This window comes from Halomonas sp. AOP12-B1-6 (genome assembly GCF_052379225.1).
GTDB lineage: Bacteria > Pseudomonadota > Gammaproteobacteria > Pseudomonadales > Halomonadaceae > Vreelandella > Vreelandella casei.
The window spans coordinates 170,713-228,383 of the sequence record NZ_JBQSYK010000003.1 but is presented as its reverse complement, the minus strand read 5'-3'; the positions used below and the strand labels follow the sequence as shown (position 1 = coordinate 228,383).

General features: G+C 53.5%; 48 protein-coding genes and 1 pseudogene (2 of these 49 only partly in view). 29 read left to right on the top strand and 20 right to left on the bottom strand.

Annotated features, from left to right (window positions below; genetic code table 11):
* The 3 genes in view from ACT3TR_RS10130 to ACT3TR_RS10120 are tightly spaced (at most 55 nt apart) and all read right to left on the bottom strand, a layout consistent with a single transcriptional unit that may run on beyond the window.
* Positions 1–184: the 5' end (the start) of a tripartite tricarboxylate transporter TctB family protein gene (locus ACT3TR_RS10130; RefSeq protein WP_444625291.1), read on the bottom strand. The gene continues 266 nt to the left of window position 1, outside the view; only the first 184 of its 450 coding nucleotides appear in the window; it begins with the start codon at positions 182–184; its stop codon lies off the left edge, out of view.
* A gap of 28 nt (positions 185–212) precedes the next feature.
* Positions 213–1,175, bottom strand: coding sequence for a Bug family tripartite tricarboxylate transporter substrate binding protein (locus tag ACT3TR_RS10125; protein WP_444625292.1), 963 nt, complete (start codon positions 1,173–1,175; stop codon positions 213–215).
* A 55-nt stretch (positions 1,176–1,230) separates the two neighbouring features.
* Positions 1,231–1,989 (bottom strand): GntR family transcriptional regulator, encoded by a 759-nt coding sequence (locus ACT3TR_RS10120; protein WP_444625293.1) that lies wholly within the window; start codon positions 1,987–1,989, stop codon positions 1,231–1,233.
* A gap of 148 nt (positions 1,990–2,137) precedes the next feature.
* On the opposite strand from ACT3TR_RS10120, the gene ACT3TR_RS10115 reads away from it, so the two are divergent.
* From ACT3TR_RS10115 to ACT3TR_RS10100, 4 genes are all read left to right on the top strand, one after another.
* Entirely contained in the window at positions 2,138–2,941 is an 804-nt protein-coding gene (locus ACT3TR_RS10115; protein ID WP_444625294.1) for an amidohydrolase family protein, read from the top strand.
* A gap of 186 nt (positions 2,942–3,127) precedes the next feature.
* On the top strand, positions 3,128–3,631 hold the full coding sequence (locus tag ACT3TR_RS10110; RefSeq protein WP_444625295.1) for an amino acid permease: 504 nt from the start codon (positions 3,128–3,130) through the stop codon (positions 3,629–3,631).
* Positions 3,632–3,800: 169 nt separating this feature from the next.
* On the top strand, positions 3,801–4,136 hold the full coding sequence (locus ACT3TR_RS10105; RefSeq protein ID WP_444625296.1) for a zinc ribbon domain-containing protein YjdM: 336 nt from the start codon (positions 3,801–3,803) through the stop codon (positions 4,134–4,136).
* Between the two features lie 61 nt (positions 4,137–4,197).
* Positions 4,198–5,211, top strand: a complete 1,014-nt coding sequence (locus tag ACT3TR_RS10100; protein WP_444625297.1) for a zinc-dependent alcohol dehydrogenase family protein — start codon at positions 4,198–4,200, stop codon at positions 5,209–5,211.
* 188 nt (positions 5,212–5,399) lie between these two features.
* Here ACT3TR_RS10100 and ACT3TR_RS10095 read toward each other — a convergent pair whose 3' ends face one another.
* On the bottom strand, positions 5,400–6,290 hold the full coding sequence (locus ACT3TR_RS10095; RefSeq protein WP_444625298.1) for a LysR family transcriptional regulator: 891 nt from the start codon (positions 6,288–6,290) through the stop codon (positions 5,400–5,402).
* Positions 6,291–6,452: 162 nt separating this feature from the next.
* Here ACT3TR_RS10095 and ACT3TR_RS10090 point away from each other — a divergent pair, with 162 nt between their 5' ends.
* From ACT3TR_RS10090 to ACT3TR_RS10045, 10 genes and pseudogenes are all read left to right on the top strand, one after another.
* Positions 6,453–7,679: a YbfB/YjiJ family MFS transporter gene (locus ACT3TR_RS10090; RefSeq protein ID WP_444625299.1), complete on the top strand. Its 1,227-nt coding sequence runs from the start codon at positions 6,453–6,455 to the stop codon at positions 7,677–7,679.
* A complete protein-coding gene (locus ACT3TR_RS10085) occupies positions 7,679–8,281 on the top strand; it encodes a glutathione S-transferase N-terminal domain-containing protein (protein ID WP_444625300.1) in 603 nt (200 codons plus the stop codon). Before ACT3TR_RS10090 ends, ACT3TR_RS10085 begins: the two co-directional genes overlap by 1 nt.
* 197 nt (positions 8,282–8,478) lie before the next feature.
* A complete protein-coding gene (locus tag ACT3TR_RS10080) occupies positions 8,479–9,375 on the top strand; it encodes a DUF2235 domain-containing protein (protein WP_444647234.1) in 897 nt (298 codons plus the stop codon).
* A gap of 475 nt (positions 9,376–9,850) precedes the next feature.
* Positions 9,851–10,035 (top strand): annotated as a pseudogene (locus tag ACT3TR_RS10075) (DUF427 domain-containing protein); the annotation flags it as partial.
* Positions 10,036–10,280: 245 nt separating this feature from the next.
* On the top strand, positions 10,281–11,897 hold the full coding sequence (locus ACT3TR_RS10070) for a TIGR04141 family sporadically distributed protein (protein ID WP_444625301.1): 1,617 nt from the start codon (positions 10,281–10,283) through the stop codon (positions 11,895–11,897).
* Between the two features lie 96 nt (positions 11,898–11,993).
* A complete protein-coding gene (locus ACT3TR_RS10065) occupies positions 11,994–13,568 on the top strand; it encodes a transposase (protein WP_444625302.1) in 1,575 nt (524 codons plus the stop codon).
* Between the two features lie 253 nt (positions 13,569–13,821).
* Complete coding sequence (locus ACT3TR_RS10060) at positions 13,822–15,675, top strand: J domain-containing protein (RefSeq protein ID WP_444625303.1); 1,854 nt, start codon at positions 13,822–13,824, stop codon at positions 15,673–15,675.
* Between the two features lie 133 nt (positions 15,676–15,808).
* Positions 15,809–16,426, top strand: coding sequence for a hypothetical protein (locus ACT3TR_RS10055; protein ID WP_444625304.1), 618 nt, complete (start codon positions 15,809–15,811; stop codon positions 16,424–16,426).
* A gap of 287 nt (positions 16,427–16,713) precedes the next feature.
* Positions 16,714–17,238: a hypothetical protein gene (locus tag ACT3TR_RS10050; RefSeq protein WP_444625305.1), complete on the top strand. Its 525-nt coding sequence runs from the start codon at positions 16,714–16,716 to the stop codon at positions 17,236–17,238.
* Between the two features lie 98 nt (positions 17,239–17,336).
* Positions 17,337–18,230 carry a DUF2971 domain-containing protein gene (locus ACT3TR_RS10045; protein WP_444625306.1) on the top strand — a complete coding sequence of 298 codons (894 nt, stop codon included), beginning with the start codon at positions 17,337–17,339 and terminating at the stop codon, positions 18,228–18,230.
* Positions 18,231–18,391: 161 nt separating this feature from the next.
* Here ACT3TR_RS10045 and recD read toward each other — a convergent pair whose 3' ends face one another.
* The 3 genes from recD to recC are packed head-to-tail and all read right to left on the bottom strand — an operon-like array spanning position 18,392 to position 28,100.
* A complete protein-coding gene (gene recD / locus ACT3TR_RS10040; protein WP_444625307.1) occupies positions 18,392–20,659 on the bottom strand; it encodes an exodeoxyribonuclease V subunit alpha in 2,268 nt (755 codons plus the stop codon).
* Positions 20,656–24,453: an exodeoxyribonuclease V subunit beta gene (gene recB / locus ACT3TR_RS10035; protein ID WP_444625308.1), complete on the bottom strand. Its 3,798-nt coding sequence runs from the start codon at positions 24,451–24,453 to the stop codon at positions 20,656–20,658. Before recB ends, recD begins: the two co-directional genes overlap by 4 nt.
* A complete protein-coding gene (gene recC, locus ACT3TR_RS10030; protein ID WP_444625309.1) occupies positions 24,450–28,100 on the bottom strand; it encodes an exodeoxyribonuclease V subunit gamma in 3,651 nt (1,216 codons plus the stop codon). Before recC ends, recB begins: the two co-directional genes overlap by 4 nt.
* A 144-nt stretch (positions 28,101–28,244) precedes the next feature.
* On the opposite strand from recC, the gene ilvD reads away from it, so the two are divergent.
* The gene (ilvD, locus tag ACT3TR_RS10025) at positions 28,245–29,927 is read left to right on the top strand and encodes a dihydroxy-acid dehydratase (protein WP_444625310.1); all 1,683 of its coding nucleotides are present in this window, start codon (positions 28,245–28,247) and stop codon (positions 29,925–29,927) included.
* 219 nt (positions 29,928–30,146) lie between these two features.
* Here the strand turns inward: ilvD and ACT3TR_RS10020 are convergent, their stop codons facing one another.
* Complete coding sequence (locus ACT3TR_RS10020; RefSeq protein ID WP_096278901.1) at positions 30,147–30,419, bottom strand: XRE family transcriptional regulator; 273 nt, start codon at positions 30,417–30,419, stop codon at positions 30,147–30,149.
* Positions 30,420–30,638: 219 nt separating this feature from the next.
* On the opposite strand from ACT3TR_RS10020, the gene purE reads away from it, so the two are divergent.
* Positions 30,639–31,154 carry a 5-(carboxyamino)imidazole ribonucleotide mutase gene (gene purE / locus ACT3TR_RS10015; protein ID WP_096278903.1) on the top strand — a complete coding sequence of 172 codons (516 nt, stop codon included), beginning with the start codon at positions 30,639–30,641 and terminating at the stop codon, positions 31,152–31,154.
* A gap of 12 nt (positions 31,155–31,166) precedes the next feature.
* Positions 31,167–32,324, top strand: a complete 1,158-nt coding sequence (locus ACT3TR_RS10010; RefSeq protein WP_444625311.1) for a 5-(carboxyamino)imidazole ribonucleotide synthase — start codon at positions 31,167–31,169, stop codon at positions 32,322–32,324.
* Between the two features lie 115 nt (positions 32,325–32,439).
* Here ACT3TR_RS10010 and ACT3TR_RS10005 read toward each other — a convergent pair whose 3' ends face one another.
* The 9 genes from ACT3TR_RS10005 to ACT3TR_RS09965 all read right to left on the bottom strand — a co-directional run bounded on the left by ACT3TR_RS10005 (position 32,440) and on the right by ACT3TR_RS09965 (position 41,221).
* Positions 32,440–33,243, bottom strand: a complete 804-nt coding sequence (locus ACT3TR_RS10005; protein WP_441684709.1) for a TraX family protein — start codon at positions 33,241–33,243, stop codon at positions 32,440–32,442.
* A gap of 217 nt (positions 33,244–33,460) precedes the next feature.
* Positions 33,461–34,231, bottom strand: coding sequence for a transporter substrate-binding domain-containing protein (locus ACT3TR_RS10000; protein ID WP_441684711.1), 771 nt, complete (start codon positions 34,229–34,231; stop codon positions 33,461–33,463).
* 173 nt (positions 34,232–34,404) lie between these two features.
* Positions 34,405–35,136, bottom strand: coding sequence for an ABC transporter permease (locus ACT3TR_RS09995; RefSeq protein WP_441684713.1), 732 nt, complete (start codon positions 35,134–35,136; stop codon positions 34,405–34,407).
* Between the two features lies 1 nt (position 35,137).
* Positions 35,138–35,839: an ABC transporter permease gene (locus ACT3TR_RS09990; RefSeq protein ID WP_441684715.1), complete on the bottom strand. Its 702-nt coding sequence runs from the start codon at positions 35,837–35,839 to the stop codon at positions 35,138–35,140.
* Between the two features lie 15 nt (positions 35,840–35,854).
* A complete protein-coding gene (locus ACT3TR_RS09985; protein WP_441684717.1) occupies positions 35,855–36,625 on the bottom strand; it encodes an ABC transporter ATP-binding protein in 771 nt (256 codons plus the stop codon).
* Between the two features lie 256 nt (positions 36,626–36,881).
* Complete coding sequence (locus ACT3TR_RS09980) at positions 36,882–37,868, bottom strand: succinylglutamate desuccinylase (protein ID WP_444625312.1); 987 nt, start codon at positions 37,866–37,868, stop codon at positions 36,882–36,884.
* A gap of 175 nt (positions 37,869–38,043) precedes the next feature.
* Positions 38,044–38,484: a hemerythrin domain-containing protein gene (locus ACT3TR_RS09975; RefSeq protein ID WP_441684720.1), complete on the bottom strand. Its 441-nt coding sequence runs from the start codon at positions 38,482–38,484 to the stop codon at positions 38,044–38,046.
* Positions 38,485–38,694: 210 nt separating this feature from the next.
* The gene (locus ACT3TR_RS09970; RefSeq protein WP_444625313.1) at positions 38,695–39,378 is read right to left on the bottom strand and encodes a GntR family transcriptional regulator; all 684 of its coding nucleotides are present in this window, start codon (positions 39,376–39,378) and stop codon (positions 38,695–38,697) included.
* Between the two features lie 103 nt (positions 39,379–39,481).
* Positions 39,482–41,221: an IlvD/Edd family dehydratase gene (locus tag ACT3TR_RS09965; RefSeq protein WP_444625314.1), complete on the bottom strand. Its 1,740-nt coding sequence runs from the start codon at positions 41,219–41,221 to the stop codon at positions 39,482–39,484.
* 174 nt (positions 41,222–41,395) lie between these two features.
* On the opposite strand from ACT3TR_RS09965, the gene ACT3TR_RS09960 reads away from it, so the two are divergent.
* From ACT3TR_RS09960 to ACT3TR_RS09925, 8 genes are all read left to right on the top strand, one after another.
* Positions 41,396–42,364: a tripartite tricarboxylate transporter substrate binding protein gene (locus tag ACT3TR_RS09960; RefSeq protein ID WP_444625315.1), complete on the top strand. Its 969-nt coding sequence runs from the start codon at positions 41,396–41,398 to the stop codon at positions 42,362–42,364.
* Between the two features lie 24 nt (positions 42,365–42,388).
* On the top strand, positions 42,389–42,868 hold the full coding sequence (locus ACT3TR_RS09955; RefSeq protein WP_444625316.1) for a tripartite tricarboxylate transporter TctB family protein: 480 nt from the start codon (positions 42,389–42,391) through the stop codon (positions 42,866–42,868).
* Positions 42,869–42,891: 23 nt separating this feature from the next.
* Positions 42,892–44,403, top strand: a complete 1,512-nt coding sequence (locus ACT3TR_RS09950) for a tripartite tricarboxylate transporter permease (RefSeq protein ID WP_444625317.1) — start codon at positions 42,892–42,894, stop codon at positions 44,401–44,403.
* Positions 44,404–44,475: 72 nt separating this feature from the next.
* Positions 44,476–45,597, top strand: coding sequence for a mandelate racemase/muconate lactonizing enzyme family protein (locus tag ACT3TR_RS09945; protein ID WP_444625318.1), 1,122 nt, complete (start codon positions 44,476–44,478; stop codon positions 45,595–45,597).
* 17 nt (positions 45,598–45,614) lie between these two features.
* The gene (locus tag ACT3TR_RS09940) at positions 45,615–46,535 is read left to right on the top strand and encodes a dihydrodipicolinate synthase family protein (RefSeq protein ID WP_444625319.1); all 921 of its coding nucleotides are present in this window, start codon (positions 45,615–45,617) and stop codon (positions 46,533–46,535) included.
* A 66-nt stretch (positions 46,536–46,601) separates the two neighbouring features.
* Positions 46,602–48,155: a UxaA family hydrolase gene (locus ACT3TR_RS09935; RefSeq protein WP_444625320.1), complete on the top strand. Its 1,554-nt coding sequence runs from the start codon at positions 46,602–46,604 to the stop codon at positions 48,153–48,155.
* 10 nt (positions 48,156–48,165) lie between these two features.
* The gene (locus ACT3TR_RS09930) at positions 48,166–49,149 is read left to right on the top strand and encodes a 2-hydroxyacid dehydrogenase (RefSeq protein WP_444625321.1); all 984 of its coding nucleotides are present in this window, start codon (positions 48,166–48,168) and stop codon (positions 49,147–49,149) included.
* Positions 49,150–49,157: 8 nt separating this feature from the next.
* Positions 49,158–50,312: an alpha-hydroxy acid oxidase gene (locus ACT3TR_RS09925; protein ID WP_444625322.1), complete on the top strand. Its 1,155-nt coding sequence runs from the start codon at positions 49,158–49,160 to the stop codon at positions 50,310–50,312.
* A 147-nt stretch (positions 50,313–50,459) separates the two neighbouring features.
* On the opposite strand, the gene ACT3TR_RS09920 is transcribed toward ACT3TR_RS09925, so the two are convergent.
* On the bottom strand, positions 50,460–51,533 hold the full coding sequence (locus ACT3TR_RS09920) for a tartrate dehydrogenase (protein WP_441684726.1): 1,074 nt from the start codon (positions 51,531–51,533) through the stop codon (positions 50,460–50,462).
* Positions 51,534–51,695: 162 nt separating this feature from the next.
* On the opposite strand from ACT3TR_RS09920, the gene ACT3TR_RS09915 reads away from it, so the two are divergent.
* Positions 51,696–52,652, top strand: coding sequence for a LysR family transcriptional regulator (locus ACT3TR_RS09915; protein WP_444625323.1), 957 nt, complete (start codon positions 51,696–51,698; stop codon positions 52,650–52,652).
* A 127-nt stretch (positions 52,653–52,779) separates the two neighbouring features.
* Here the strand turns inward: ACT3TR_RS09915 and ACT3TR_RS09910 are convergent, their stop codons facing one another.
* On the bottom strand, positions 52,780–53,991 hold the full coding sequence (locus tag ACT3TR_RS09910) for a TauD/TfdA family dioxygenase (protein ID WP_444625324.1): 1,212 nt from the start codon (positions 53,989–53,991) through the stop codon (positions 52,780–52,782).
* Between the two features lie 140 nt (positions 53,992–54,131).
* On the opposite strand from ACT3TR_RS09910, the gene ACT3TR_RS09905 reads away from it, so the two are divergent.
* The 3 genes from ACT3TR_RS09905 to ACT3TR_RS09895 all read left to right on the top strand — a co-directional run bounded on the left by ACT3TR_RS09905 (position 54,132) and on the right by ACT3TR_RS09895 (position 56,867).
* The gene (locus tag ACT3TR_RS09905) at positions 54,132–54,995 is read left to right on the top strand and encodes a LysR substrate-binding domain-containing protein (protein ID WP_444625325.1); all 864 of its coding nucleotides are present in this window, start codon (positions 54,132–54,134) and stop codon (positions 54,993–54,995) included.
* Positions 54,996–55,114: 119 nt separating this feature from the next.
* Positions 55,115–56,551: an alanine/glycine:cation symporter family protein gene (locus ACT3TR_RS09900; protein ID WP_441684733.1), complete on the top strand. Its 1,437-nt coding sequence runs from the start codon at positions 55,115–55,117 to the stop codon at positions 56,549–56,551.
* Positions 56,552–56,567: 16 nt separating this feature from the next.
* Entirely contained in the window at positions 56,568–56,867 is a 300-nt protein-coding gene (locus ACT3TR_RS09895) for an MGMT family protein (protein ID WP_444625326.1), read from the top strand.
* A gap of 115 nt (positions 56,868–56,982) precedes the next feature.
* Here ACT3TR_RS09895 and ACT3TR_RS09890 read toward each other — a convergent pair whose 3' ends face one another.
* A protein-coding gene (locus ACT3TR_RS09890; RefSeq protein WP_096278934.1) for a bifunctional GNAT family N-acetyltransferase/carbon-nitrogen hydrolase family protein crosses the window boundary here: on the bottom strand, positions 56,983–57,671 show its final stretch. 880 nt of this gene lie beyond the right edge of the window; 689 of the gene's 1,569 nt are visible here — the last part of the coding sequence; its start codon lies off the right edge, out of view; its stop codon occupies positions 56,983–56,985.

The following is a 57,671-nucleotide window of genomic DNA, read 5'->3' as shown; positions in this document are numbered from 1 at the left end:
ACTCACTTGCTCCCAGCGTCTGCTTAACGCCCTTAATGATCAGAGAAAGTGAGAAAAGACACATCAGAATGCCAACGCCCATAGGCACATACGCTGCTCCAGCATCAAAGCCATTCCCCACCCAGAGCACTGTACAGCCGAGGATGAGGAAGGCGACGCCAGAGATAATATCTCTGAAGTTCATGAGTTAATTACCGTCCAGTCAACATGGGTTAGTTTTTCTTAAGCCCAAGCTTGTCGAGTGTCTCGCCAATCGCTTCGGTTTCCTGTTGCAGGCGCGCACGAAGCGCCTCGCCACGCACTAGGTTGAGTGTTTCACCTTGAGCAGCCAGGAATGTTTGGAACTCGGGATGTTCTACTGCTCTTGCAACAGCATCGGCGATGACATTAACGCGCTGTTCATCCATACCTTCGGGTGCCAGCATCATGCGCCACAGTACGGTTTCCAGCTCAGGATGGCCGAGCGCTGCAAGGCCTGATGCCTGGGGTAGGGCCTCGTTATCGTCGGCTGAGGTCACGAGCAGGCACTTCGCCTTGCCGTCCTCTACGTAGGGGAGCACCGGAGTGATGGAGCCGCCGTAGATGTCCACATGCCCACCAAGGAAGTTTTGGAGTGTCTCACCGGCACCGCTAAAAGGGATGGGGCGTGCTTCAATATCAGTCGCTCCGAAAATACGCTCTGCCGCTAACCGCATGGTGCCCCCAACACCGTCATTGCCATAGGTATACTGACCGGGGTTGCTTTGTAACTCGGCCAGGAATTCCTCACCTGTTTCAGCGGGAAATTCGGGAGCGACACACATGGTGTAGGCACTCTGAGAGGTGCTGGTGATGGGGGTCAATGTCTCGTAAGAGTACTGAACGCGCTGCATGTGTGGCACGGTGGTAATAGGGCTATTCCAGGTAGAGAGCAGTGTGTAACCGTCAGGCCTAGTACGAGCAATTTGGTTAACCCCAATCGCGCCACCGCCTCCAGCGACATTCAGTACGGCCAAGGACTCACCTAACTCCTCCTGAAGGTACTGGTTAAGCATGCGTGCAACGTTATCCGTACCGCCACCAGCAGGGGCCGGTACGATTATTTCGATGGGACGATCCGGATAGTCGTCAGCCATGGCAGGCATTGCGGTAATCGCTGATAGTGCAACAACAGACGTAAGCTGTAATGTTTTCATTGTTAGTGACCTTTTTGGGAAATGCAGAGTGTTAAAACGTGCATCAGATGCGTTTTCATGCGGGTTGATCACCAAGCGTGACACGGTAGCGGAAACGCTCAGGCCGGCCATGAACTCGGCGAAACTCGATGATTCTTCCTGAGGGATTTCGGGCAACGCGTTGGATAACGGCGACGGGTGCTCCTGGCGCTAGTGCCAACTGCTCCGCGCTGGTCTTGGTAGCAACCCCGAACGAAAGCTCATCGGTGGCCGATGAGATTAAAATCCCGAATTTCTCCAGGAATACGGGATATAACAAAGGGCCCATCGCTTTTGGATTTAGCGTTAAGAGCCCTTCGAAATCGGGTAGGCGTAGATAAATTTCTTCAAACAACATCGGATCGCCTGACCAGAGGCGAACACGTTCCAGTCGGACGCAGTGGCTGACGGAATCTTCACCAAAGGCTTTCTGTGCCTCTGGGGGGAGAGGGACTTCCTGGCAGCTAAGAATTTGGCTTTCTGGGATGACGGGTACATCGGGGTCATCCACGTCATGTACATGGAAGAAGCGAAACAGATCCGCTCTAAAAGCAGGCTGCTTAACGAAGGTGCCGGTGCCCCGACGACGATCTAGCAGCCCCTCATCGACGAGCTGCTTCAACGCCATACGCATGGTTGCCAAAGCAACGCCATATTCTTCGGCTAAACGATTTTCCGAGGGGATCATGTCGCCTGGTTTCCACTCTCCGTTGGCGATCCTCGACCCTAATTGATCGCGGAGTTTGGCATACAGGGGTAATCTTCCGTCCGTATTAGCAGAGAACTTGGCTCGCATTGGGTCACCCTGTGGTTAACGTTGATTTCTTGAGGTCATTGAAGACCCGTGTATACTTCCAGTCAATCAGTTCTCTAGAGGACTAGACTTATGTATAACAAGTTAGCCGGTGCGAAATTGAAAGGTATAATGTTATGAGGTGCCCAAAATGAAAGCAGGTTTTGATTGTCATGCTCATGTTTACGGGCCTGTTAAGAGCGTCCAAGGGTCGAACTACAGTCCCTCTCGTCCTGCTCGACTTGTGGATTGGCAAGAAAATCTTGCAACTTGCCGATTAAATGGTGGCGTATTGGTGCAACCGAGCTTTCTGGGTAATGACAATCGGCAACTGCTTGAAATGCTTGCCAAGCTTGATCACGCATATCGCGGCGTCGTTCAGCTAGCCAAGGAGACAACGCTTGAGAAAATAGCCGCTCTTAATGCGGTTGGTATTGTGGGGGTGAGGTGGAATCTCATTGAGGGGCGAAGTGAATTGCCAAACCTAATGGATCCTCAATGGATAGACTTTCTGGATCATCTTAAAACCATGGACTGGCATCTTGAGTTGCACCTGGAAGGAAATCGGCTGCCTGAACTTTTTCCAGCGTTACATGAACACGGCGTCAAGTTAGTCATCGATCACATTGGACTACCTGTCGAAGCCGCCCCGATGCAAGATCCAGGATGTCGTCTGCTGCTTGAGGCCGGGCAGGCAGAACGAACCTGGGTGAAGCTCTCGGCTCCTTACCGCTCACCGGTGGCCGATCTAAAGCCGCATGTTCAAGCTTTGTTACACCATCTTGGGCGCGATAGATTGGTTTGGGGCAGCGATTGGCCGTGGACACGCCATGAGGATAAGCATACTTACCGCGACACGTTAGGATGGCTCAATGACTGGATCAGCGATGCTGATGATCGCCAGTATATTCTTGATACCAGCCCCCGTTCCCTGTTCCGGTTAGAGGCTTCATAGCCAAAGTATAGCCATTCCTGCTGCACTTTGTTCATTACCAAGACCCTGTGTGACGATACGTTCGAGGATATCTTCAATGGGCCAGAGCCACTTTGGTATCCTTTCGCGATGCATTCGCCTGCGCTCCTGATCGCTTATGAATTACGCTACGGCATTGGAGAAGCAATATGCCTAGGAATAAATAGCGTGTCATCGATAATCCACTATTGGCTGATTGGCATTGCTGCCGGAGAAACGGTAGACCCGGCCCGCAATGTGCCCAAAGCGATCCGCGCGACCCTGTGGCGATTGATCCTGTTTTTTGTCGGCACCATCGTCGTGATTGCGGCGCTGTTACCTCAGGATCAAGCCGGGCTCAGTCAAAGCCCCTTTGTGGCTGTGTTCCAACGCCTTGGCGTACCTGGGGCAGCCGATATCATGAATTTTGTCATCATCACCGCGCTGCTGTCGGCGGCCAATTCCGGGCTTTATGCCTCGTCGCGCATGCTCTGGACGCTCGCTGACCAAGGCACCTTGCCCAAGTCGCTTGGCCGCCTCAACAAGCGTGGCATTCCGATGAATGCACTGCTACTCAGCATGGTCGGTAGCCTGGGCGCGCTGTTCTCCAGCGTGTATGCCCCTGAAACCGTCTACTTGGTGCTTCATCTTGGGAAGCTGCGAGCCGTTTACTGTGTCAACGTGCGGCCGTGAGAGCGTCGGCCCTCGCTTTCTTAAGAGAAGAAGCGAAGCCAGAACATTCTCCCGGTCAGCTTCCTCAAAGAGCTGGCTTTAGTTCCCCTGACCCTGTCCCGGAGCATTCGCCAAGGTCACACAGGCTCGGTATCATAAGCAGCCAACCAAACCACAGCAGCCTTTATTCATGTCATGCCCACCTTGCCCAAACTGCCAATCTCAATTTGTCTATCAAGATCAAAGCCTGTTCATCTGCCCGGAGTGCGCCCACGAATGGAACCCCTCTGAAGCTGAAGCGGAAGATGCCGTAACGGTAAAAGATGCCAACGGCACATTGTTATCGGAAGGCGATAAGGTAACGATGATCAAAGACCTCAAAGTTAAAGGCAGCTCGCTGGTACTCAAGGTAGGTACCAAAGCCGTTATCAAGCGGCTCAAAGAGGGCAAGGATCACCAGCTGGACTGCAAGGTCGATGGTGTGGGTGACATGATGGTGACCGCCCATTTTGTGAAAAAGGCCTGAACTGTTAGCCCAACGCGATAGCATCGTTCTTATACAGGCTAAAAAAAGGATTACCTACTCGATGAAAGCATTTCAAATTGGCGAACAACACAGCACCAACACCTTAAGTGCCACCACACGGCCAGAACCTATCGCAGGTCCTGGAGAAGCCATCATTGCGCCACGATTAGTCAGCCTAATCAGCCGAGACATACAAATACTCACCGGCACCTACGGCCCATTACAAGACCCTAAACGCGTGCCTGGCACAGAAGGCGTGGGCGATGTGATTGCCGTTGGCGAAGGCGTAACAGAGATCAGCGTTGGCGACCGCGTGGTGTGTGGTCACTTTGCTAACTGGCGCGAAGGCCCTTTCAGCGCGAGCATTTTCTCCCACGACATTGGCATCACCCACGATGGCTGGCTAGCTGAAAAAATCCTGCTGCCTGCAGCGTCACTAATTCGCTTACCTGACAGCATCCCAGATCAAGACGCAGCGGTTCTCGCATCCGCAGGGCTAACTGCTTGGAACGCACTGGTAGAAACCTCCAACATAAACGCGGGCGACCTCGTCCTTTGCCTTGGTACAGGCGGCGTGTCTTTAGCGGCGCTAAAAGTGGCGAAAATGCACGGTGCGCGCGTAGCGATCACCTCATCAAGCGACGAGAAACTAAGCGTTGCTCGTGAACTGGGGGCCGACATCACCATCAACTACAAACAATACCCAGATTGGCCTGTCGAGCTAATGAAGCAAACTAACAACCAAGGCGCCGACATCATCGTCGAAACCGGCGGGCAAGATACCCTAGGCCATTCCGTTGCCGCGGCGGCCGTTAATGGTCGAATCGTTATCATCGGCGTTACTCCAGGACAGAACTCACCGATCCCTAACTACATCACCTTCATCACCAAAAACATCACCATCAAAGGCATCGCCAACGGCAGCCGCGCCATGTTCGTCAGCTACATCAACGCACTGGCAGCAAACGACAGCACCGCCCTCATCAGCAAAACCTTTGACTTTGACGACGCCCCAGAAGCCTACCGCTTCCAAGCTGCCGCCAAACACATCGGCAAAGTACTGATCAAATTCTAATATTGCGCTAACAAGCTTCAAAAACAAAAAAAGAAGCTGCTGCGAGATTTTTTCTATGGGTCATTGAGTTAGCTTTTTTATTTACGACATCAACCAGATCAAATTGACCTTCTCGCCGTCCTACACGCATCTATGAACCGACTGTAAAGCGAATAGGACAACGCCATAACGTAGTGTCGGCACCCATCTCAAGACGCAGTCAGCTGAGGCTCATCTACTACCGCGTCACGCACCGTTTCAGCGAAGCTTGCCAGGGCGGGTGTCCAGGTCTCCGGGTCGGGGGCGACAAAATAGGTATCGATATTGGCGATGGACGCGGGCAGTTTCAGTGTGTGAATTGCGAACCGGTGTTGGTGGGCTTCAACCGTCCCACGGGGCAGCACCGTGTAACCCATTCCCGCCGCGACACAGCCAAGCATCGCGTCCAATGACCCGAACTCAAATATCCGCCCCGCATTAACGCCATGGGAGGCCAGCAATAGCTCGATACGCTGGCGGTAGCTACACCCCTGACGAAATGCCATAAAGGCAGAGGTCAGCAGCTGTTGTGAAGAGGGCATCTTCGACATCGGCGTTGAGCCGACCAGCACAAGCTGCTCGCTGAACGCTTTGAGTAAGTGATAGCGACTATGCTCAAGCCGCCCGGCCACAAAGACACAGTCCACCTGCCCGTTTAGCAACAACTCGACCAATTCTGCCGTTGGCCCGGTCTTTAGCTGGATATCAACGTCAGGCTGCGCTGCGTGGTACGCCGCCAGTATCGGCGGCAGGCGCAGGGCGGTCGTGGTCTCCATGGCGCCTATCCGCAATCGGCCACAGGCTTTTTCCGGGCTCTTAAACAGCGAAACCGCGTCATCGTGGGCCGTCAGTATGCGCTCGGCGTACTCCACCAGCGCCAAGCCCGCATTCGTAGGCCGCACTCGCCCCGCACGCTGAATAAGCTGTACGCCTAACTCCTCCTCAAGTTTTTTGATGTGGGCTGTCACGTTAGATTGCACCGTGTGCAGCTGATTAGCCGCCGCCACGAAGCTGCCTGTTTCGGCCACTGCCATAAACAGCCGCAGCGATTTAAGTTGCATGGCCTACCTCCCCGTCGATAATCGTCAAGCTATGACTATCTCAAAATAAGATAGCAGTGATCAATTATAATCGTTTTTAGAAAACGCGCCTGCGCGGGTAGTCTGTACCTACACAACCGAGCTGACGACTTTGCCCGAATGGCGGCACGCGAAGGACACGACATGATCAACAGAAAAGACTGGCCCGCCCTGATGATAGGGGTAATGGCAACCTTGGCGGGAATTGGCATTGCGCGTTTTGCCTACACACCTTTATTGCCGGCGATTATTCAGGAAGGCTGGTTCACCGCCAGCCAAGGTGCCTACCTCGGGGCCGCCAACCTGCTGGGTTACTTTATCGGCGCGCTCTGCGCCCACGCCCTGAGCGAGCGTTTTTCTTCCCGCTTAGTCATCGGCGCAAGCTTCGCAGCAATCGCGCTCAGCTTTATGCTCTGCGCTGGGGCGGGTAGTTTCTTCTGGTTCTTCTTATGGCGATTAGTCTCCGGTATTGCCGGGGCCATCTTGATGGTAGTTGGCCCTTCGCTGGCGCTGGCGGCGACACCGCCTGAGAGGCGAGCCAGTGTGGGGGCAATGGTGTTTACCGGCATTGGCCTGGGTGCACTGCTTTCGGCCTCCGTCGTACCCGTACTTCTTGAGTTAAGCCTAACGGCGACTTGGGCAACGCTGGGGCTACTGTGTATCGCAGCGGGCCTGGTAAGCGACGCTTTTTTACGACAAGGCGTGACGCCCTTAGCACCACCTTTGGCAGCAAGCCCAACGGCTAATAGCCAGAAGGGCTATGCGGGAATAAAACTAGTGGTGTTGCTGGTTATTGGCGCTTATGCCCTGGATGCGATTGGGTTTGTGCCCCATACCGTGTTTTGGGTGGATTATCTCGCCAGGGAAAACGCCCTGGGTAATCACGCCGCTTCATTGCAGTGGGGTATCTTCGGGTTGGGCGCCTTGTGTGGGCCGTTTATGGTAGGCGCGCTGGCGCAGCGGGTGGGCTGGCAGGGAGGCTTGATGATCGCCTTTGCGGCGAAGGCCGCCGCCGTCTCGCTGCCGGTATTCTCGCTCGCACTGCTCAGCCAGTCGGTTTCCTCGTTCATGGTGGGGGCGATGATCCCCGGTATTGTGGCGCTTACCTCTGGCCGCCTTGCTGAGTTGGTAGGGCCGACCGCCCACAAGAAGCTTTGGGGGCAAGCCACTGCCGCCTTTGCAGCCGCCCAGGCGGTGGCAGGCTATGCCATGTCGGCGCTTTATGACACCTGGGGCAGCTACGTGCCGCTATTTGCCATCAGCGCCGTTATGCTGGGGGCAGGCTTTTTGCTGGTGCTACTTAGCCGTGGCGTTCAGCAGCGCCAAGCCCACTTATCGGATCAGCATTCTACAAACCCAGGGAGGCAATAATGGAACTCTACCTGAACGCCACATCACCCTATGCGCGCCTAGCACGCATCGTGTTACTGGAAAAAGGCTTAGCAGAAGCCGTGACGCTGAAGTGGTGCGATCCCTGGGCAGACGATGCCGATCTGTTAAAAGCCAACCCCGCCGGGCGCATACCCGCGCTGGTAACGGAGGAGGGCACCACGTTAAGCGAATCAATGCTGATTGCCGTTTACCTGGATAGCATTAACCCCAACCCTCCAATGTTGCCAGCAGCTAGCCTGGGGGATGTGTTGCATCTGGCGGGGCTGGGCCAAAACATGATGGATGCCGCGTTTACCACCGTGATTGCCAGAAAGCATTATGGCAATGATATTGACGATAGCGTGTTAGGCCAGCGGCGGGCATCGGCCATCCAACGGCTACTGCAACAGCTCGACAGGGAGCTTGGCGACAAGCCGCCAGCCTCGCCCATTAACCTGGGCGAAATTGCTACTGCCGTGGCGCTGGCGTATCTCGCCTTTAGGCTGCCAGAGATAGAGTGGCAATCGGAATACCCGGCACTTGAGGCATGGCACGCGGGTATCAGCGCACGTGCCAGTTTTCAGCACACGGCATTCTGTTAGCACCTTCTACCCCAGCGGTAAGCGTAACGAGCGTTGGTCCGCGTTTACAACTAACCTTGGTTAAAGCGTATTGAGGTCGCAGGTGATGCTATGCCCAGGTAGACATGGCGCATACCGCTGCCTCCTAGTCAGCGGTAATGGGCATTGTTAGCGGATGTGCAACAACCTGGGGAACACAATGACAAAACAAAAAAAAACTGATCCTGCTATTTGATGGAACGTGGAACGACCCTGAAGACCAAACCAATGTGTATCGTATTACCCGACTGATCCATGATGACGATGACGGTATCAGGCAGCGGTTCTATTATGACCCCGGCGTAGGGACATCCAAATTTCAGCGCTTTACCGGCGGAGCCTTCGGTTACGGGCTGAGCAAAAATCTTCGGGAAGGCTATGACTGGCTGGCAAGGTGTTACAGTGAAGGCGATGAAATCTGGATATTCGGGTTCAGCCGCGGTGCCTACACCGCCAGAAGCCTGGTGGGGATGATTCGTAAATGCGGGCTAGTGCATGTCGTCACGCCAGGGCTGCTCGATAAGGCCGAACGTATTTATCGAAACCGCGATTTGCACCCCGATTCTGACGTGTGCAAAGGGTTCAAGGAGCGCTTCAGCCGCCAGCCCAGGATTCATTTCATTGGTGTGTGGGATACCGTTGGCGCGTTGGGCGTGCCCGGAACCAACCTGTTCAAAAGCAAATACGATTGGCACGATACCGAGCTTTCCAGCATTGTCGATCATGCCTATCAAGCGGTCGCGCTGGACGAACACCGGTCGACCTACAATGTATCGCTCTGGACGAGCAAGGATGGCAAGCAGAAGACGGGCAATCGAGACGTAGAGCAGTGCTGGTTTATCGGTGCCCACGCCAATGTAGGCGGCGGCTATGGCGCTGACGACACACTGGCCGATATCTCGCTGAGCTGGATGTTGGCCAAGGCGCAAAAAGCAGGCCTAAAAGTGGCACCCTTTGATGTTGTTGAGGATGCCTGGAAGACAGCACCCAAAGACTCGTTTTCTGATTTTCTGAAGGGGTTCTACGCCAGATACAAACGCCTTGGAAACACCACTGATGGCCGTTTTTACCGATAATATTCGGAAGTGATGCCAGGGCAGTGTGCGGTCAACATTTCAGTCGATGAGAGTGTCTGGAAACGCTGGGCCGATACCACGTGTGAGTACCGGCCACGTACCTTGACCGATGCCCAACTTTCCCCACCGGATGAGTAGGCGGGCACTTTTGACTCGCAGGCTACGAGCTGGCGCTATGCCGCATTCACTCAGGTGCCATAAGTGGTCGCGTGGAAGCGATGACTGACCCAAGTCATGAAGTGTCCACTATCGACTAAAAACTAAGTATTCAAAGTAGGCTTAATCTAATTGTGCTGCTACGCTCGAAGTATTAGAGCGAAAAACGCCGCAGGTAATTGACGATGAAGGATGCCCGCATAACGCTTCACCCGACCCAACAGCGCATGCAGGTGCAGGTTGAAGGCATTCTGCTGGCGACGCCACCAATACCCTTGAACTTCGCGAATACGGCTGCCCTCCACGTCACTACTTTCCACGCGAAGACGTGCGGATGGATTTACTCACCGCTTCAGAAACCACCAAGTTTGCCCGTTTAAAGGGCGAGCGGTGTATTTTTCGCTGGATGAAAGTCGGGATATTGCTTGGAGTTATGAGGAGCCGATTGAGGGGATGGAGGCTATCGCGGGTAGAGTGGCATTTTATGAAGAAGCCTGCGAATGACTCTTTTCGACCCAAAGCGGCCATCCGCAGAATAGGAGCCCCTGGCTCACAATGCGTTTTTTTCTGGTCAGTTCTGTAACGTGAATGCTTGTATTGCCAGAGGGTAATCTTGCTAATACATATAAAAACAATTGCTTATGATCAGTACTTTTATGCTTATGCGCAATTTTCAAGGACTGGTGATAATGTTAACGCGCATGCGCATGAATTAAAATTTAGTTTTACATCGTGCTGAGTAGAGGTTTATGGCGAAACTCAAGAAAATAAGAAAGGAAAAGCTATCTATTTATTTGGCGAGAGATAGCAATAAGCCTGATTCAGATATTATTAAGTTGGAAAACTCCAAAGAACCTATTCGATTGGACTTGCCAGATATTGAGTCTGCGATTCTTTACGTTAAAAGGCAGCCTCCGAAGAGTGTGCCCCCCTGGACTAGACTATTTACAATAGATAATCAGGTTGACGCTTCAGAATTTGGAATGTCTTCTAATGTAGGTGCTGTCTTTGTAGTAAGGGCTGCAGGAGCAACATTTGTACTATCATTCGGCACTGGCTTTCATCTTTTAAAGTCTGAGTCCATCGAGCGTGATTTTGGATTAAAAGTAACATTGAACTCGGTAAATCCAGATAAGCTGAGAAGTCTAGACAAGGCAAGCTATGATCATAATCCATTGAATTCCAGGACTCAAAGCACGAGAGATGTTGATATATTTAATCTCCATTTAGACTCTGAGATGGAGATGCTCTACGCGGTAACGGGTGCTTCTTTAGTAAAGGAGTTTGGTAGCCATGTAACTGGACGAGACGCTCTAACAATAGCAGTAGAAGCCAAGCTATCAGATATACCTGAAATTTTATCGGAAGCCATCAAAAGATATCGATCTAACCTGCCGGATAAATTTAGTTGGGTAGAAAATATAAACAGGGTTCGAGATTACGATGAGATTGAAATACTTGATTTAGAACTGGATCAATATTTAAGTAAAGATGATTTTGATAGTTTTTGGTTGGGCGAGCCGGAAATTGTAGATTGGGAAAGTCAAATAGGTTATTCATTTGATATGTACCAAAAAACCCTTCGTCACGTAGTATTGTCATTTGATGATTATATAAAATATCTTGACGGTATTCCACCAACAGTAGATTTAATGAAAGGACATGTAATTCATGTCAATAATAGTGAGTATCAATCTGTCAAGAGTTGGCCGGTCTATCGTTGCTTATATGCTGAAATTAAATTCGGAAAAGATAGTTATATATTGAGAAATGGAGTTTGGTACAAAGTAAATAGTGATTTCGTATCAGCAGTCGATGATTACCTCAGCGATATTGATATCCACTCTTTTAGTTTTCCTGTCTATTCTCATGACGATGAAGCTGACTACAATGATCATGTTTCTAAGACTGAAAATGGCTTCTGCTTAATGGATAAGAAAAACATACAGATCGGAGGTTCTTACGACAAACTAGAACACTGCGACTTAATTAAGGATGGAAGTGAGTTTATTCATGTTAAGCTATATCGAAGCTCAAGCACATTAAGCCATCTTTTTGCTCAAGGGTTTGTCGCCGCTGAAGCGTTTATAAAAGACTCTGAATACAGGGAGAAACTGAATCCTAAATTACCTCCATCAATCAAACTAATCGATCCAAAGCTGAGGCCAGATCCAAGCAAATATAAATTGGTTTATGCGATAGCGACAAAGAAAGATATACCAGTTGAGCTTCCTTTCTTTTCTAAGGTAACACTAAAGAATGCATTAAAAACGTTAAGAGCATTAAATTACAATATTTCTCTTGCGAAAATAGAAATAGATCCGACGTGGTTGAAAACTAAAAAGTGTAAGCCAAAGAAAAACTAACAAACGCGCCTATTAAGCTGGCGTTGAGGCTGTAGAAAAACCCCACTGATGGCTAAGTTTTGGTAGGATCGAGAAAACAAACGAGGAGTGGTCAGCATGCCGCGCTTCAAGGCTTATAACTACGATCAGAACGCCATTGTGGTGATCAACTACCAGGATCAGCTCCAGCCAGGCACCTTTGAGCACGCAGTTCACTATTTGATCGAGCACAAGCTCGACTTGTCCGTTTTCCATCCCAAGTACCGCAACGATGCGACCGGTCGGCTGGCCTATGATCCGGCTATCCTGCTTAAGATTATCCTGTTTGCTTACTCAAAAGGCATCACCTCCAGCCGTGAAATGCAGTGGAGCTGTGAGACCAATATTATTTTCAAAGCCCTTTCCTGCGATACCGTTCCCCACTTCACCACACTGGCAAGCTTCGTCAGTCGGCATGCCGATGAGATTGAAGCGTTGTTCGAACAAGTGCTGCTGGTGTGCCACGAACAAGGCTTGTTGGGCAACGAACTCTTTGCCATTGACGGCTGCAAGATGTCCTCAGATGCCTCTAAGGAGTGGTCTGGTACGTTCAAAGAGTTAGGCGAGAAGCGGGAGAAACTGAGAGGCCTGATTCGGCATCACTTAGTGGAACACTACGCGCGTGATGAAGCCGAAACGGAAGCCGATCTGGATCGGGATATCCGACGGGCCAAGACGATTCTCTCGCTAGATGCCGCCATGAACAAAGTGGGTTGTTTCCTAAAGACGCACGGCCCAAGGATGGGCCGCGGAAAGCGAATCAAGGAAGTGAAGAGCAACCTCACCGATAACGAAAGTGCCAAAATGACCACCAGCAAGGGCACGATTCAAGGCTATAACGGCGTAGCCACGGTGGATAAAAAACACCAGATCATCATTGACGCTCAGGCCTTTGGCGAAGGCCAGGAACACCACACTTTGCAGCCCGTACTGGAAACGGTCGAAGCCCGTTTTAAGAAGCTAGGGATTGCGGAAAACATCTACCAGAAAGGCACCGTCGTCACCGCGGATACAGGCTTTGCCAACGAAGCCAATATGAAGTATCTGCACGAACAGCAGATCAATGGCTACATCCCCGATAATCAGTTCCGCAGCCGAGATCCGAAGTTCGCCGACCAGAAAAACAAATACGGCAAGCGCCACCAGAACGTACCAGATAAAGGCTGGCGAGAGACGACGCCCGCCAGCGCGTTCCAGTTTGATCCGATAGAGCTAACGTGTATCTGTCCAACTGGCGAAAAATTGGCCTATAGAGGGCAACGGGAAACTGACAATGGCAAGATCCGGGTACACTTTGAAGGGCGCTTGCTGCAATGTCGGCACTGCCCAAAGAAATACCGATGCATGCAGAACCCGAGCTCTGCTGATCATCGCAAGGGTGCTGGTCGACAAGTGTCTTTTATTATCGAGAACAAACGCTTACCTAATTACACCGACTGGATGAAACACCGGGTGGATAGCCCGAAGGGCAAGGAAATCTACAGCCATCGCATGTCAGTCGTAGAGCCTGTCTTCGGCAACATTGGCACGACGAAAAGACTGAACCGCTTCAGCCTTCGGGGTAAGCAAAAGGTGCAAGGTCAGTGGCAACTCTACTGCTTGGTGCACAATATTGAGAAGTTAGCGAATTATGGTCATTTAGCCGCGTCATGAAGGGCGATGAGCGGGATAAGCCGCTACATAAGAGGCAAATAGTCCTCTTAACTGGCGTTAGGCGCGCACTTTAGTGGCTGAATGCCGATATTCATATTACCCAGCCAGATGACTGGCTGGGTAAATAAATTAGGATCACAGGTGGTGGAGATGGCCCAAAATCGGGTTTTTCTACAGCCTCGTTAGCTCGAATACAAAATATATCTGCGCCGTGTGCCTAGCATTGGTTTAAGACGAAATAGAGAAATGATGAATGTTTAGCTTTCTATCAAAAATGTTCGGCAATGGAAGAGGCACGGATGCCCAAGATTCTATGGGGTTGACGCGTATTGCCCAAAACTCGAATAGAGAGCCCGGTAGGCGGGAACCACCGAAGGAGCTCGATTGGTCCCAAGCCGCGTATGTCCCGCTGCCACCATCACCGCCTACCTGGGAAGTGGACGGGCGTGACGAGTTTCACCGCGAGAACAATGAACCATTGATTGGCCCTGTGTTTCAGGCTGGATTCAAGAGTCAATACACTAAGGTCGTGAAGCTCGCCGGTGATCTATCTCCAAAGCAACGGCAAAGACGAGTAGGGGAAGTTATAGCCAAAGCGTATGCCAAGCTGATTATACAGCGAGTGAAATCCGGGCAGCTAGCGGCGGCGGCAAAGCAATCTGTTGAAATGTTCGAGCGTGTCCCTGAGCATGTCAAGGACGTTGATCTACGTCGTTTCAATCGTATCTTAAAAGAGATGGATAAGTCGGGTAAGAAGCATGGTTACGAACCGGTAGATGTTGCAAGCCCCTCATCATTTCCGCTGTTTGAAGCATCGGAAGATGCCCCTTGGACGCTTGTGGGCGAGCGAAAGCTGAAGGGTGACGAGCGTCCAGATCCTGCCTTTACTATTGCTGCCATCGATTCCAGAGGGACCTGGTTGCTCGACCGTTCCGGGGCCAGTGCGGAACAAGCAGGGGTGAAGAGCGTACTTCGTAGAATGGATCGACATGGGGCCCTAGTTGGCGAAAAAGCTTTGTACCATGATGCCTATCGCACCGGAACCGGCGCCGCTGGTCCCGGTATAGCGATCATGGATTCCAACGGATTGCTCCACGCCTACGACGAGGAGTTGAACATCATAGTCGAATCAAATTTGTGCGAGGATTCCCGCGTCGTTGACCACTTCCGGGCCACCGACACAAATTACTGGGGTGAGTTTAAATCCCAGGTGCGAGCTGTGGATATTGCTCCTGAGGGGGATAGGTACCTTTTTACGTTAGCCGACGAGGCTTGGTGTTGCACCACCTCTGGCGAGGCAGTCTGGGGACTCGTTATGCCACTGAAGGAAGGTTGGAAGCGTGTCGTGGGGCGCAGCGAACGCTTTGGCGTGGCGCAAGAGGTTGAGGAGGCGCTAAAGCTTTTCGGGCTGTCTCTACCCGTTGATCCAACGGACATTAAGCGAAAGTACCGTAAGTTGGCGCAGGCTCACCACCCGGATCGCAATGCTGGGGATCCGTCTGCAACCGAGAAAATGAAAGCCTTGAACACTGCGTTCGAAACTTTGACCGGTGTCGATCCAAACACTCTTGAATACGAAGAATCTGATGTTACGTATTTTGCCCGGACGGATCCCGACTACGTTATGGAGGTCGAGGGCCTTCGACTCGAGATCACCATGACCGGAGGAGTACCTCAAGATTGGGTCTACGCGGGAAACTTTACTGATGTCGATGGTGGAGCCTATCTGGCTACATACTCGGGCAAAGTCATCCGAGTTTCTAGAGAGGGGCAGCCCGAGGTGGTGTACGACATTGGAACCTGCCCGAAGGAAATCGTTGATGTTGGCAGGCATACCTACTTCCTCACACCCACTCGATTATACATCATAGAAGATAGTACGAAGCTTGCAGCATTTCTCGACGTCTTTCAGCAGGGGCGGTTGTTGGTAACACAAGGTGGGTTTGGCTTGCTAACAGGAAAACAGCTCCAGTGGTTCACGCATGCCGGACTGAGAGCTGGTGAATTGACGACGAAAGACCCTATACGGGCAATTTACGCCACCGATAGTGGAATGGTTGTCCAAACTCGACAGCATCAAGTCGAAATTCAGGGGCTTTTGATGTGAAGCCCATGACGTCATGGCGAGGTCATTGGGGAGCTAACAACAGCGTTAGCCAAAACGATCCCCCTCCAATATGCAGCATTTTGAATTCGTGTTAGGTTTAACCTTATATATTTTTTAGTCGTAAAAGGTTGATATGGATTGTTTTGGTGACGATGCTAGAGAAAGAATGGTAAGACGGTACAACATAACTGCTGTTGCACATGTTAAGCTTCTTAATAATCAGCGAAAACATAGCTGTACAGGTCGTGTTTTGAAAGATAGCTATTATTATTTTGAATATAAAGGGAAAAAAGATAATAAGGACGTAGGCGCTTTTTACTGTGGTGTGCCAACCGCTAAGAAATTTTTAGCTCTCACAGGTGGAGATGATGTACCACGATTTAATCCACTAAAATCAGACTCATTGAGTATAGGTAGTAACTCGTTACATACAGGCAGTGCAACACGCAAAGTTGACCCTGCAACCAAACAACTTTTGAACGCCATCAATTTACTTGTTGTTTGTTGGGATACTGCTCCATATGGAAAGCTTGCAAAAATAAAGCAAGATCGCACTAAATATTCGTACAGACCACCATTTGATAGTGAAGTTGAATATGTAAATTTGGTCATAGGATATGACCATCAAGGACGTAACCTTCAGCAAATGATAGACAGCCTAAGATTGGACAACCCTAATCTAAAAAGCTATGACTTTGGTCTTTTAAATGCAGTTCTTAAGAGTACGGATGTTGAATCAAGTTTTGGCTAAAAAGGCATTTAAAAGTGATTCGCAACGCATGGCATTTTTACTATGCGTTGCGTTTAGTGTTTCAGGTGGTATGCGGCCGCATCGTTATTGCGTTGCTCACACCCTAATACGGCGCTATATCAGCACTACCTAAAAGACCGCTCCTGGCCGAAATAGGAATGCTCGTGCATAAGTGCTATCGACCCTGAGCAGACATTCTTGGAAATGTAGCAGGAGCGCGAATACTGGATACAGAGTAAAATTAATGCCTTTCATATACCTAGAACGGATTTTACAGGCGGCATTTATTGTATGAACGTGACAGGATTTTTGTTCAATCACAAGATAAAAAATCTAATGCTCTGCTAGAGGATAAGATGTCGACATTAAAGCTTGAGCCAACGTTGGTGGGGGTAGCCGGCGAGTACTTCGTTGCCGCCGAACTGTCCCTGAGAGGATATTTGGCCTCAATTACACTCCGAAATAGCCGCGGCATAGATATCATTGCTAGCAATTCAGAAGCATCAAAAACTGTTTCAATTCAAGTGAAGTCCAATAAAAGCGGCAAGGCCAGTTGGATTCTCAGCAAGAAGTCAGAATCATTTGTTGAGTCCAATCATTTTTATGTATTTGTGTCGCTAAAACCGCTGGGAAAGAGGCCTGATTACTTTATAGTCCATAGCTCTGATGTCGCAGAATATATCTCTACCAACCATTCGAAATGGCTTGCTGGAGCAAAGGCAGATGGATCGACTAGAAAAGATTCCAGTATGAGGGTTTTTGCTGATGCTGAGCATCGCTACAAAGAAAACTGGGAAGTCCTCGGCCTATGACCTTTAACAAGTCGCTCAAGTTCGTTCCGCAATTCGCGCTCCACCGGACACGGCTGACGATGTGCCGCTTAGCTTAGGCGTTAGACAGAGGAAATATTGTGCCTCGAACCCACGACAAGCATCACTTCTACAAGTACATGTCGGTCGAGACAGTCTTGAAAGTGATAGCAAACCAATCCCTGCGGTGGAGTAGTCCTCTCAAGTTCAATGACCCCTTCGACCATCAAATCGGCTTCACTTTTGAGTTTGGGGGACAGGAAATCGGACAGGCTGTGTACCGAGAGATGGAGCGAATAGTCTTCGGCGGAAAAAGCGAGTTCCAAGAAGTTTCGCGACTCACGCAACTTGCCCTCCACCTCCAGGGCATCGCAGACAGGCTCCCTAAAGACGCGATTATGGAAGATTTCGCGGAGGCGGCGCAGGAGGTCGCGGACAACTTCCCGTATCACGTTGCGAGGCTTCACGCCGCGATCCAAGATCAACTTACACACTCCCGCGTCCTCTGCATCAGCGAGAGAAACGACAACGTCGTGATGTGGTCGCACTATGCCGAGGAGCACAGAGGCGTTGTCCTCAAGCTGCGCTGCATCGATGAACTGGACAACACACTTTTGGCAGCTCGGCGAGTAGACTACTCAAAGCAATTCCCAATGTTTCCTTCCCTTGATCAGTATGTCCACCACCTGACGGGAGAGAAGCCACTGAATCTGATTGCTCTGAGCTGGGATATGGCCTTTACCAAACACTCGGACTGGGCATATGAAAAAGAGTGGCGTGTTCACATTCCGCTACTGAACGAACCTCCGGGCAATGGCTACACTCTCCTTAGTGAGCACCCCAGCATATTTGGTGCAGTTTACCTAGGTTGCCGCATGACCGAAGAGGACAAAGGACGGGTACTGGCGGCCGTTGAGGAACACATCCCCCATGCCCAAGCTTTCCAAGCCAAGAGAAGTGACACTTCGTTCGATATTGCATTCGAAGAAGTCTAACAACGACGTTGAGCGGACGGCGGAGAACATTGCGGCGCTTCGCGGTAACTTCGAGGCCGCTGCCGCTCGCGCCCAGCGTTAAACATCAGGACAATCTCATTGTCCGTTTTTGGCCGCAAACCGACACCATTAAAACTTTAAAATAGTTGTTGCTTACATGCTCACCTAACCCCACTCACCCTCATAACCTCCCTAGTCACCGCATCATTCAATATCCCGCGTTTGGCTTCTACCACCGTCAGCCAATCGCGGGCGCGGGTGATGCCGGTGTAGACCAGTTCGCGGGTGAGGATGGGGTTGGGTGTTTGTGGTAGCAGCAGGGCGGTGTGCTGAAACTCTGAGCCTTGGGATTTGTGTACCGTCATCGCGAATACGGTTTCTACCGCGTGCAGGCGGGAAGGCAGCACCCAGTGAATGGGGTTTTCTGCGTTACTGGTCGGAAAGGCGACGCGTAAAAGTGTCCTGCCGGGAGCGCGTGGATCTGGCACCGCCATTGTGATGCCGATATCGCCGTTCATCAGTTTCAGGCCGTAGTCGTTTTGGGTGACCAGCACCGGGCGGCCTTCGAACCAGCCTTTCTCTAGCGTGTGGTCGTTGCCGAACAGTAGCTTTTCACTGCGCAATGTTTTGGCGATGCGCAGGTTTAAGCCTTCTACTCCCCATGGGCCTTTGCGTAGCGCGCACAGCAGCTGAAAGCGGCTGTAGGCGGTCAGTACTTGTTTTGCCCAGGCATTGTAAACTTCGCCGTTCTCTTCAAATGCTAGCGATGTATCAGGCCTTTCACTCGCTAGGGTATTCAGGTAGTACTGGTAGCCGGTTGGCGGTGCCATTGGCTCGCCCTTGAAATTGGTGCGGCCTTCGCCTGCGTGGGGAAAACGTTCCGGGCTGCCGTTGATCACTAGGCGCTCCAGGGCGCTGTCTTCGTTTTGCGCATCTGGCTTTAACACCAAGTGGTGCAGGTCGGCATAGCCATTATTCAGTACGCCATGCACGGCTTGGTGTTTATCCCGTTCCCGCAATGCTTCACTTAGCGGCTGGTTAATCGCCTGGGCGAGCTGGCCGATGCCGCTTGTTTCAGTAAAGCGGTGGCTTACCCGCAGCATGGTAATGGCTTGGTCCAGCGGTTGGCCGTCGGGGTCGATTAATTCATCCGGAAGCGGGTGGCCGGTAAGTTCGGCCAGCCACTGCGCCGTGGCGGGTGTGTAGTGGGCGGCGTCGGCGCGGCGGCACAGGTCGCCGAGCACGGCGCCTGCTTCCACGGATGCTAGCTGGTCTTTATCCCCCAGCAGCACCAGCTTGGCGCTGGCGGGTAGGGCGCTGAGCAGCGCCGTCATCATTTCGATATCCACCATCGAGGCTTCATCCACCACCAGCACATCCAGCGCCAGCGGGTTGGCGGCGTTGTGGCGGAAGTGGCGGGTGTCGGCGCGTGCGCCAAGTAGCCTGTGGATTGTGGTCACTTCCGTCGGAATGCCTATTGCGTTCGATGAGGAAGCGGCTGAGTGCTCATCTAATAGCGATTCCAACTCGCTAAGGGGTAAGTCTTTCACCTGCCCAGCGATGGATTCATTTAGCCGTGCGGCGGCTTTGCCGGTGGGGGCGGCTAGGCGAATGCGCAGCGGGTGGTCGTTGGGTTCTGCCAGTTGCAGCGTTTGCAGCAGGGCTAGCAGGCGTACCACGGTGGTAGTTTTGCCGGTGCCGGGGCCGCCGGTGATGATTGCGAACGGGCTACGGGCTGCGAGGGCGCAAGCGTTCTTTTGCCAATCCAGGCTGTCTCTGGCGGGGAATAGCGTATCTAACGCGCTTTTGAGTAGCGGGCTATCCGCCGAGCTATCCACGTTAAGCCGGTTGGCGATTTCCTGGTGTAGGGTTTGCTCGAACTGCCAGTATCGGCGCAGGTAGAGTTTGCTGGTGTTGCCGCTGTGGCTCACCACCAGCGGCGTATTGCCGGGGCCGTCGCTGATCAGCGTGGGGTGGCTGAGCGCGGCCTGCCATTCGGGCAGCGTTAGCGTGACCAGCACATGGCTGGGCAGCGGCGGCGGGTCGTTTAGGTCGTCGCCTTCTGGCGGTAGCGAAAGGGCAAAATCCGGGGCTTCCAGGGTGGCGGCTAAATCCAGGCACACGTGGCCGCGGCCAAGCTGGTGGCTTGCTAGCGCCGCCCCTAGCAGCAATAACGGCGGGGCGTTCTGGCTTTCGCGTTCAAAAAAGCGTACCAGCGCTAGGTCTAAATCCCGCAACCAGCCACGGGAAACCCAGCGCTCACACAGCTGTAGCAGCGCGGCGGTATCGCTTAGCGCGGGATGTGGCACCTCGGCACTGGTGGCTGATTCTGTCGATACTGCTGCCGGTGCCGTTGAGTCAGCCGGAACGGGCGGTGCGTCATCGGCAAACAGGTCGAAATTCATAGAGCCCGCCTCGCGCTTACTCATACGACCGCCTCCTGATGGGTGGCTGCGGTATCTGCCGCTGTGCCTGCAAATAAGTGGTCCAGCGCTTCAATCATCGCGACCGGGGCGGGCACGGCGTGTACCCCGCGGGCGGCGGTACGGCTGCCGCGTAGAAATACGGTCATTGACCCGCCCAAATGTTGGTGCGGGTCGTAGTTGGGCAGGCGCGCTTTGAGCAGGCGGTGCAGCGCGAGCAGGTAGAGTGCCGCTTGCAGGTCGTAGCGCTTTTCGAGCATGGCGCTGCGCAGGGCATCAAAGGTGTAGGCGCTGTCGTCGCTGCCCAGGTAGTTGGACTTCCAGTCGAGCACATAGAAGCGACCTTCATGCTCAAACGTGAGATCGATGAAGCCTTTCAGCATGCCGTTGAGCGTGTCGGCATCCAGCGCGGGGCGTGATACTCCGGGCAGTAAGTGATTGCTTACCAGCTCATCCAACTTGCGTGTTCCCACCTGATGGGCGGCAAACCAGAACTCCAGCTCTACCTGATAGCTTTCAAGTTCACTTAGCGCGACGTGGCTGCTATGGCTGGGCTGTGACAGGGTCTGTGACAAGGGCTGTGAAAGTGCCAGGGGTGTTGGCAGAGGCAGCTGCGTTGAAAGTAACTCTTCAAACCAGCCCGCCAGGGTGTCGTGCCATGTCTGCCAGCCGCGTAGCTGCACGCGGCGGCGCAGCATATCTTCCCGTGCGGCGGGATCTGCCAAGGCGTGTTGAAAGCCTAGCTGACCCGCCCACTCTAAAAGCCCGTGCAGAAAGGTGCCGGGGCCAGGGCCTCGGGGAAAGCGGTGTAAGTGAAACGCTTCGGTATTGATGGCATTGTCGTGAGGTTCATCCAGCACTTCCAGGGTGGTGGCTTCCTGGGGCGTGGTGGGTTCGGGCGTCGGCATCAATGGTGTTATGGCCCCCGAGGTGCGCAGGGCCGAGTAGCTGGCGATCCACCACTGTTCCCGTGCGGGGCGCAGCGGGGTGCGGGCGTGGCCCAGCGCTTGCTGTTCCGGCGCGGGGGTAAAGCGTAATGCAGTGGGCTCCGGCGCGGCGCTTAGTTCGATATTGCTGCCTGCCACCAGTTCGCCTAGCGCTTGAGTAAATGCGCTGGGGTCGATGGCTTTCCCGCCGTTGATGAGATGGCCGATGGCGCTGTTCTCACTGCCTTTAAGCGGCGCCAGCCCCAGCCAGGTAGCATGGCGGGCGCGTGTGAGCGCGACGTAGAGCTTGCGCAGGTCTTCGCCGAGGCGTTCGCGGTCGGCGGTGGCCAGGGTTGCTTCATCGGCGCTTAGGCTGAGTTGCAGCCTGCCTTCGCTGTCGTGCCAGCGCAGCGGCAGGTCGCTGTCGCTGACCGGGCGGTGGTTGGCGATAAACGGCAGAAACACCAGCGGGTACTCAAGTCCCTTGGATTTGTGAATGGTCACGACCTTGACCAGATCGGCGTCGCTCTCCAGGCGCAGCTTGTGGCTGTCGCCGTGGCTGTCCGGGTCGGCAATCGCCTCGGCTAGAAAGCGAATCAGCGCGTGTTCGCCATCCAGTTCCTGGCTGGCGTGCTGCAGCATTTCGCCCAGGTGGAGCAGGTCGGTTAGCAAACGCTCACCCTCGGCGAATTCACCCAGCAGCCGAGCGGCGATATCAAAATCGACCATCAATCGGCGTACCAGCGGGAGCACGCCTTGGCGCTGCCACAGGCGGTGGTAGTCGCTGAACTGCTCAACCCGCGCTTCCCAGGCCAGCTCGCTCTGGTTGAGGTGGTCGAGCTCTTCAAGGCTGAGCCCGATCACCGGCGTTGCCAGGGCGGCGCGCAGTTTGGCTTCCGCTTGGCGGGAGTTGGCCTGGGGCTCGGCGCAGGCGCGTAGCCAAATGGCTAGCTGCGGGGCGATGGGGGAGCTAAACACCTTGTCGTGATCGGAAAGGTAAACACTCTTGATGCCCCGGCTGGCCATGGCCAAACGAATCGCCCGCGCTTCCTGCAGGCCGTTGACCAGAACGGCCATATCCGAGGGGGCCAGCGGAGTGAGTATTTGCTCTCCGCTTCTCACACTGCTATCGCCCGTCGCACTGTTGTCGACCGCTTTCGCAAAGCCCGCTTGCTGTTTGCGGCCTGCTGCCAGTAGCGCGGCCATGTGCGAGGCGCAGCGCTCGGCCATCTCGGTTTGATAGGCGGTTTTGGAGAGCGGCTCGTCGCTTTCAAGGGGCCACAGGGTCATCGCGGGTAGCGGATGGCCGTTGAGCACCAGCGTGTCCTTGGTGCCTTTGGCGTTGACGGGGTTAAACGGCAGCGGGTTGTTGCCACCATCAGCGCGGAATAAAAAGGCCCCGGCGTGATGTTGATCAGCGTAACTAAAGCAGTGATTGACCGCAGCGACCATGGTCAGGCTGGAGCGAAAGTTGGTGCCCAGCGTGACGTGGCGGCCATCGGTGTCGTGGCGGGCCTGCAGGTAGGTGAAGATATCCGCGCCGCGAAAGGCGTAGATGGCCTGCTTGGGGTCGCCAATCAGCAGAATGGCGCTGTCACGGCGGGGCGTTGCGACGTCATATACGGCGTTGAAGATGCGGTACTGAATTGGGTCGGTGTCTTGGAACTCGTCGATCAACGCGACGGGGAACTGGCGCTTGATCTGTGCGGCTAACGCTTCTTTGTTGGGGCCTTGCAGGGCGCGGTCTAAATGGGTAAGCAGGTCGTTGGGGCCCATCTCGGCGCGGCGTTCCTGCTCGCGCTCCAGACGGGCGCGACACCACTGCACGGCGTGAATCAGCAGGTCGTTGCGTGGCTCGGGCAGGGCATCTAACGCTTGCGGTAGCAGCGCCAGCGCGTCCCACACCTGGGGGCAAGGCGGTGCGCCCTCCTTCCAGATATCGGCCATGCCTTCGGGCGTCATGCGTTTCCAGGCGGCGTCGGTAAGCGCAGGGCGGTCCAGGTCGCTTTCGCTCCACTCGCGCAGTGCGCCTAGCCAGTTGGTGCGGCTTTTGGCGTTGAAGCTTTGGCCTTTAAAGGCTTTATTTTTGGCCGCGTCTTCCAGGGCGGGCACTAGCTCGTCTAGCCAAGCGGGCCAGGGCGCTTTGAGTTCGTTGAGCTGGGCGGTGCGTTCGGCCTGGGTGGCAGCCAGTGTCTCGCGGGGCTGGGGCTTTGCGCCGCCCAGCGCTTCGCTTTCAGGCAATAGCCGCTGCAGGAGAGCATGCAGATCATCGGGCGATTTCCAGTAGCGGGTGACAATGCCGAGGGCGTCGCTGTCCAGCGGGTAGTAGAAGCTGCGCCAGTAGTCGCGCACCACTTCTTGTTCCAGCTCGCGCTGGTCGTTCTCTAAATTGAGCGAGAACAGGCTGCCGCTGTCGAAGGCGTGTTCGCGCAGCATGCGGTAGCACCAGCTGTGGATGGTGGAAACCGCGGCTTCGTCCATCCATTCGGCGGCCAGCGCCAGGCGCCGCGAACAGGCGGGCCAACTGGCGGGGTCGTATTGGTCGCGGAGTTCTAGCAGAAGCTCATCGCTTGCCTGCCCATCATCGCGAAACACTTCCGCCGCTTCTACCAGCCGGTTGCGGATACGTTCGCGTAGCTCTTGGGTGGCAGCGTTGGTGAAGGTGACTACCAGGATTTCCGGCGGGGTGAGCGGGCGGATAAAGGCGGTGTCGTCGTCAACGCTGTGGCCGCCGAGCACCAGCCGCACGTAAAGCAGCGCGATGGTGAACGTTTTGCCGGTGCCTGCGCTGGCTTCTATCAGCCGGCTGCCGTGAAGCGGGAGCGTAAGCGGGTTAAGCGGTGTAACGCTGTTGGTTGACGGCAGTTGGCTCATGCGGCACCTCCTTTAATGGATCGATGCAGTGGCGCATAAAGCATCTCAGTCAGTGTCGCAAAGCAGTGGCCGTTATTGTTCTCGTTAAACATGCTTTCGAAGCTTGGCCATTGGTGGGCGAGGTAGGCGCTTTGGGCAACTTCGCCGGCCTGAAAACGCCCGCCTTCATAGGCCGTTTCAGCGGCGGCGTAGGCGTCGCTTGCGGGGTCAGATTCTGGCGTGCCCTGTTTGGCTAGCCAGGCAAACGCGGCCTGTGGGGCGAGCGGTAGCGGAGCCTGCATGCCATCGCGCCAGGCGTTGAGCATGTTGTGTAATTGGTAGCGGGCATTCTCGGCCTCTAAAGGCTCCAGCCGCACATGGCCGGCTTTGGAGAGCAGCTGTGTGGTCATCGGGCGCTCGGCATTACCCGCTAGGTGGGCGACCCAGGGCCGTAGCAGGTGCTGCCAGCGGTACTGACCACGGCCGCGCCCTTGGCTGACCAGGCTGCTACTGAGCAGTAATAGGCGGCAGCGGTTGCCCTCGCTATCTTCTCGTAACTCGCCTAGCCAGTCTTCCAGCGTTACCTTACCTTCGACGCTTTCAATAACTTGTTCTTCAACTGCTTGTTCTTCAACAACTCGTTCTTCAACAGCTTGTTCTTCAACAACATGCACGGCCTGGGGCGCCGTCACTATGTGGGGCCACTCTTGTAGCGCGTCTTCGTAGGCGCCAAACAGTGCCTCCATCGGCTCCGCCAGCGCTTCGCGCATGCGTTCACCAAAGGCACCCACGGCGAGCACGCCTTGGCCTTTGAAGCGTTCAAGCGCCGCGTGTAGTGCTTCGATGCGCGGCAGACCGTTATCGATTGCATGGCGCTGAGCGGCGATTAGCTGGTCCTGTAGCTGCCAGTTCTGTAGCCCGTCTAGGGTGAAGGGTTCTACATCGAGCTGGGCGAGTTCTTCCTGCTCAAAATAAACGCCCAGGCGAATATTGAAAAATGCTTTGGCCGGTTCACGCAGAAAGCTGCCCAGCTGGGCTAGATTTATGGAAGCCGGTTGTTCGCTATAGGCCTCAAACCGTGATGGTTTTGCGCTTGATTCGACCTTCCGTGGAGCGTGTAACGCGTGCCACTCATGGGCGTATGTGAAGAGCCGTGCCTGAGCGGGTGAGTCGTTGGTTTGCGCGGTGAAATAGCGACGGCTGAACGGCTGAAGCGGGTGCTCTGTGGTTAAGGCATCGAGCAGCGGTTCACCGCTTTGCGTGTGCCAGCCTGCTGCAAGGTGGTCGCGCAGTTGGCCGACCAGCACCGAAGGCGGCATCGGGTTGTTATCGATCAGGCTGCGGCCTACCCAGCTAATGTAGAGCTGCTGGCGGGCAGAGAGCAGCGCTTCCAAAAACAGGTAGCGATCGTCTTCCCGGCGTGAGCGGTCGCCGGGGCGGTAGTCGTTGCCCATCAGGTCAAAATCCAACGGTGGCTGCGAACGTGGGTATTCGCCGTCGTTCATGCCCAGTAAACAGACGTGTTTGAACGGTATCGCGCGCATCGGCATTAGCGTGGCGAAGTTGACCGCCCCGGCTAAAAAGCGCTGAGACAGGCTATGTTCGTCGATTTGCCCCAGCCAGTGTTCGCGGACCATGGAAAGCGGTAGGGGATCAAAAAGCTGGGCCTCGTCGGTACTGTCCAACAGCTGCTGCAGCGCGGTTTCCAGCTTGGTGAGCATCACGCTCTCTTGAGCATCGTCGGTCACAAAGTAAGTTTCCAACAGCTCGCGCAGCCGCGCCACCCAGGTGGCGGTGTCGGTGGGCTGGCAGAACGTTTCCCAGGTGTTTTCCAGGCGCTCTAGCAGCGTGGCCAGCGGGCCCGCTAGCGACGCTTCCAGCCCGCCAATGTCGTCAAACGGCTCAATGCCTTGCCAGGCGTCGGCGTCACCAATGGCGTAGCCCAGCAGCAGGCGGCGCAGGCCAAATGCCCAGGTGTTCTGGGTCAGCCCTTCAGGTAAATCCAGCCGAGTGCGCTGCTCGGCATTGAGCCCCCAGCGAATGCCCGCACCTTCAATCCAGCGGCTCAGCGTAGGCAGGCCGTGCTCATCAATGCCAAAACGGGCGCGCAGCGCGGGGACTTCTAAAAGGTCTAAAAGATCGCTTACCGAAAGGCGCAGCTCGGGCAGGCGCAGCAGTTTTTCCAGCGCGATCATCAATGGCAGCCGGTGGCGGCTAGCCTGATCCGACAGCGTGTAGGGAATGTAGCGCGGGTCGTCACTTTGCAGCTGGCCAAACACGGCTGCAATGTGCGGCGCGTAGCGGTCGATATCCGGCACCATCACGATGATGTCGCGTGGGCGAAGGTCGGGATCGGCGCTGAACGCGGCAAGCAGCTGGTCGTGGAGGATTTCCACTTCACGCTGAGGGCCGTGGGCAATATGAAACACGATGGAATCGTCGCTGGCCGCATCTAATGCGGGCCAGTGGGTTTGGGTTTCGGCGACGGGGCGCAGCTCGCGGATGTCGTCCTGGAGTTGGCTGAGCAGGCAGTTGCGTTCTTCGCCGCTAAACGGCTCAAACATATCGATTCGCAGCGCCTGCTGCTCAAACAGGGTTTGGTAGTTGCCTGAATCGTCGTGCTCATCAAGCAGGCGTAAGTAGTCGCGGCCCTGTTTGCCCCAGGCGGCCAGCAGCGGTTGGGCGTGCAGATGCAGGGCATCAATGCCATCACCGGTACCCAGTACATCCAGCGCGTCGGGCATGCCCGCCTTACGCTGCTGGCGATAGCGGCTGGCGCGCAGCAGGTCTTTGTGCTCGATGATATCCGCCCAGTAGTACTGGCAGGGGTTGTGCACGCAGAGCACAATTTGGCAGCAGCGTGACAGTGCCGCCAAGGCTTCCAAAGTCTGTTGCGGCAGCGATGAAATGCCAAAAATGATCAGCCGCCGGGGTAGGCCGGGCGGGCATGGCTGGCCTTCTAGCTGCTCAGCGGCGATTAAAAACCGGCTGTGCACCTGGGCGCGGCTGCTGTTAAGGCCCGCAGCACCTTGTGTGTTGGCCACATCGTCGCGTAGCGCTCGCCATAGTGCCGGCTGCCACTGCTGATGCGCTTCCAGCGGGCGCGCCTCACCGCGGGCGGTAATCAATACATCGTTGCCCTTCGCCCAGGCGTCCAGCCAATCTGCGCGGTAGACCTGATACTGATCAAATAGATCGGCCAGCCGCTCGGCCAGCTGGTAGTGCTTGCGCTGGTCGCGATCGACCTCTAAAAAACGTGCCAGCGGCGCAAAGGTTTCTTGCTTAGCAAGGCTGGGTAGCAGGCGCAGTAAGCGCCAAATCAAGCGCGATTTATCAAACGGCGATGTTTCGGGAACGGCCTGTTCGTCTTCGGTTAGATGCGTCAGCACCGTGCGGTAGGCTTGCCATAAAAAACGCGCGGGCAGGGTGACATTAAGCGCGGCGGCAATACCTGCGCCACCTTGCGCGGGGTCTTCAGCGAGCGCCAGTTTCAGCCATTGCCCGATACCGTTGCTCTGTACCAAGATGGTTTCATTTTCCAACGGCGCTAACGGGTGCCTGCGCATCCACTCCACCGCCAAGCCACGCAGGTCTTCAAGACGATTGGCATGCACCACCATAAAGCCTGGCGCTAACGGCGTTTGTGAGAGCAGAGGGTTTACAGGCATGCACGATAGTCCTTAATGAATGATTCCTTGACGGCAGTGGCGATGGGCATAGCGCTATGGTGCCATATGTTAATCATCTTGCGGGATACGAAATATATCGCCAAGCTATACGGATACCGTGAGCAAAGCTAAGAGAGATCAACAATGACTGAGTCATCCCAACATTCCCGTCGCCACTCTTCTCTAGTGGTCGATGGTCCAGGTAAAGCTGCTAGCCGCGCCATGCTGCGGGCGGTGGGCTTTAATGATGATGATTTTAAGAAACCCCAAGTAGGTATTGCTTCCACCTGGAGCATGGTGACCCCGTGTAACAGCCATATTGGTGAGTTGGCCGATTTCGCCCGCGATGGCGCGGATGCCGGCGGTGGTAAAGGCGTGATTTTCAATACCATCACTATCTCTGATGGCATTGCGAATGGCACCGAAGGTATGAAGTACTCGCTGGTATCCCGTGAAGTCATTGCGGATTCCATCGAAACGGTGGCTGGCTGTGAAGGCTTTGATGGCCTGGTGGCAATTGGCGGCTGCGATAAAAACATGCCGGGCTGCATGATGGGCTTGGCGCGTTTGAATCGCCCCAGCGTATTTGTTTACGGCGGCACCATCATGCCGGGCAAAGGCCACACCGATATCGTCTCAGTGTTCGAGGCTATGGGTGCGCACTCCCGCGGCGATATCGATCTGATCGAATTAAAGAATATCGAAGAAACTGCTATTCCTGGCCCCGGCTCCTGTGGCGGTATGTATACCGCTAACACCATGGCCTCCGCGATTGAAGCACTAGGCATGAGCCTGCCGGGTAGCTCAGCGCAGAACGCTATCTCTCAAGAGAAGCGTGATGACTGTAAAGCGGCGGGTGAAGCGGTGCTGGCGCTGCTAGAAGCCGATATTAAGCCTTCCGATATCATGACTCGCGAGGCGTTCGAGAACGCCATTACGGTCACTATCGCGCTGGGTGGTTCTACCAATGCGGTGCTGCACTTGATTGGTATGGCGCGCACCATTGGTGTTGAGCTGACGCTTTCTGACTTTACCGAGATTGGTAAGCGCGTGCCGGTACTGGCTGATCTGCGCCCTAGCGGCCATTACATGATGAGCGAGCTGGTGGCGATTGGTGGCATTCAGCCAATGATGAAAGTATTGCTGGACGCAGGCTTGCTGCACGGTAACTGCATGACCGTCACCGGCAAAACTCTGGCAGAGAACTTGGCAAATGTTGCGCCTTACCCCGCTGAGCCGCCGATCATCGCGTCGCTTGATAAGCCGGTTAAAGCAGAAAGCCATTTGCGTATGCTTTACGGCAACTTGGCGCCAGAAGGGGCCGTTGCGAAAATCACTGGTAAGGAAGGTACGCGCTTTTCTGGCTCCGCGCGGGTATTTGGCTCTGAGGAAGAAGCTCAGGCACGCATTAATGACGGCACCGTCGTGGCTGGCGACGTTGTGGTTATTCGCTACGAAGGCCCGAGAGGTGGCCCGGGTATGCGCGAAATGCTCACGCCTACATCGGCCATTATGGGCCGCGGCCTGGGTAACGACGTTGCGCTAATTACCGACGGACGTTTCTCGGGTGGCAGCCACGGCTTTGTGGTTGGGCATGTGTCGCCGGAAGCGTTCGACGGTGGCCCGCTGGCGCTGGTCGAAAATGGTGACACCATTACGATTGATGCCCAGGCGGACACCATTGACGTTGATTTGTCAGACGAAGAGCTAGCTCGCCGTCGCGCGGGGTGGCAGCAGCCTGAACCCCGCTATACCCGTGGCGTGCTGGCGAAATATGCGCGTTTGGTTAGCTCGGCCAGCACCGGCGCGGTAACCGACCAAGAGTAAATCGACGTAATAATCGCGTTGTCATGAAGCGGTAAAGCGCAAGGCTGAATATCAAAGCCTTGCGCTTTTTTATGGGTATAAAGTAGAAAAAATCATGGCAGGTATGCGAATCGGTGCAGCTATTGAGTGGGTTTTTAAATGCGAGAGGATAAATATTTGATCAGACCGCCGGGAGGCGGCCTGTGGAAGAAAGCGCGATGAGAAAGCAGAAGAATACTGCTAAGGCGCCTCCAGCTCTAAGGTGCGACGCAGGGCGAGGAGTTCATCCACGCACAGATGCTCAAGCCTTCCGGCGAGCAAGTCGCTAATTTTTTGAACGGGAAGTCCTGCCCGACGGGCAATGTCTCGACTTCCTAGGTCTGATACTGCGATCAGACGCGTGATAATACGCATTAAGCGCGTACGTTTTTCTAGTTCCCTGACATCGAGGTCAGGGCTGCTTCGCGGGGGATCAACCTGTTCCGCTGTGGCAGTTGCGCGTGCCGTGCTCATGTGGCTCCATTAGTCTGAAATGACAAACACACAATGCCGCCAACCGGTGCGCTTTTCAATGCCTTTTTTGATGAAAATTTCACGATGCAGGCAAAGCCCGCAAACGGGCTAGCTCTGGTAAACTATCCGCCTTCCTATTTTTCAGTGCGCCAGGCTTGGTGCGCGCCATTTTTTCAATTTAGTTTTGCTTTTATAGGCCGTTGGGCCGAGGAGTTTTGCATGTCGTCGAACAGCACACCCAAGGTGGGCGTGATCATGGGGTCTAAGTCTGACTGGCCCGTCATGGAGCACGCAGTGGCGATGCTGGAACAGTTGGGCGTGGCGTATGAAACGCGCGTGGTATCGGCTCATCGCACGCCTGACCTGCTGTTCGACTATGCCAAGAGCGCGGCTGAGCGCGGCCTACAGGTGATTGTGGCTGGCGCGGGTGGCGCGGCCCACTTGCCGGGTATGGTTGCTTCACAAACGCCGCTGCCCGTGCTGGGCGTGCCGGTAGAGTCCAAAGCCTTGAAGGGCCTGGATTCACTGCTTTCGATTGCGCAGATGCCGGGTGGTATTGCGGTAGGAACACTCGCAATTGGTAAAGCGGGGGCGACCAACGCCGGGCTACTGGCGGCACAAATCGTCGGCCTGCAAGATGCTGCGGTGCGCAGTGCGGTAGAAGCCTTTCGCGCTGAGCAGACCCAGAAAGTACTCGACAACCCAGATCCGCGCCCCGAGCCGGACGTTGAATAAGGAAGCTCGGTTATGACGTCTGGTATTACCAAGCATTCAGGCATGACCCAACGTATTGGCATTTTAGGCGCCGGTCAGCTTGGCCGTATGTTAGCGCTGGCAGGATATCCGCTGGGCAATCGCTTCACCTTCCTGGATACCACGGGCAACCCCAGTGCAGGCATCGGTGAGGTGATCATCGACCCCGATAACCAGCGCTTGGCCGAGTTCCTGGCTAACGTCGATGTGGTGACCTACGAGTTTGAACACTTGCCCGTTCAATTGGTGCGCGACATTGAACAGCACAAGCCGGTATATCCCAGCAGCCGGGCAATTGAAGTGTGCCAGAACCGCGTCGAAGAAAAGACGCTGTTTGATCGCTTAGGCATCCCCACGCCCGCCTACCGAGTTGTTGAGAGTGCCGAGCAGCTTGAAGCTGCCGCTCGTGAGCTTGGCTGCCCCGTGGTGGCCAAATCAGTCACTGAAGGCTACGACGGCAAAGGCCAAGCGGTGCTGAAGCATCCTGATCAGGCGCAGGATGCATGGGCGGCTATCGGCCACTCGCAGCTGGTCGTTGAGGCCTTCGTTGATTTTGTGCGAGAAGTGTCAATGATTGCTGTACGGGGTCGCGATGGCGAGGTGGTGTTCTATCCCATGGCGGAAAACCAGCACGTCGACGGCATTTTGCGCTACTCGGTCGCGCCGTTGCCTGACTTGGATGCCAGCGTTCAGCAAACCGCCGATAGCTACATTCGGGCACTGTTAGATGAGCTGGATTATGTGGGTGTACTGGCGCTGGAGTTATTTCAAACCCGTGACGGCAGCCTTCTAGCCAATGAAATGGCGCCACGCGTGCATAATTCAGGCCATTGGACCATGGATGGGGCCGTCACCAGCCAGTTTGAAAACCATCTGCGTGCGATACAGGGGCTGCCGCTAGGCGATACGCAAGCGATTGCGCCCACCTGCATGATTAACGTCATTGGCCGCGAAGGCGATAATGCGGCCATGTTGGCGCTTGCTAACACGCATCTGCACCGCTATGACAAAGCTGAGCGCGCCGGTCGTAAGCTTGCCCACGTCAATATCCTAGCGGCCAACCACGCCGAACTGCTTGAAAAAGTGCGCACATGTAGCGCTTTGATGCCGGAGGCGCCGTCGCCAGCGCTTAGCTTTACTGACAAGCTCTGATAGCAAACTGTAATAGCAAAAAGCCGCCTGCTAGCAACAGGCGGCTTTTTAGTGCTGGCGATTGAGCACTACTGATTAAGCACTAATGATTGAGCGCTGCTGATCACTGACGCATTTAGCTCAACTGGCCACTCAGTAGTACCCACAGCGCAATTAATGCGAAGTGGCCGGGATACCAGGCTAGCCATAAACGGCGCGGCATCTCCACGATGACGGTGGGAATATAGCGGGCCGCACCGGCTGCTAAAATCAGCACGATGACGCAGGTGCCAACGGTGAATGATTTGGCCATATCCGAAGCATTCATTTGCCCTGCGATCCAGAGCACTGGAAAGGCCGCTAGCCCCGCCCATAGGCGCGCTTGGAAATGGTTGCCTGCTTGATGTAATGCGTGCATCGCAAACATTAATAGCGGAATCAGCAGCAGCCCGTTATGACCGTATTCCACCCAAAACCCGAGTAAATACCAAACCGTCACACCGACCGCTGAACCGGCTAACAGCCAAGGTAACCCTAGCGTTTGCTGCTGATAGTGCTGCCAGCCTTGGCGGACTAACGTACCCAGCACTAGGCCACTGGCCAGGGTAAAACAGACGTTTAAGATAAACGCGTCGGATGCACGGGGCATGACCATATAGGGCAACTGAGCAACCAGGCCAATCACTAAAATGCGGCGTGAATAGCGTAGCGGGTTACGCGTATTAAACAGCCCGTGCCAGGCCACCATCGCAGCGAAGAGTGGGAAAGCAATGCGGCCAATGGATGAACCTGCCCAACCTAAATCCCAATCACCCGGCAATACATAGCGCGTTAGATGATCGACGGTCATTGTGAACAGTGCTAACCATTGCCCCCAGCCAGTCCAATGGGATGACGGGCGCGAGCGAGTGTCTGGGTGAGTACCCGGTGAAAGAGCCATAAAACCTCCGTGTTGATCAACTGCAATGATACACAGACTCAGGCAGTTCTACCTAGTTCACTGAATTTGCTGCGTTTGAAAGGAGTGGGAATGGGCGGTAGCTGAGCGAGAATGTGCCGGCATTGTACTGCTTTAAAACGCGTCACCCCGGCATAGGCCGGGGTGACGATAGCACTTATTACTCGTTAAGCAGGAGACTACCCACTGAGTGCTGCGATTACTCTTCGCCGAAGTAGCGCGTAAAGATTTCGTCGTAGGTGCCGTCTTCTTGTACTTCAGCCAGCGCTTCGTTGAATTTCTCGGCTAGCGCTTCATCGCGCTGACGGAAGGCGATACCAAAGCCATCGCCGAAGTATTCCTTGGGTTCGCTAATGCGCTCACCGATCACCACATAGTCAGCGTCGTCGCTTTCAAGCAGCGTTGTTTTGCCAATCGGGAAGTCGAGGAAAACGATGTCCAGACGCTCGGCTTCCATGTCCAGCACCATGTCGTCAGCCGTAGAGTAGCGGCTGATTTCGGCGACGCTGCTAAAGTTGTCCGTGACGTAGTTATCTTGCAAGGTGCCGCGCTGAACGCCGATGGTCATGCCTTCCAGCGTTTCTTCATTCGCTTCGCTGATGTCCAGGTCGCTGGCGGCGAACCAGGCTGACGGCATAGTGATGTAGGCGTCAGAAAACAGCACCTGCTCACGACGCTCATCGTTGATGGTCATCGACGACATGATGGCGTCATAGTTGCGTGACATTAAGCCTGGAATAATGCCATCCCACTCTTGCTCGACCCATTCGCAGGTAACGCCCATGCGATCGCACAGCTCGTTGCCAAGGTCGATATCAAAGCCGGTAAGCTCACCTTCAGCGGTGCGAAATTCCATCGGCTCATAGGGAACGTCTACGCCAATACGCACGTTATCGTAATCACGCGCTTGGGCGGAGGAGGCTGCGGCGATGGCTACGCCCAGAAGAGAAACCGTTACTAGTTTTTTCATTTTTCTACTCCGTAGAAAACAGGTTTACTAATTATCATCCCCTTTAACGTACCCCAGCTGGTGGCAGACGAAAAGAGGCAATTACTGCTATAAACCAACGCTTGTTTGACGGTGGTAGATTTAGGTTTGCTACTGCCACAAACTTATCAGGCCCAGGGGCTAGCATTGATTGATTACGGCGTTTGCGGCTGTAAGTGCGCCAATAGGCGTTTTTCTAAGAAACGGAAAAAGTACAAAATTCCGAACGTTAAGCACAGGTAGATAGCGGCGACAAACAGAAACGCATCGAACGGCGCGTAAAAACGCGCGTACACAAATCGAGCGGCACCGGTTAAATCCATCAGCGTTACTACGCTGGCAATCGCACTGGCATGCAGCATAAAGATAACTTCGTTGCCGTAGGCTGGTAGGGCACGACGAAAGGCGCTGGGCAAAATGATTCGCCGCATCATTAGGCTTTGTGACATGCCATAGGCGCGGGCGGCTTCAATTTCACCTTGCGACGTCGCTTTGATCGCACCGCGAAAAATCTCGGTGGTATATGCCGCAGTGTTCAGCGTGAAGGCAATCAACGCAGGGTAAAAAGCGCCGCGCAGTATGGGCCATAAAAAAGACTCTTGAATGCCGTCGATAAACACCACGCCGTAATAAATGATGTAAAGCTGAATCAGCAGCGGCGTGCCGCGAAATACGTAGGTAAACAGGTAAGTCGGCAAACTAATCCATTTGTGCTTTGAGCTGCGCATAATCGCCAGCGGCACGGCAATAATCAGCCCCGCAATCAGTGATAAAAAGACCAGTTGTGTGGTGGTGACCAAGCCTTCCCAGTAGTAGCCCAGCGTATTCGCGGTAAAAATGGTGTTGTCAGCGAGCAGGTCATTAAACCAAGTAGAAATATCAAGCATCTCACTGACCTCCAAAGCCGATGTCATAGCGTTTCTGCAAGCGCGCAAAAATCCATTCAGATACGCTGGCAATTAGCAGATAAACCACTGCGACGGGAATCAAAAAGGTAAACGGTTCGTGAGTGGCGCGGGAGGCTTCGGCGGCTACGCGAACCATATCGGTCAGGCCAATAACGGACACCAGCGCAGTGGTTTTCAGCAGTACCATCCAGTTATTCGATAGCCCTGGCAGCGCATGGCGCATCATTTGCGGGAAACGAATGCGTCTAAATACTAGGCTGCTACTCATGCCGTAGGCTTTACCCGCTTCAATCTGGCCGTTGTCGACCGCCATAAAGGCACCGCGAAAGGTCTCGCCCATATAGGCGCCAAAGATAAAGCCAATGGTCAGCACGCCGGCGGCGAAGGCATTGAAGTTAATATAAAGATCGATCTCGTAGTTGTAATAAAGCATGTCGCTAATAGCATTCACGCCAATTTGGCCGCCAAAAAAGAGCAGCATCATAAGCACGAGATCAGGCACGCCACGAATTAACGTAGTGTAAACAGTAGCCGTTCGCCTTAAAAACCAATTACGCGACATCTTTGCGGTGGCGGTTAGCAGCCCCAAAATAATCGACAGGAGTAACGATAGCACCGCCAACTGAATAGTGACGCCAGCCCCTTCGATCAGCCGGGGACCATAACCTTGTAAATCAAGCATGGTAAGCCTCGCAGATCAGTATTTGGGTGCTAAAAATTGTTTCAGACGCGCAGACTGCGGATTGCCAAGCACCTGATCCGGTGGCCCCGCTTCTTCCACTAAGCCCTGATGAAGATAAATAACCTGACTGGATACATCGCGAGCAAAGCTCATCTCGTGTGTCACCACGACCATCGTTCGGCCTTCTTCAGCCAAACCGTGCATGACTTTGAGTACGTCGCCGACAAGCTCAGGGTCAAGTGCAGAGGTGGGCTCGTCAAACAGCATGACTTCTGGGTCCATCGCCAGGGCACGGGCAATCGCGCCACGCTGCTGCTGACCACCTGACATTTGCGCGGGGTAAGCATTGGCGCGCGCCGTTAAGCCAACCCGATCGAGCAAGGCGTGGGCATGCTCTAGGGCTTCTTTTTTGGGTTTTTTCAGCACATGGATTGGCGCTTCTATAATATTTTCCAGCAGCGTCATGTGTGCCCACAGGTTGAAACTTTGGAACACCATCGAAAGCTTGGCCCGCATCTGCACGACCTGCTTCCAATCTTCCGGCTCGCGGCCGTGTTTAGTTGTCTTAAAGCGGATTGACTCGCCGTGAACAATGAGTTCGCCATCGTCGGGCTGCTCAAGCAGGTTCATGCAGCGTAAAAAGGTACTTTTACCTGACCCAGAGGCGCCAATCAGTGTGATGACATCGCCCTTTTGGGCTTGCAGTGAAAGGCCTTTTAGGACTTCCGTATCGCCAAAGCGCTTTTTAATATTACGCACTTCAAGGGGCGTAGGCGTAGCGGCCATAACATTGGCTCCAGTACAGAGTTGCCGCAGCAACAGTAGGTTGTTTGGTGCGGCTGGCGCGAAAAAGGGGGCGATTCTATCAGGCTGGGTACGCTGCGCGCGCCCTAATTATGACATTAAGCATTCGACGCTGGTCGCTTTGCTTAATGGCCTGTGATCTTCTCGCCATTATTATTGTCAACATCGCTTACTTTCATACGGTTTTAAAGCCCATTTTTTCTCAGTTCTTTCGTGATGCTCTTAAAATTGTACTGATTTAAGATTGCGCTGAAATGGGTGCTACTAATAATGCTGCCCTAGCGCCCACTTCAACGTTGGCGTTAGGAAACACCACGCAAAGAGGCGTATCGCCTACTCGAAAATCACCCGCAGTGCCGTCTTGAGACAACAGCGTGCCGGGTTCGAAGCGGCTGAAATTGAGCGTGTCGTCGCCAAAACAGAGTTGGAAATCGTCAGAGTGGCGCATGAGTTCGTGGTGAACTTGAAAAAACACCATCTGTGACGCTGGCTTACCTGCTGGCTGATGACCTTCACTCAGTGATGTAAGCAGCGCACGCATGGGTGCCAGCGATGCCATGTCGTTTTGGCCAAAAGGTGCGACACGCCCCAGCTCAATAGTAAACGCCTGGGCTGCGTGATAATGCTTGCTGTAGTGAGAGAATGTCCAGCTGTGCTGATGTTGATGCAGCACTGCCTGCATGTCCGCCGCGGCGAACCAGCTCCACTGCGAAGGGGCGGTCGCTGATTGCGCAAAGGGCTCCACGACAAAGCGTGGGTAGCGACTGCCTCGAATGGCGGTATGAAGGTCGTAATGCAGCTTGGGGCGATCGGTATGGCGGGTATAAAAATGATCGACCGCGTCCATTAGTTCACGGGCGCGATCAGGTTCTGGGCCTTCAACTGTTAGCTCGCGGTTGAACAGGCGGTTTAAATTGGTGCTGAGAAAGCGCTGCTGAGCCTTAAGCGCAGGCAAGTTGCCTAGAATGACTAACACGGGCGCGCCCAGCGTCGCGGTGCCTGCTTCCAAAGCGCTTAGCCACTCACCGATCAGCTCAACCGGCGCCGTTTCGTTGCCGTGGATCGCTGCTGAAAAGATGCAAGCGTGGGCATCAGCGCTTGGCTGATGAGGGGTGAGCTCCATAATGCCAGGCGCGTGTAAAGAATACGTTCCGCTTCTAAAAGCGCCGCTGCGAGAGGCGGGGGGCTGCCCGTCAAGCGACCAATCGAGCCAGTGGCCTAGCATTGTTGGTTCCTTCATCCGTGTGGTTGTCAGTATAACCGTGAGCCTAGGTTTAGCACGTTGAGCGAGTGTGACAAACCCATAGGTCGTTCGCGTGAAAAAGCCCAGTTTAATCATGAAACAATGAAAAAGCGCCCATGCTAGGCATGAGCGCTTTTTTTGCAGAAGGAATGTCAGGTTAGGCTGAACGCTGGCGCTTCATCTCTTGCTGATACTCGCTGGCGAGAGAGGTTTTTTGTTTGTCTTCAAGCCCACGCCCAGCCAGCTGGAAAACTTCTTGCTCTTCTTCATCCAGGTGATGGGTCACTAAATGCTGCAGCTGTTTAGCATGGGTCAGCCAGTGAGTCGCACTATATTCAGTTTCATCAAGCAGCTCTAATAGCTCGTCAATCTCATGGTGCTCAGCCACGCTGTGGCGCGCTTTTTCTTGGGTGAGATCAATGGCCATCATGGGGATATACAGCGCCCGCTCTTCCGCCGCCGCATGGCCGTGCAATTCAGCCCGCACCTGCTGATACAGGTTAGCGCGCTCTTCACTGTCGCCGTGAGTCTCAACTAACTGGGCGAGCAGGTCGCGCTGAATATCATGATCCTTGCGCAGGGCTTCAAAAATCGTCATTCCTAGCTCCTTGGAAACGTTTCAGGGGTTGGCATGACAAAGCTAGTGGTGGATGGCGTAAAGTGCAAGGTGACGCCGCTCGCTGGCGTCGTGGTTCTTGAACAATTTCACTTACTATAGGCGTTGCTATATCACGCTATGCTATTGAGCTTGGTTATATACACGTCGCAGCATGAATAAAATGATTGATCATAATCAGACCATCTCTTTTCAATTCGAGCGTGTTTTTAAGCGGGCCAAACTTAGATAGCGTTCTTTAGAGGGAATTAAGTGCTCCATGCATAGCTGGCAAAGCCGGTCGCGATCTTGCTTTTGAATGGCGTCAATCATCGCAAAATGCTCGTTGCAAGCGAGCTGAAGGCTGGCGGCATCGGAAATTGCCATAAACCTTATAGAGTGCGCTTTTTGGGCAAATTCGTTGATACAGTCTGACAGGTAGCTATTGCCAGTCGCCGAAAATAACGTGCGATGAAACGCAATGTTAAGCCGGAATACGCGATGTAGGTCTTGTTGCTTAATAGCGTCACTGTGCTGTTCCTGAATCACGATCAATTGCGCTAGCATTTCAGGCGGGGCGGGGAGAGGAATCGACCGTGCACCTGCCGTTTCTAACAGTTCCCGCATTGCATAGAGCTGTTCTACTTCTGCTGGAGTGTAAGCTTTTACGAATGCTCCGCGATTTTTTATACGTTCGACCAGTCCAATAGTTTCAAGTTGGAACAGTGCTTGGCGAACGGCGTGGCGTTTGCAGTTGAAACGCTCAATGAGATCTTCCTCTACCAGCCTTTCCTTAGGATTGAGCCGTCCTAATACAATGTCTTCTTCGACTGCTTTGACGATTTGATCGATGCCAAACGTTTCAGAGGGAGAGGAGGCGTAGTTGAGCTGTGTCATAAGTAATGGCTGTCATCCTTGCCGAAGCATTAGGGAGTTAATTATCGGTATCCATTCAAGCTGGATACCGATAATGGTAGCAAGAACTGCTTAGCAGGCGTAACTAATGACCTCTAGGTATTCTTGAAGTGCTGGCCGGGCGGCAGAAATCAAAATCGCAGCCCTGTTCTGCCTGAAGAATATGCTCTAGAAACAAGCGGCGATAGCCTCGTTCTTTTTCAGGCTCAATAGTGGGTTTTAATAATGATTTACGTGCCTTAAGCTCAGCCTCATCTACCATTAAGTTTAGCAGGCGTTGAGTCACGTCTAGCTGAATCAGGTCGCCGTTTTGTACCAGCGCAAGCGGTCCCATTTCTGCAGCCTCAGGAGAAACGTGGAGTACGATTGTGCCTGATGCCGTTCCGCTCATCCGCCCATCCGAAATCCGAACCATATCTTTCACACCCTGAGCAGCAAGTTTTTTAGGGATAGGGATATAGCCAGCTTCAGGCATTCCTGGGGCTCCTTTGGGGCCTATGTTTTGTAAGACAAGCACATCATCTGCTTTAACATCAAGCGCAGGATCATCAATACGTTTGGCAAGATCTTCTAAACCGGTAAAAACGACCGCACGACCGGTATGACACATTAATGCCGCGGAGGCTGCTGACTGTTTAATGATTGCACCGCCGGGTGCCAAGTTACCTTTTACAACCGCCATGCCTCCCTGTGCATAAATTGGGTTTTCTTTGTTACGCACAACTTGCTGATTGAGAATATGCGGACTGGAATCTAGGTTTTCACCGAGCGTGCGACCATTGATGGTGACTACATCTAGGTGTAGCAACGGGCGAATTTCTCGTAACAATGCTGCTAATCCACCGGCCTGATGCAAATGCTCCATATAGTGTTCGCCCGACGGTTTAAGATTGACCAATACCGGGGTTTCACGGCTCATGCGGTCAAACTGCTCAAGATCGATATCAATACCCAGCCGGCCCGCGATAGCGGCCATGTGAATAAGACCATTCGTAGAACCGCCTAAAGCGAGGAGCACACGCAATGCATTTTCAAAGGCCTCCTCGGTCATGATGCTTTGCGGCGTAATCTGCTCTACTGCGAGACGCACGGCTTCAGTACCCGTTTGCTCGGCAATGCGGAGCCGGTCAGCAAATACAGCGGGTGCCGTGGCGCTGCCGGGCAGCATCATGCCCATTGCTTCCGCTAAGCAGGCCATAGTGCTGGCGGTTCCCATTACCGAACATGTTCCTACGGTTGGTACCAGCTTATCGTTTACCTCTGTGATTTCTTGCTCATCAATCTCCTGGCCGCGATAGGCGGCCCAATAGCGTCTGCAGTCTGTACAGGCGCCAACGCGTGTGCCGCGGTGTGAGCCGCTTAGCATAGGGCCCGTTACCAATTGAATAGCGGGAACATTTGCGCTTGCTGCTGCCATTAATTGCGCTGGGACGGTCTTGTCACAGCCGCCAATCAGTACCACGGCATCCATCGGCTGAGCACGAATCATCTCCTCTGTATCCAGCGCCATGAGGTTGCGCAGGTACATGCTGGTCGGATGAGAAAAAGATTCGTGTAAAGAAATGGTTGGAAAATCGACCGGTAATCCTCCTGCCAGCATGACACCCCGCTTAACACTTTCCACTAATCCCGCAACATTGCCATGGCAGGCGTTGTAACCGCTGTAAGTATTGGCAATACCGATCACCGGACGCGACAAAGCATCGTCGGTGTAGCCCATGCCCTTAATAAAAGCTTTGCGTAGGAACAGTGAAAACCCTTCATCGCCGTAGTTTGTTAGCCCCTTACGCATTCCTTGGGAGTGATTGTGATTGTTAGTTGTCATGGCAAACCCCTTCTCTGTGGATCAAACGGTCACGCTGGACTTTAGTATTGTTGTTAACAAGATTATTGACAATCTTATTGTCAATGTACTAGTTTTTTCCATGCATGCCAAATAAAAGTCCACATGCATCACAGCCTAAGCACCATGACAAATACGATAAAAAAGGTGGCAATAATGAAGACCAAACTACTTTCAATTTCCATACTCGTAGCAGCAGCCGCTGTTCCTTTGGCAGTACATGCTGAGTACTCCGTGACCGATGAAATTCGCGTATTGCAGGGATTTCAGGCAGGGGGTGGTAGTGATGCGCTTGCTCAACTGGCCCATCCGTATCTTCGGGAAATTCTCGGGGTCAACTTCATCAATGAATACATTCCGGGAGCAACGGGGGCTATCGCCTGGACGCGATTGACCCATCAATCGCCTAACGATGGTTCAGTTATCAGCATTACCAATACACCGATGTTAATGACCAACTACATCATTAATGACTCGATCTCTTACAACATTGATCAGCTAACGCCCATCGCGAATGTGGTGACAGACCCTGGTGTGATCGTGGTGCACCCCGATAGCCCTTACCAAACCATTGAGGAGCTGCTGGCAGCCGCTGAGGAGACTCCAGGGCGCATCACTATTGGTAACTCGGGGATTGGTGGCGACGATTATTTTTCCACGATCATGGTGGAAAACGCATCAGGGCTAAGCTTCGAGAAAATTCCCTTTGCCGGCGATGGCCCTTCGGCAACGGCCGCGATGGGTGGCCAAATTGATGCGTCGTTTAACAACGTGGGTATCGTTTACGGGCATCTGCAAGCCGATAGTTTGCGCGCTCTGGCTGTGTTATCTGCCGAACGTCTCCCGATGCTTCCTGATGTGCCCACGCTTAGAGAAATCGGTTACGACGTCGTGAATGGTTCATCACGGGGCTACAGCGCGCCTGCGGGCATTCCAGATCAGGCGAGGGATGAGCTTATTGCCGCTTTTGAAGAGCTTGCGACGAATGAAGAGTTTCTTCAGCGCGCTGAAGAGCGTGCTTTTTATATCGATATTGTGACCGGAGATGACTACATGGAAATGATGAAGAATATGGAAGAGAGCTTCTCCGCGATTTGGGATGAGCTGGATGAAGATGCCGAATGATTAAAACGCTAGGAGCATGCTGATATGAATATGAGTCGCTTGTCGCTAGGCGTGTTTGGAGTGTGCTTGGCGATATTCTTTTTTATCCACAACATCGAGTATCCGGCGCGAGCGGCTCAAATTCCGCTGATTTTTTCCACGGCTGTTGGCCTTTTGTCTTTGGCGTGGATCGTTCAGCAAGTTTGGTCGATCAGAAAACTGCGGCGAACGGCGGTTGGTACATCGACGTTTAGCAGCAGTATCACTGCCGCTGCCCCAAGCGCTTACGGGCGATACGTAAAAGCATTCAGCATTTATGCCGTTGCTCTGATGTATGCCTATAGCATTGGCGTGGTTGGTTATTTTATTGCATCAGCGATGTTTATGGGGCTTGCGTTACTCATTGTCCGTGAAGTGGGCGTTCGCTATGCGCTTGTAGGCTCCGGAGCGCTTTTGGGCACGATAGGCTTAGTATTTTTCTACTTTCTAGGCCTTAACATGCCCATGCTTCCCACGTTTTTGTAATCATCCTGCATATGGAGTGAGTCATGGACTCGAGTATGTTGATGGCAGGTATTGCCAATGTTTTGTCTTGGTCAAATCTGCTGCTAATCATTGGCGGCACGTTGCTAGGAATGTTTGTGGGGGCTATGCCTGGCCTCTCAGCCACAATGGCACTGGCTTTATTACTGCCTGTAACGTTTAGCATGGAACCTGGTGCCGGACTTAGCATGTTGGCATCGCTCTATTTGGGTGCGTCATACGGTGGTTCCATCTCCGCTATTTTGCTTAATACCCCGGGAACACCGTCCGCAGCGGCCACCGTTTTGGATGGCTATCCTCTATCTCAGCAGGGCAAAGCCGGTAAAGCATTAGGGGTCTCACTGTTTGCATCGTTTTGTGGAGGCTTAATGAGTGGGATCGCGCTGTTAGTGGCCGCTCCACTACTGGGCGTTGTAGTACTCAAATTCGGCCCAATCGAGCTATTTGCTGTGGCCGTCTTGGGTATCACAATTATCGGCTCTTTGTCCCAGGGCTCAGTGATATCGGGGCTTCTTTCTGGCGGTATTGGCTTGCTCGTGAGCACCGTGGGGATGGATCTGATAACCGGCACGCCTCGTATGACATTTGGCCAAATGAATCTCTTTTCAGGCATCAGTTTTACGGTGGCACTGATTGGACTTTTCTCCATTCCCCAGGCACTGCTGCTGATAGAAAAGAGTGGTCAGGGGGAAAAGAAAATTGCCAATAAAATTACCGATAAATTGATGCCTCGGTGGGCCGATATTAAGACTTTGATGCCCAACATTGGGCGCTCTGGCGTGATCGGGATTATTACGGGCCTGATACCCGGTACCGGTGGCGATACTGCCAGTTGGTTTGCTTATAACGAGGCCAAGCGCTTTGCCAAGGATAAGAGTCGTTTTGGTAAGGGAGATTTGGCAGGGCTTGCTGCGCCAGAGTCAGCCAATAATGCTGTAGTAGGTGGTGCGCTGATCCCAACGATTGCACTGGGCATACCCGGCAGCTCGTCTACGGCCATTCTGCTAGGCGCTTTAATGGTTCATGGGATTCTACCTGGGCCCAATCTACTAACAGAGCATGGCGAAGTTACCTACACACTGATTTGGGCCGTCATCATTGCTAACTTTGCACTGCTTGGCGTGGGGTTAATGTTCACCCGCATGTGCGTTGCTGTGACCAAAGTGCCTGATGGATTTGTGGCGTGTGCCATTATTGTGCTGTGTGTGGTGGGCTCGTTTGCTATCAACAATAGCTTCTTCGATGTCGGTTTGATGTTTGCCTTTGGCCTATTTGGTTACTGGATGCTCAAAGCAGGTATGGCGCCTGCTCCTATGGTTGTCGGGCTGATTCTTGGACCTGTCATGGAAACCAGCTACCAGCAGTCAATGCTGATTGGCGGTGGTAGCTTCATGATTTTTGCTAAAAGCCCGATTGCACTGTTTTTGTTGATTCTTGCGCTGTTCTCTGTGCTTCAGGCGACACCAGTGTTGGGCTGGCTGCGTCGGAGTCTTAGCCGTCGTACAAGCCAAGCATAACGGGCTATTAGAAACGCAATCACTCGATGATTATCAATAATGATAACTAGATGAATAACAAGCGAGAGTGTTATGGGCATCATTAAAGACGTCAAAGCAATTACGGTTAGTATCCCGTTGGATAATCCCACCAGCTTCTCTAGCCGGCAGGTATTACAGCGTGACTATGCGCTGGTTGAGATCACTTCAGATACGGGACATAAAGGCATTGGATTCTGCTATGGGGGCAGTAACGCAGGTGGATTAGTAACCCATGCAGTGCGTGAGCTATTACGTCCGATATTGCTGGGCCAGGAAACCTATCAGGTGGAAGGGCTGTGGCAGAAAATGTATCAGGAAGCGCTACTACATGGCCGCACGGGAGCGGTGATGCGAGCAATCAGTATTATCGATACTGCTTTGTGGGATCACAATGCTCGTGAGGTTGAGCTGCCACTCTATAAGTTACTGGGCGCTCATGCATCGGACAGTGTCGCAGCCTACGCAAGCGGTGGGTATTATTTGGAGGGTAAGCAACCAGAGCATCTTGCCGATGAGATGCGCGGCTATGTAGCGCAAGGTTTTAAGGCTATTAAATTAAAAGTAGGGCGTGAAACCCTGGCTAAAGAGGAAGCGCGCCTTGCCGCTGTGCGCGAGGCCGTTGGACCTGATGTGTTGGTGATGATGGATGCTAATAATGCATGGCGAGATCTGCCTTCGGCGTTAGCATTTATGCGCATGGCAGAACCTTATGACCCTTATTGGATTGAAGAGCCCTTTAGCCCTGATGACATTGATAATCATCGTCGGCTAGCCGAACGTACCCCGGTTCCGGTAGCCACGGGCGAAATAGAGGCGGGGCGCTGGCGATTTAAAGAGTTATTGGACAAAGATGCGGCCATGATTTTACAGACCGATGCAGCCGTCTGCGGTGGAGTGACCGAGTTCAGGCGTATAGCAGCAACGGCCTCCAGCTATGGTGTTGATGTCTGCCCTCACTGGTTTCACGATCTACATGTGCACCTGGTGGCGGCATCTCCAAATGCGCCTTTTGTAGAGTATTTTGCTGATGACCAGGTACTTAACTTTCGACGCTTGATTGATACGCAGCTGGTTGCGGAAAACGGGCGCTTGTTACTACCGACGGCCCCAGGACTCGGATTCAATTTCGATTCGCAGAGCATCGCTCGTTACGCCGTCGATGAGTGGCAATAACTATCAAGGGGATAAGGATGAGCCAGAATACTCAGCCAGGACAAGTGTGGTCACCGGTCATCACACCGTTTTCTGATGATCTAATGCCGGATGTCGAACGTTTTATCAACCACTGTCGGTGGCTGCTAAGTAGCGATGTTGGCCTCGCCATTTTTGGCACTAACTCTGAAGCCAATTCTCTCACCGTGGCAGAAAAGCGTCAGTTAATTGATGCTTTATTGGCTGACGGTGTGCCTTCTAATCGCCTGATGCCTGGTGTTGGTAGCTGCACTATTGGAGATACGGTTGAATTAACTCAGCATGCCGTGAAAGCGGGAACTGCAGGCGTGTTAATGCTGCCTCCTTTTTTCTATAAAGGCGTTTCTGAGGAGGGATTGTTTCGTTACTTCTCTGAGGTGATTGAGCGAGTTGCATCGTCCGCATTAAGGATTTATCTCTACCATATTCCACCTGTTTCGCAGATTCCCATTACGCTGGCGCTTGTCGAGCGGTTGCTGAAACGTTATCCCGATACCATTGCCGGGCTTAAAGACAGCTCGGGGGATTGGACCAATACAGCGGCATTGATTGATAACTTTGGCGCTGATATGGCCATTTACGCGGGTAGCGAGCACTTTCTGCTCCAGACTATGCAGGCCGGAGGTGCAGGCTGCATAAGCGCGACTGCCAATGTAAACCCAGCGCCTATAGCAGCCTTGGCAAATACCTGGCAAGCACATGATGCTGATCAACAGCAGGAAACAATTTCTTCGCTGAGACGTGTATTTGAATGCTTTCCTATGATTCCCGCCTTGAAGGCCGCTACCGCGCAATACAGCGGCGATGGCCCATGGTGCCGTGTCCGTCCTCCGTTGGTAGAGCTAGATTCTACCAAGCAGCAAGAGCTGAACAGTGCGCTAACGTCAATCGGTTTTACGATGCGCGATTATCCCCGCTAGGCCAATTCTAATAAAGACAACATGGCTGTCGTCATGACAGCCAGTGATACGACCGGGATTACCAACATGACCACTTTTTTTAAGTCGGGCAGCCAACCTGCCTCAGCTACTATTCGTTTACACCCGAGTGATAACGTTATCGTTGCTCGCTTTGAAATTCCTGAAAATACGGTGGTTGTCAGTGAGGCGATTACCAGTCTTGAGAGTGTACCCGCGGGCTACAAGCTGGCGACTCGTACGATCTTGAAAGGAGAGCCCATTCTCAAGTACAGCGTAACGATTGGATTTGCCGCCCAAGATATCGCGCCTGGAGAACTAGTGCATAGCCATAACGTGGCCTTTGAAGAGTTTGACCGTGATTATCGTCATGCCGAGGAGTTTGTACCGATCGTGCCTGTATCTGCTAAAGATGTCGCTACTTTCGAGGGCATCTTGCGCGAGAATGGGCAGGTAGGAACCCGTAATTACATCGCTATTCTGTCAACCGTAAACTGTTCCGCGACGGTGGTGCGCAAAGTAGCCGACTGGTTCACCGACGAGCGTATGGTGGATTTCCCTCATGTTGATGGCGTCGTCGCTTTTCCTCATTCATTGGGCTGCGGCATGGAGATGTCTGGTGAGCCAATGGCGCTGCTGCGCCGTACTATTGCGGGCTATGCACGCCATGCCAACTTTGCGGCTGTTCTGATCGTTGGTTTGGGCTGTGAGCGTAATCAGCTTGAAGGCTTAATGGAAGAGCAAGGGCTGAATGCTGGGGAGCGGTTACAAACCTTCACTATGCAATCGATGGGAGGCACTGCTAAAACAATTGCTGCTTGTATTGACGCGGTAAAGTCGTTGTTGCCCAAAGCCAATAAGATTCTTCGTCAGCCGGTTTCTGCTGCGCACCTTACCGTTGGGCTGCAGTGTGGTGGTTCTGATAGTTTTTCCTCTATTACCGCTAATCCGGCGCTTGGCCGCGCTGTTGATCTGCTGGCACGCCACGGAGGAACAGCGATTCTTTCGGAAACTCCTGAAATTTACGGTGTAGAACACACGCTGACACGACGTGCGGCCAACCGCGAGGTGGGGGAAAAGCTAATCGAGAGAGTTCGCTGGTGGAAGGATGAGTACTCTGTAGGGCGGGATGTGCAGATCAATGGCAAAGTTAGCCCAGGCAATCAGATGGGTGGGTTAGCTAACATATTTGAAAAGTCGCTGGGTTCGTCAATGAAAGGCGGTACGGGGCCTCTAATGGAGGTTTATCGCTATGCTGAACCGGTGACGACTAAAGGGCTTGTGTTCATGGATACTCCTGGCTATGACCCTGTTTCCATTACCGGCCAAATTGCCGGTGGAGCTAATTTAATTGCTTTCACGACAGGTCGTGGCTCTATGTTTGGGGCCAAACCCACGCCTAGCATCAAGCTTGCGACTAATACGCCGATGTTTGAAAGGCTGAGTGATGATATGGACCTTAACTGTGGCGCCATATTAGATGGTGATTGTGATATCGAGGAGATGGCCCAACGTATTTTTAATTTGATGTTAGCAACAGCATCAGGGCAACGTTCCAAAAGTGAGCTGTTGGGGCTAGGTGATAATGAGTTCGTGCCATGGCATATCGGTATTATGAGCTAGGAGATTAGCGATGAAAAAGCGTATCGTAGCCTTACGTCGTCTTCATGCCGAACACCTAGCGCAGTTGGAGCAGGAATATCACGTTGATTACTTTCCTGAGCTTGATGACGGCAATATGCCAGCCTTTTTACATTCGATGGAGCAGGCTCATGGTCTTATTGGTGGGAAGCTGTCGATCGATGAGGCCTTCTTAGATCGGGCGTCTAGCTTGGAGGTGATAGCCACTATCTCGGTGGGATATGACAACTTTCCCATCGATGCTATGACACGCCGTGGCATTGCGCTTTGTAATACACCGGACGTGCTCACTGAGTCCACTGCCGATACGGGGTTTGCGCTAATTATGGCCGCCTCGCGGCGTATTGCCGAGTTAGATCGTTGGGTGCGTGACGGAAAGTGGGAATCGCATATTGGTGAGCTGCAGTTCGGGCGCGATGTGCATAGTAAAACGCTAGGTATTGTTGGTTTGGGACGGATCGGGTCAGCCGTTGCGCGTCGTGGGGCGCTAGGGTTTTGTATGCCCGTTCTGTACAGTAACGCTTCCCCAAAACCTCAGCTAGAAAAGGATCTGGGTGTCGTGCGCTGTTCACTACAGGCCTTGCTCGAGCTTTCTGATGTTGTTTGCGTCACGGTACCTTTGACGCAGGACACTCGGCACTTGTTCGGCCGCGATGCGTTTAATTCGATGAAGCCTTCCGCTATCTTTGTCAATATCTCCCGTGGTGCGGTCGTCGATGAAAAGGCGTTGATTGAAGCGCTGCAGGCGGGCGATATTGCTGGAGCTGGCCTGGATGTTTTCGAACAAGAACCGCTTGCAAAAGATTCTCCGCTATTAGCGTTACCACAAGTGGTGGTGCTGCCCCACATTGGCTCAGCTACGCATGAAACGAGAGCGGTAATGGCGCAGTTGGCTATCGACAATTTGTTGATTGCGTTGAAGCGTAAACCCCCTCCTAATATGGTAAACCCCAACGCGTGGACGAAGACCCAATAGGAAATGGTGTGAAGCAACTAAAAAAAATCGGCAACCTGCAGGACTTTGAACGCGTAGCTCATAAACACTTACCTAGGCCGCTGTTTGGCTATGTGGCTAACAGTGCAGAAGAGGGTAAAACGCAGTTAGCCAATCGGCAGGCGTTTGATCGCTATGCCTTGCGGCCTAGAGCCCTAGTTGATGTGTCTGCAATCTCGATTGAAACTGAGCTTTTAGGCCAGCGCTATAGCGCGCCCTTTGGCATTGCTCCCATGGGGATTAGCGCCTTAACGGCTTACCGCGGTGATCTTGTGCAGGCGCGCGCGGCGGCTAAAGCCAAGCTTCCGATGATACTTAGCGGAAGCTCGCTTATCCCTCTTGAAACTGTTCAGAAGGATGGGCCCACCGACTGGTTCCAGGCTTATTTGCCCGGCACGCTTGATGAGATTGAAGCATTGCTTGCTCGAGTCGAGCGGGCGGGATACCGCAACTTAGTGATTACGGTGGATTATGCCGTGCCACCTAATGGTGACAATAATCGCCGCAGCGGTTTTTCATCGCCGCTTCGGCCGAGTTTGCGGCTGGCCTGGGATGGCATTATTCGACCACGCTGGCTCTTCGGTACTTTTCTACGCACGCTCTATCATCACGGCATACCGCATTTTGAGAATAACTATGCCCAGCGGGGCATTGCGGTTATCTCCAAGAATGTCACTCGCGATTTCTCTGGCCGCACTCATCTCGACTGGAGCTACCTTGAGCGGGTGAGGGCGCTATGGCCAGGCAAGTTGATCGTCAAAGGGATTCTGCATCCTGAGGACGCACGGCGAGTTGAAGCGCTGGGAGGCGACGCTGTCATTGTGTCCAATCACGGTGGTCGGCAGCTCGATAGTGGTGTTGCGGCACTCGATGCGCTGCCTGATATTGTCCAGGCTGTGGAGCATATCCCGGTGATGGTCGATAGCGGTTTTAGACGCGGCACGGACATTATTAAAGCGTTAGCGTTAGGGGCAGACTTTGTATTCATTGGCAGACCGATTAACTACGCGGCCGCTTATGCAGGTGAGGCGGGCGTGACGCATGCATTGAATTTGTTGCGTGAAGAGGTTGTCCGCGATTTGGCATTAATGGGGGTGACTGATATTGGCCAGCTTGCACCTGAGCATTTGGTGGCCCGACCCTAAAATAGCGCGTGGGCCTATAGGCGCACGCGCTTAGCGTCATTGCTCAGTCGTTCAGGCTCAGATCTTAAACCTATGTATTTAAAGCAAAGTATTTACAATATAAGTATTTAAAAATAAGTATTTAAAGCCTGAGCGCCGCGTTCAGTTTTAGACCGCAAGCTTATCGGCAATTGCCCGGCCCAGGCTTGCGGTGGTGCCTTGCCCGCCCACGTCGCGAGTAAGTACTTGGCTATCGCCTTCGCTGAGTACTTCCTCAATCGCCGTTACTATAGCGTCGGCGGCTTCCTTGTAGCCTAAGTGTTCAAGCATCATGGCACCTGACCATATCTGGCCAATAGGATTGGCGACACCTTTGCCTGCGATATCAGGTGCGCTGCCATGAACTGGCTCGAACAGGCTCGGGAATTTGCCTTCTGGGTTAATGTTGGCCGACGGTGCAATGCCGATAGTGCCGGTACAGGCGGGACCTAAGTCAGAAAGTATATCGCCAAACAGGTTGCTGCCCACCACCACGTCAAACCAGTCCGGATGAAGTACAAAGTTAGCGGTCAGAATATCGATATGAAATTTATCCACGGCAATCTCTGGGTAGCCTTTCGACATTTCGACTACGCGCTCATCCCAATAGGGCATAGTGATTGAGATACCGTTGGACTTGGTCGCCGAGGTCAGCTTTTTGCGTGGGCGTGTTTGGGCCAGCTCAAACGCATATTTCAGCACGCGATCGACGCCGGTGCGGGTCATGATAGTTTCTTGAATGACGACTTCACGATCAGTGCCTTCAAACATCTTGCCGCCAACGCTTGAGTACTCGCCTTCGGTGTTCTCGCGAACTACATAAAAGTCGATATCACCCGCTTCGCGACCTGTTAGCGGGCTCTTAATGCCGGGCATCAGTTTGCAAGGACGCAGGTTAATGTATTGATCGAACTGGCGGCGGAATTGGAGCAATGAACCCCACAGTGATATGTGGTCAGGCACTTTTTCAGGCCAGCCAACGGCACCATAGAAGAGCGCATCGAAATCTTTTAGCTGCTCGAACCAGTCATCCGGCAGCATCTTGCCATGTTCTAAATAGTAGTCGCAGCTACCAAATTCAAAGACGCTAAATTCAAGATCAATATTGAAGCGCTTGGCAGCAGCTTCAAGCGCGCGAATGCCCTCAGGCATTACTTCGGTGCCAATGCCGTCGCCAGCAATGACCGCAATCGTATGAGCCATGGTAACTCCTTACATTGTTTGTTATTCAATATCAGTTCAGAGGCATGAATACTGAAACATAAAGCACTATCAGAACTGAGTGTAGCGGCTATTTGTTAAGAGATAATCAGGCTATTATTCAAGTTATTGTTGCTTGAAAGTAGAGAATAGCCGAGGTGTTAGATGGCTCAGTTGGATGATTTGGCTTTTTTTCAGCATTTAGCCCGTGCCGGGAGTTTAACGGCGACGGCACGCGAGCTTGGCCTTTCGCTGTCAGCGGTGAGCAAGCGATTAAAAATGCTTGAAGGGCGTTTAGGCGTCGAGTTGGCTGCCCGTACCACAAGGCGCTTAACGCTGACGGCCGAGGGCGAACGCTATTTTGCACGTGGGGCACTGATTTTAGACGAGCTTGATGAACTGGAAAATTCATTGGGCGAGAGTATCAACCAGGCGCTTAGCGGCAGGCTACGCATTAACGCCACCTTTGGCTTTGGCCGTCGCCACATTGCTCCTTTGCTGTCACGTTTCTGTGCCCAGCATCCAGACGTAGAAGGGTGGCTCGAGCTCACTAACTTTCCGCTTAATTTGAGCGATCACGGTTTTGATATTGGCATTCGCATTGGCGAGCCTCCAGAGTCGCGCTTGGTCGCCCGGCGAATTTTAACGAATCGGCGCGTGCTCTGCGCATCACCTGCGTATACCGCCCAGGCACCAACGCTTCAAACGCCCGCAGACCTGCAGCAGCATGCTTGCTTAGTGATCCGTGAGAACGACAGCGATTTTCCAGTGTGGCGCTTTGAGCAATGCGGTCAGCCTGCCAAGGTACAGTCGGTCAAAGTCAGCGGTCGGTTGGCAAGCAATGATGCGGAGGTGATCACCCGGTTAGCGCTGGATGGACACGGTGTCATGTTGCGTTCGTGGTGGGATGTTAATGAGCACCTTGCCAGCGGCGAATTAATGGCGTTACTGCCTAGCTGGCAAGGCGTACGAGCAGACTTTTACGCGGTGTTTGAGCAGCGCCGCCACGTGCCCGCCAGGCTGCGCGCCTTTATTGATTTTGCGCAACGCGAAATGGTCGGGCGAGTGTCGGCATTGCCAGAAGAAACGATTAGCGGTCCGGGCACGAATCGCCCTGAGTAACCTCGATGAGCTCATCGGTCGGGAAGTCTAGCTCTGCCGCACGCTGTTGTAGACGCGCTTCTGTCGAACTATCCATTTGCGTTGTGCGTGACAAAATCCACGTCTAAGATGTTGTAACCGCCGTAAATTATTCGCAGGTAACGGTTGAACGATCGCTATTGCGGGCGAGCACGCGAAGGCGTGAAGCCAGCATATCGCGGTCGAGGTAGGTGCCCTGCAAATGGCGTGCGCCGCTGTTGGGGTCGAACTCACGACGACCATGAAGCACACGGCGATTATCAAACGCCACCATCTGCCCCGGGCGAAGCGTGAACTCTAACTGATGTGCTTCGCTGTGAAACAGCTTCCACAGTAGAGCGTAAGCGCTGTACCAAGCTTCCATTTGCTCCACGGGTAGATGAAGGGCGTCGCGAATCCAGTTATTTAGGCGCATCTCAACAAGGTTGCCGGCGCAATCCAGTGTGACCACTGGTGCTCGCATAGAAATATCGTGGGTTTCATCCTGGAAGCGGAAATCAATCGGTGTCCCGCTGAGAATGGCTAACGCCGCCGGGTCTTTCTGGCGTAGGGCTTCGACGACGCGGGCACCATCCGCAAACAGTGATTCGCCACCGTTGGCGTCGTTTTGCAGGCAGTAGAGCAACTGAATATCCGGCGGTTGGCGCCAGTTGGGCAAATCGATATGCAGGGGTAACCCGACCGCAGTATAAGCCGCGTTGTTGGGGTTGGGTTTTGAGCGCACATCGAAGCGAGCGCCAAAGTTGGTGGCACGCAGCGGCCCAATACGCTCAGCTAAACGGCTCACTTCCTCTTCTACCAAGGGGCCATCCGTCATTAGTGCCAGCCCATCGCGTAGCATGGCGGTGAGCCAGGCTTTCTCACCTTGAGGCGTTAAAAAATCGCTGTGACTGATACGCTCAGGCGCAAAGTTATCATTCCACGCGATGCTGCTGGGTACCGCTGAGCTCAGGCTTGCTTCTGGGCGGCGTTGATATAGCCAGCCGCAATGAAACGCGCTGGCATGCCCATCCGGCCAGTTCAGGTGCAGGTGGCCATCCCGTAGCGCAACGCTTGGCGGCTCAGAAATCGCTTCAAGTGGCAGATAGAGCCTTTCGCGTGTCTGCGGATGACGGCAGGCATGGCAGGCGCAGTGATCGCGCAACCAGAGTAAGGGCAGGGTGGTTTGCTGGCCATCTTGCCACTCAAGTGAGATGCCATATTGGACGAGTGCCGCCTGGGTGAGTGCAGGCCCGGCTTGGTAGGGGGTTAATTCGCCCATGTCTGGGGCGTGAACATTGCTCGTTATTGTCGACGGTATCGTTTGTATTGCGCTGTTCATTAAAACTCCAGATGACTCCCTTGACGGAAATGTCTAGGGGGCGGTGCATTACTGTTATTTAGGATGAAGGAGTAGCCGCGTCAGTGACAAACGATTAATCTGACCCCTAAGACATCGTTTTACTTATAGGTAGCTTTTTCATGGGTCAATTACCGCCGTTGTTATGGCTGCAGGCCTTTGAGTCTGCGGCACGTACATTGAGTTTTACCGCCGCAGGTAACGAGCTAGGCGTCACTCAGGCTGCCATCAGCCAGCGTGTTAGGCTGTTGGAGGATCGCGTAGGTCAAAAATTGTTTGTGCGCCATGCCCGTAGCTTGACGTTAACGCCCGCCGGGCAGGCATGGATGCCGAGTATTCATGATGCTTTCATGCGCATTAGTGAAGGCACGCTAGAAGTCTTTGGCAGCACCACTGAGCAGCCGGTCACGCTACGCACGACACCGGTGATTCAGCAGTCCTGGCTGGCTCCGCGCTTAATTGCTTTCCACCGTGCCTATCCGCAGGTGGCCGTTCGCTTGGTAAGTGCGATCTGGCCGGATGATTTCGGCCCCGAAGGCGCTGACATTGAAATTCGTTACGGCAAAGGGGAATGGGCCGGTGTTGATATGCAGTCGCTAGGTGAGGATCAACTGCAGCCGGTTTGTTCGCCTGCGCTGGCTAAAACACTGGCGTCACCAAGCGATTTGGCTGGGCATACATTGCTTCATGCAGCAGGGTTTGGCATTGGCTGGTCAGGTTGGCTTCAGGCCGCAAACGTAGCGGATATGGAAGCACGGTGTTGGTCAATAACCTGCGATAACCAGGTGATGACGCTGGTATTAGCTAGCCAGGGTGGAGGTGTCGCGCTTACCCATCGACGTTTAATGGAACGGCGCACGGACCTGGTCGCTCCCTTTGCGCTTAGCGTAGTGAGTGATGAGCGTTTTTGGTTAGTGCGCCCTAATCGTCGTCACGTAGATGAGGATGCTGCCTTGGTTTGGGCGTGGCTAGTTGAGTCACGTTAAGCTGCTTTTAACGCTGGATTGGTGAGCTTGTGGCCGGCATCATTTTTCCAATGCGCTTGCCATTTTGGTGCAACCGTGAAGAATGATGCGTTTTCAATGCTAAAAAAGGCGTCTGATATATGGAATTTTCTCTTGCAGCGCTAGTGGATCGTGGCAATGGACTGCTGTGGGGCAGCGTACTGGTTTACTTATTGATTGGTGCTGGCATCTACTTCACCGTTATGACCCGCGGTGTTCAAGTTCGTTATTTTGGCCATATGTTTAAGCTGCTGCGCAGCTCCCGCGAATCAAACGGCGGTATCTCTTCGTTTCAAGCACTTTCAACCAGCTTAGCGGCGCGAGTCGGTACGGGTAACCTTGCTGGCGTGGCCGTCGCGATCTATTTTGGTGGCCCCGGCGCCATTTTCTGGATGTGGATGACCGCGATGGTCGGCATGGCAACCAGCTTTGTAGAGTCGACGCTGGCTCAGGCGTATAAAACCGACCATGGCGATAATACCTTTCGCGGTGGCCCGGCCCGCTATATTGAAAAAGGGCTTGGCTTACGCTGGTTGGCGATGCTGTTTTCGATTTGTTTGATTATTGCGTTTGGATTGGCGTTTAACAGTGTTCAGGCCAACTCCATCGCCCAGGCGATGGAACAGGCATTTGCCATTCCCACCTGGGCCATGGGGTTAGTCTTGATGGCGGTGGTCGCACCGATCATTTTTGGTGGTTTAAAGTCGATCGCCAAAGTAGCTGAACTGGTTGTACCGCTGATGGCGTTGCTTTATCTGGTGCTGGCGCTGGTCGTGGTGGGGTTGAATATCAGTGAATTTCCCGCCGCGATCATGACGATTTTGCGCAGTGCTTTTGGTCTTGAGCAAGCAGCCGGCGGTGCCGTTGGTTACGCCGTTTCTCAGGCGATAATGAACGGTATTCAGCGCGGACTCTTCTCTAACGAGGCGGGTATGGGCTCTGCTCCCAACGCGGCGGCAACGGCCTCTACGCGCCCCGACCATCCTGCCGCGCAGGGTTTTATCCAAATGCTGGGGGTGTTTTTAGATACCCTCGTCATCTGTACGGCAACGGCGGCGATCATCATTATGGCCGGGCCAGAGCTAATGTCAGGTGATGAGAATAATGGCATTCAGCTAACCCAAATGGCGCTATCCAGCCACGTAGGCGACTGGGGCGGTATGTTTGTCGCGGTGGCGATTCTGCTGTTTGCGTTTACGTCGGTTATTGCCAACTACTCTTACGGTGAGTCTAATATTGAGTATTTAGCCGGACGCCGTGCCCCTATGGCCATTATGATTTATCGCTTTGCAGTGCTGGCGATGATTATGGTGGGTTCGGTGGCCAGTCTTGGCGCCATCTGGAACTTCGCTGACCTCTCAATGGGGATGATGGCGATTATTAACTTGGTGGCCATTTTGATGCTGTCGCCGGTGGCTTTCTCACTTTTCCGTGACTACGAAGTGCAGCTGAAAGCGGGTAAAGAGCCGGTATTTGACCCAAGCCGTTTCCCTAAGCTGGTCAATAAAGTTGATCCAAAGGCTTGGCCGAAAAAGTAAAAAGGAGGTTGTCGTCATGGCTCGGCCTGAACTACTCGAACAGATTTATACGATCGTTGATCAGATTCCGCCGGGCCGTGTCACCACCTATGGCCGCATTGCTAAAATGACGGAAGGCGCGACCCCGCGCATGGTAGGCTCGGCGATGCGGCATCTGCCGGATGGCCATCAGTTGCCTTGGCATCGCGTGATTGCGGCGTCGTTAAAGCTTGCTGATCATGGTGGGGCTGAGCGTCAGCATCAGAAACTACGCGATGAAGGTGTGTTATTTGATGCTAAGGGGCGGGTGCCTGCCTATCTTGTCTGGCCTGATTGAGAGCAACCGTGCCGCTCACTAACAACAACGCCGCCCAATGGGGCGGCGTTGTTGTATTCGGCTTAGCGATCAAGGCGTGGTGCGGTCATTCACTCTTCTCATTCACTCTTCTCATTCACTCTTCTGACTTACCGCCGGATTTCCACGACCAGTCACGCCAGCGTAGATCGAACAAATCTTTACGACGGTCTTTCAAATTCGTCACTGAGCCTTCAGCGCGCACGACGGTGAGGCGTGTGAGATCCAAATCAGAGAAGAAGATCATCTCTGTATTGGGCGTCGTTTCCGCCAGCACCGCATCGTGCGGGAAGGCGAAATCGGAAGGCGAGAAAACCGCTGACTGAGCGTATTGAATGTCGAGGTTTTCAATCGAAGGCAGGTTGCCAACGCTGCCGCAGAGCACCACGTAGCACTCGTTTTCAATCGCCCTTGCCTGGGCACAGTGACGCACGCGCAGGTAGCCGTTTTTAGTGTCGGTCCAGAAGGGCACGAACAGGATGTCCATGTCTTGATCGGCCAGCAGGCGACCCAACTCTGGGAACTCCACGTCATAGCAAATCAAGATGCCTACGCGGCCTGCATCCGTATCAAACACCTGAAGCTCATCACCACCCTCTATCACCCAGTCGCGGCGCTCTTGAGGGGTAATATGCAGTTTGGCCTGACGCTCAACGCTACCATCACGGTGGAACAGGTAAGCGATGTTATAGAGCCTGTCATCGTCACCGACTTCTATCATCGAGCCGCCAACAATGTTGATGTTGTACGAGACCGCCATACGCGATAGCTCGAGCTTAAATCGCT

Excerpts from the sequence above, each read along its gene's own strand:
- ACT3TR_RS10125 (WP_444625292.1), bottom strand. The coding sequence starts at position 1,175 with ATGAAAACATTACAGCTTACGTCTGTTGTTGCACTATCAGCGATTACC.
- ACT3TR_RS10120 (WP_444625293.1), bottom strand. The coding sequence starts at position 1,989 with ATGCGAGCCAAGTTCTCTGCTAATACGGACGGAAGATTACCCCTGTAT.
- ACT3TR_RS10115 (WP_444625294.1), top strand. The coding sequence starts at position 2,138 with ATGAAAGCAGGTTTTGATTGTCATGCTCATGTTTACGGGCCTGTTAAG.
- ACT3TR_RS10105 (WP_444625296.1), top strand. The coding sequence starts at position 3,801 with ATGTCATGCCCACCTTGCCCAAACTGCCAATCTCAATTTGTCTATCAA.
- ACT3TR_RS10100 (WP_444625297.1), top strand. The coding sequence starts at position 4,198 with ATGAAAGCATTTCAAATTGGCGAACAACACAGCACCAACACCTTAAGT.
- ACT3TR_RS10095 (WP_444625298.1), bottom strand. The coding sequence starts at position 6,290 with ATGCAACTTAAATCGCTGCGGCTGTTTATGGCAGTGGCCGAAACAGGC.
- ACT3TR_RS10090 (WP_444625299.1), top strand. The coding sequence starts at position 6,453 with ATGATCAACAGAAAAGACTGGCCCGCCCTGATGATAGGGGTAATGGCA.
- ACT3TR_RS10085 (WP_444625300.1), top strand. The coding sequence starts at position 7,679 with ATGGAACTCTACCTGAACGCCACATCACCCTATGCGCGCCTAGCACGC.
- ACT3TR_RS10070 (WP_444625301.1), top strand. The coding sequence starts at position 10,281 with ATGGCGAAACTCAAGAAAATAAGAAAGGAAAAGCTATCTATTTATTTG.
- ACT3TR_RS10065 (WP_444625302.1), top strand. The coding sequence starts at position 11,994 with ATGCCGCGCTTCAAGGCTTATAACTACGATCAGAACGCCATTGTGGTG.
- ACT3TR_RS10060 (WP_444625303.1), top strand. The coding sequence starts at position 13,822 with ATGTTTAGCTTTCTATCAAAAATGTTCGGCAATGGAAGAGGCACGGAT.
- ACT3TR_RS10055 (WP_444625304.1), top strand. The coding sequence starts at position 15,809 with ATGGATTGTTTTGGTGACGATGCTAGAGAAAGAATGGTAAGACGGTAC.
- recD (WP_444625307.1), bottom strand. The coding sequence starts at position 20,659 with ATGAGTAAGCGCGAGGCGGGCTCTATGAATTTCGACCTGTTTGCCGAT.
- recB (WP_444625308.1), bottom strand. The coding sequence starts at position 24,453 with ATGAGCCAACTGCCGTCAACCAACAGCGTTACACCGCTTAACCCGCTT.
- recC (WP_444625309.1), bottom strand. The coding sequence starts at position 28,100 with ATGCCTGTAAACCCTCTGCTCTCACAAACGCCGTTAGCGCCAGGCTTT.
- ilvD (WP_444625310.1), top strand. The coding sequence starts at position 28,245 with ATGACTGAGTCATCCCAACATTCCCGTCGCCACTCTTCTCTAGTGGTC.
- ACT3TR_RS10020 (WP_096278901.1), bottom strand. The coding sequence starts at position 30,419 with ATGAGCACGGCACGCGCAACTGCCACAGCGGAACAGGTTGATCCCCCG.
- purE (WP_096278903.1), top strand. The coding sequence starts at position 30,639 with ATGTCGTCGAACAGCACACCCAAGGTGGGCGTGATCATGGGGTCTAAG.
- ACT3TR_RS10010 (WP_444625311.1), top strand. The coding sequence starts at position 31,167 with ATGACGTCTGGTATTACCAAGCATTCAGGCATGACCCAACGTATTGGC.
- ACT3TR_RS10005 (WP_441684709.1), bottom strand. The coding sequence starts at position 33,243 with ATGGCTCTTTCACCGGGTACTCACCCAGACACTCGCTCGCGCCCGTCA.
- ACT3TR_RS10000 (WP_441684711.1), bottom strand. The coding sequence starts at position 34,231 with ATGAAAAAACTAGTAACGGTTTCTCTTCTGGGCGTAGCCATCGCCGCA.
- ACT3TR_RS09995 (WP_441684713.1), bottom strand. The coding sequence starts at position 35,136 with ATGCTTGATATTTCTACTTGGTTTAATGACCTGCTCGCTGACAACACC.
- ACT3TR_RS09990 (WP_441684715.1), bottom strand. The coding sequence starts at position 35,839 with ATGCTTGATTTACAAGGTTATGGTCCCCGGCTGATCGAAGGGGCTGGC.
- ACT3TR_RS09985 (WP_441684717.1), bottom strand. The coding sequence starts at position 36,625 with ATGGCCGCTACGCCTACGCCCCTTGAAGTGCGTAATATTAAAAAGCGC.
- ACT3TR_RS09980 (WP_444625312.1), bottom strand. The coding sequence starts at position 37,868 with ATGCTAGGCCACTGGCTCGATTGGTCGCTTGACGGGCAGCCCCCCGCC.
- ACT3TR_RS09975 (WP_441684720.1), bottom strand. The coding sequence starts at position 38,484 with ATGACGATTTTTGAAGCCCTGCGCAAGGATCATGATATTCAGCGCGAC.
- ACT3TR_RS09970 (WP_444625313.1), bottom strand. The coding sequence starts at position 39,378 with ATGACACAGCTCAACTACGCCTCCTCTCCCTCTGAAACGTTTGGCATC.
- ACT3TR_RS09965 (WP_444625314.1), bottom strand. The coding sequence starts at position 41,221 with ATGACAACTAACAATCACAATCACTCCCAAGGAATGCGTAAGGGGCTA.
- ACT3TR_RS09960 (WP_444625315.1), top strand. The coding sequence starts at position 41,396 with ATGAAGACCAAACTACTTTCAATTTCCATACTCGTAGCAGCAGCCGCT.
- ACT3TR_RS09955 (WP_444625316.1), top strand. The coding sequence starts at position 42,389 with ATGAATATGAGTCGCTTGTCGCTAGGCGTGTTTGGAGTGTGCTTGGCG.
- ACT3TR_RS09950 (WP_444625317.1), top strand. The coding sequence starts at position 42,892 with ATGGACTCGAGTATGTTGATGGCAGGTATTGCCAATGTTTTGTCTTGG.
- ACT3TR_RS09945 (WP_444625318.1), top strand. The coding sequence starts at position 44,476 with ATGGGCATCATTAAAGACGTCAAAGCAATTACGGTTAGTATCCCGTTG.
- ACT3TR_RS09940 (WP_444625319.1), top strand. The coding sequence starts at position 45,615 with ATGAGCCAGAATACTCAGCCAGGACAAGTGTGGTCACCGGTCATCACA.
- ACT3TR_RS09935 (WP_444625320.1), top strand. The coding sequence starts at position 46,602 with ATGACCACTTTTTTTAAGTCGGGCAGCCAACCTGCCTCAGCTACTATT.
- ACT3TR_RS09930 (WP_444625321.1), top strand. The coding sequence starts at position 48,166 with ATGAAAAAGCGTATCGTAGCCTTACGTCGTCTTCATGCCGAACACCTA.
- ACT3TR_RS09920 (WP_441684726.1), bottom strand. The coding sequence starts at position 51,533 with ATGGCTCATACGATTGCGGTCATTGCTGGCGACGGCATTGGCACCGAA.
- ACT3TR_RS09915 (WP_444625323.1), top strand. The coding sequence starts at position 51,696 with ATGGCTCAGTTGGATGATTTGGCTTTTTTTCAGCATTTAGCCCGTGCC.
- ACT3TR_RS09910 (WP_444625324.1), bottom strand. The coding sequence starts at position 53,991 with ATGAACAGCGCAATACAAACGATACCGTCGACAATAACGAGCAATGTT.
- ACT3TR_RS09905 (WP_444625325.1), top strand. The coding sequence starts at position 54,132 with ATGGGTCAATTACCGCCGTTGTTATGGCTGCAGGCCTTTGAGTCTGCG.
- ACT3TR_RS09900 (WP_441684733.1), top strand. The coding sequence starts at position 55,115 with ATGGAATTTTCTCTTGCAGCGCTAGTGGATCGTGGCAATGGACTGCTG.
- ACT3TR_RS09895 (WP_444625326.1), top strand. The coding sequence starts at position 56,568 with ATGGCTCGGCCTGAACTACTCGAACAGATTTATACGATCGTTGATCAG.